We start from the raw sequence: 57671 nt of genomic DNA on the forward strand, positions 1-57671 counted from the left end.
CGAATACAACGCCACGCCAGGCGGCGATCAGCCCACGCCGGCGCTGCGCCGCTTCCGCTACAGCGAGCGCGTGCGCACTGCGCGGCAAACCCAGCGCGACTACACCTTCAAGCACCCGGCCTATAACCAGGAGCATCAACACGACGGCGCGCAGCTCGACCATCAGGGCAAGGACTACGAGGTCTACCATTTCCCCGGCCGCTACAAGGAAGACGCGGCGGGGCAGCCCTTCACCCGGACCCGCCTGCTCGGGCTGCGCGGCGACGCCCGTACCGCAGAAGTGGAAGGCGACGACGCGCGCCTGGTGCCCGGCCTGGCCTTCGACCTCACCGGTCATCCGCGCGCCGACCTCAACCGCGGCTGGCGGCCCCTGCGCATCAAGCATCGCGGCGTGCAGCACACCAGCCAGGCCGAGGAAAGCGCAGACGCGGAACTGGGCACTCACTACAGCTATACCGCCGAGCTGATTCCCGATGATGTGGAATGGCGTCCTCAGCCGATAGCCAAACCGCGCATCGACGGCCCGCAGGTCGCCATCGTCGTCGGCCCGCCTGGCGAGGAAATCCACTGCGACGAGTGGGGCCGGGTCAAGGTCCAGTTCACCTGGGACCGGCAGGGCAAGTCCGACGAGCACAGCTCGTGCTGGATCCGCGTTTCGCAGAACTGGGCCGGTGCCACCTGGGGACACATGGCCATCCCGCGTATCGGCCAGGAAGTGCTGGTGGGCAATATCGACGGCGATTGCGACCAGCCTCTGATTATCGGCAGGACCTACATGGCGCTGCAGTTGCCGCCGTACGAGCTGCCGCGGCACAACATCCTCAGCACGATCAAAAGCAAGGAGCACAAGGCCGGCCGCAACAATGAACTGCTGTTCGACGACACGAATGGCGAGATCAGCGCCACACTGCGCAGCGACCAGGGGGCCAGCGCCCTCAACCTGGGCTACCTGGTCCATCCGCGTCCGGGCGGCGGCAAAGCGCGCGGCAAGGGCTTCGAGCTGCGCACCGACGAGCACGGCGCCGTGCGCGCCGGCGCCGGCCTGCTGTTGACCACCGAGCCGCGCCCGCACGCCAGCGAGCACCACAAGGACCTCAAGGAGACCGCCGCCCGTCTGGACGTGGCTGGCGAGCAGCAGGAGGGCTTCGGCACCCAGGCACGCGAAGTACAGGCGCAGGAAACGGGCGACCAGGATGCGGTCGCCAAGGCCCTGCAAAAGCAGCACGAGGGCATCCTCGGCAGTGGTCCAGGCGACCCGGCCAGCAACAACTTTCCCGAGTTCGCGCAGCCGTACGTCGTCGTCGCCAGCCCGGTGGGTATTGTGACCAGCACGCCTGGCTCGACCCATATCGCCAGCGGCGAACACATTGCGATAAGCAGTACGGAACATATCAGCCTGACCAGCGGCAAGCGGCTGCTCGCCAGCGCCAGCCGTGGCATGCGCTTGTTTGTACAGAGCCTGGGCTATCGCCTGGTGGCCGCGGCGGGGGACATCGATATCCGCGCACTGAAAGACAGCATCAACCTGCTGGCCAAGCTCAACATCACCCACACCGCTGACCGCATCACGCTGAACGCCAAGACGGAGCTGGTCATCAACGGCGGTGGCAGCGCAACCGTCTACAACGCGGGTGGGATTACCCACCAGACCAGCGGCCGTTATACCGGCCACGCGGCCCAGTTCAGCTACACGGGCCCGAAAAATCGCGCGGCCAGCTTCCCGGCGCCGCCCAAGCCCAGCGAGGGCAATCTGGAACTGTTCAATCGATACATCAGCCGTTTTGCCAATGGTGTCGGCATCAGCGAGGGGACCTACGAAGTGGAGGACGCCACGGGCAAGGTTTTCAAGGGATCTCTCGACAAGGCCGGGCACAACGTGGTCGCAGGTGCAGTGCCTGGACCCGCTCGCGTGCGGTTTGGCGCGGATCCCGCCAACACCATGTCGGTGGCCAACTATTTCGGTACGGCAGCCTGGCCTGAGGCTGAGGTTGCGGGAAGCTCGCAACGGTCGATTGCCTTGGCAGGAGGGGTGATTGCAGCCAAGGGCGCCGCAGAGCCGATCTCTGCCACTGGCCTCATGGGCAGCGTGGGCACAGGCGTGGCTAGCCTTATGGTTGCTGGCGCGAAACTCGCAGGCACGCTGACGTCCGCGCCTGGCCTGGGTCAGATTACGCCTGTTCTGGGCCAGCTCGCAGGGGCCAGGAACATGTTGTTGAGCGCCGCAGGCAGCAAGATCCAGGACTGGGTGCTGCCGCTTGCGGAAGCGGATCGCTGGCTGACTGGTGCGGGTGCCACCCCAGCCTACGTCAAAACCACGACGAAGGCGAGCGACCCGATGGCGATGATGCGCACGCCGGGAATCCGCGCATGAAGCGGCCGAGTCTTTTCACGTTCTGGGCCGCGATGGATCTGCTCTACCTTGCGCGCTACCTCTGGCTGAACGTAGTGGAAGGGAAGATTCCGTTCGTTGCGGACATCCTTCGTCTCCAGAACCTGGAGCAGCCCACATGGTATGCCCCTCTGACAACTAGCTTGTCACTGGGGCTGACCTGCTTCATCGCGGTGACGGCTTATCTGTTTCTCACCAACAGCTGGGCAGCACGGCCGATGGCTTATGTCCAGATTCCGTTTCGTCTGCTGCTGGCCGTGCCGTCGCTGTCATTCATTCCCTGGCTGCTGAACCTGTTCGGTTCACACAGCCTGGTGCTGAACATCGCACTCCTGATCGCCTCAGAAAGCGTGAAGGTGTTGACCCTCTATCGCAGCGGCCGCCTCGGCGGCCGTGCGAATCAACTGCCATCTTGAGAGAGCCCCATGCCGCGCCACCTCACTGTCTTCCTATGCCACGTGGCACTGCTACCGCGGCGCTGCGTCACGTTCAACCCCGTGAGTACACGTTGATGGATACGACCAGCAACACCGCATCTCCCTCCCGCGAAAGGCAGATTGCCGTCGTTCCGGTGAATCAGATCCAGCCGGCAGACGTCGCGCTCAGTATCAAGGCCTTCGATGACTGGCTGGTCAGTATCAGCGGCGGCGCCGTCACGTTGGAGCGTCTGCGCAGTGCCGCCGGGAACGTGCCAGTGCTCGGCAATATCCTGTCCTTGGTCGATGGCCTCGGCGACCTCGTCACCTTGCTGCAAGCGCAGACACGCACCACCTTCGACTGGGCAACGCTGGGCATCAACCTCATTGGCCTGACTCCAGCGGCCGGCACCGCGCCGGCTCGCATGAGCCTGCGGCCAGCGTTGTTCCTTGTGCGCCAGGAACTGCGGCAGAGCGGTGGCCTCGGCGAGTCGGCTTTCAACACCCTGGCCACCCACCTCAATGCCAGCATCAAGGGCGAACTGGACGACTTCGTGCAACGGACCCAGGCCGCGTTGCCCGGGTTCATCGAGGAGGCCGCGACCCTGGGGCAGGGGCTGGTGCTGGACCTTGCCGCCGGCCTCGACGCGCTCGCCGTTGGCGTGCCGGTGGGAAGTAACGTGACAGGGCCCGCGTCGTTTACCACCGCAGGCGACGTTTGGCGCGATCCCACCCGTGTGTTCGCGAATGGCTACGATGCGGCGCTCCTCTTTCACAAGAGCGAGGCGAAGGACAGCCTTGGCAAGGCTGGCGGCCCGTTGTCGGCGCATGCGCGCGGCGTGCTGCAGTCCCACATCGCGGCGCTGCGCCGCTTTGCCCCGGAACTCGCCGCGCAGATCCGGCGGTTGGCCGATCCGGCCTTGGAGCAAAGCATCGGCTGGATCATTGCGCAATGGCAGCGCGCGCTCGCTGCAAGAGGTCCTCGCCTGGGGCAGAGCGCCAATGTCAAGCTCGATACCACCAGCATCAGCAACCAGGCGAGACCCGGGCAACCCCTCGAGGCACGAGGCGCCGAATGCAAGGCGGAGCGGGACCCGAGCGATTGCAAGAGCGGCACCTGCACTGGCACCGGCAGCAATATCAGCTTTGCCACGGGCAGCGAGTCGCTCACACATACCGACTTCATCCTGCCTGGCCCGTTCCCCATCGCCTGGACTCGCAGCTACCGCTCCAGCCAGGCCGCCTATGACAGTGGAGAACTCGGTGCGCGCTGGACGACTGTGTACACCAAGCGCTTCGACGTGGCAGGGGAGCGCCTGCGCTATCACGGCGCCGATGGTCGCAGCCACGACTACCCGTTGCCGACGGTAGGGCAACACCATGAGGACCGCATCGAAGACATTACCCTGGTGCGTGTTGATGATCGCACGCTCGTGTTGTGTCGCGGCTATGAGCGCCGCGAGACCTATCGCCGCGATGCCGACAGCTTCCAGCTGGTGCAGATCGAGTTGCGCGGAGGCGCTGGCATGCTGCTGGCTTACGAGCACCGTGTTGGTAGTCGCGCGGTGCTGTCGGACCTGATCACCTACCAGGACGACCCCAGTCAGCCGCACACCCACCTGGGCACTCTGGTGGACGAGGCTGGCCGCATCACCGGTCTGTGGCTGATGGGCGAGCACGAACCACAGCGTCGCCTGAGCCTGTACCGATACGACGAAGCGGGCGACCTCATCCTGGCCCAGGACGAGAACGCTGCCGCATGGACCTACCAGTACCAGCATCACCTGATCACCCGCTACACGGACCGCACCGGCCGCGGCATGAACCTGGTGTGGCAGGGAGAGGGCGCGGATGCTAAAGCGGTGCGCGAGTGGGCCGATGACGGCAGTTTCGACACCCGCCTGGAGTGGGACGAGAACATTCGCCTTACCTACGTGATCGATGCCCACGGCCAGGAGACCCGACACTACTACGACAGCCTCGGTTACACCTACCGCATTGTTCACCCGGACCAGCGCTCGGAATGGTTCTTCCGTGACAGTGCCAAGAACGTTGTCCAACACATCGACAGCGCAGGCCATGTCAATCGCTTTGCGCACGATGAGAACGGCAACCTGCTGGAGCACATCCGTGCGGACGGCACCACCGTGCATTACGCGTGGGATAGCAAAGACCAGCTCATCAAGATCAGCGACGCCGAGGGCGGCCTCTGGCTGCGCGACTACGACACCCGCGGCCGCCTGACGGAGGCCATCGACCCGCTGGGCAACAAGACGGAGTATGCCTACAACCTGATGGGCCTGCCGATCGGCATCACCGATGCCAACGGCAAGACCAAGCAGCTCGAATATAACGCAGACGGCCAGCTCACCCGCTACGTAGACTGCTCAGGTAAGGCCAGCGCCTGGACCTATGACGAGTGCGGCAGGCTCACCCAAATAGTCGATGCGGGCGGCAATGCCACCCACTACTTCTACGAAGCGGGTCAACTCGTCACCATTGTTCAGCCGGGCAACATCGAGCACCGGTTCGAGCGGGATGCAGAGGGGCGCCTATTGGCCTATATGGACCCCCAAGGTCGGCGTACTACCTGGGACTACAACGATGCTGGTTTGCTTGCGCATCGCGTTAGCGCCGCCGGGCAGAAGCTGCATTATCAATGGGACAAGCTCGGCCAGCTCACCGCGCTGCGCAACGAGAACGGGCGCGAAACCACCTTTGTCTATGACCCGGTAGGTCGTCTGTTGGCCCAAACTGGCTTTGACGGTGGCACCACGCGTTACGTGTATGACGATGCCAGTGGGATGCTGGCGTGCGCCATTGACGGCCAGCGTATCACCGCCTATACCTTCGACGAGATGGGCCGGTTGATCGAACGTCGCGCCGCGCTGCAGAGTGGCGACGCGGCACCGCTCGAGGCCGATTGGCAGGTTGAGCGCTTCGCCTATGACGGCAACGGCAACCTAGCGCTGGCGATCAATGCCGACAGCCGCCTGCAATGGTTCCGTGATCCGGCCGGCAACCTGGTGCGTGAGCACCAGCATTACTCCAGCCTAGGTAAGCCGCTGGTGGCGGTGTGGCTGCATGAGTACGATGCGCTCAACCAACGCACTGCCACCGTGCGTCCAGATGGTCACCGCGTGAGCTGGCTGACTTACGGAAGCGGCCACCTGCTGGCTCTCCAGTTGGATGAACGAGAACTGGTGAGCTATGAGCGCGACGACCTGCATCGCGAGGTGGCACGCCTGCAGGGCAACGGCCTGCTGCAGACCCAGCAGTGGGACGCCTTGAGTAGGCTAGGTGAGCAGGTGCTCGTGCGCGACACACGGAAAGGCACGTACGGGCAGACCAGTGGCGGTAACCGCCTGCTGGTGCGCCGCTATCAGTATGACGCCGCCAGCCAGCTGACCGGCATCAACGACACGCGGCGCGGCCAACTGGCTTATCGGTACGACCCCGCGGGCAGACTGCTGGAAGCCGCCAGTCGGCTGGGACAGGAATCCTTTGCATTCGACCCGGCAGGCAACCTGATTGATCCGGCCGAGCAGCGTGAAGCCGAGCGCCAGCACATGCCGCCCGTCAAGGTGCTAGACAACCAGCTTAAGCAGTACGCGGGCACTCACTACCAGTACGACGCGCGCGGCAACCTCGCACAGCGATGGCACAACGGCAAGGAAGGCCGCTTCACCTGGGATCTGTTCGACCGCCTCACGAACTACGAAGACGAGCGTCTGAAGGTCGCCTACACCTACGATGCGCTTGGCCGGCGCCTGTCCAAGCACAGTCAGGCGCACTACGAGGAGAGAAGAGATGCGGGACCACACTGGAACCGCGCCGAGCGGGTCAAGCGCAACCGCGAACTGCAATGCGGCTTCACTCTGTACGGCTGGGACGGCGACACGCTCGCGTGGGAGAGCACTATCGCCGACGAGGACGGCTTCGGCGCGCGTACCACGCACTACGTGTACGAGCCGGGCAGCTTTATTCCGGCGGCGCAATCTGTACGACACGAGCCAATCACCCTGCTGGACCAACCTAAGCACGGCGACTACTACCGGCGTGACAAGGATCCGCTGTGGTTGCCACCACCGCGCACTCCGTCTATCGACAGCGTGGCTTGGTACCAGTGCGACCACCAAGGTACGCCGCAGGAATTGACCGACGAGCAGGGCGCGATCGCATGGAGTGCGGAGTACTCAGCGTGGGGCAAAGCCCGTGAAGCGATTCGCGATGCGAATGGGACAGCTCATCGTGCCAACCCGATCCGCTTGCTTGGCCAGCACCATGATGCGGAGTCCGGGTTGCATTACAACCGCTATCGCTATTACGACCCGAACGTCGGGCGCTACGTGTCAAAAGACCCGATCGGACTGCTCGGTGGCTACAACCTGTATGCCTATGTTCGGAATGCGCCGACGATGCGCAGCGATCCGTTGGGTCTGCAGGACATGGGTTTTTTAAATGCGTCGGGTGTGCAGCAACGCGCTTCAGAGGGAATGTGGCGAATGCAGCAGGGACAGAGCCCCGAAAAGATAATGAGGGAAATGTATCACACGCCTCGTCCAATCATGACGGGCGAGTGCAGAGCTTCAGGCACTGTTGCAATGGGGGCCGGTGGATCCATTGGAATAGCTGCTAACGAAAAAACTGGACTAAGTGGGCAGGCAAGTATTCCGATGCTTGCCGCTGGTGCACGGGTGACAGCTTCTTGCGGATTTAAGTTTGGCGACCCAGATGCCCAAACATTACCAGCTGCGGCTGGCATTGGATTTTCCGTTGGCATAGTTTCGATCGATATCGGGCAAACGTCGACCTGGCCTGAGTTGTACATAGGGGTTGGTGCGGGGGTCGGTCCTGAATTAAAGACGCCAGTAACCCCTAGTGTGTCTGTACCATTATTCTGAGGGATATTTGTGTGTGAATTAATTGGAATTGTTCGGGTTGTAGTGTTTTTTATATGTGCGTCCCTAATTGTTGGTGGCGTCTTGTCGTCTTATATATTTTGCAGGAGACGCGGGATTGATATGAACAAATTTTCGGGTATGTTTGAGATGTATCGCCGTATTTTTTTATTTGAAAATAAGTCATTTTCAATCTTCATGTTTTTGTGCATGTATGGATCTGCTGCATTGATATTGGGTATCTTTTTTTTGACGCAATGGGGGGTGGGGCAAGGCTGTAATTTTCCTCTTGTTAAAAGCAAGACGTGGTGAGGCTTCCGGCCTCGAAGGATTAGGAGGGTATATCGATGACACGTAGCTTATCGCTTAGCTTGTGCGGCCTACTAGCGATCGTTCGCTGCAATGACTTGAGGAGATGGAGCCAGATCAAGCTGATTGCGATTCTTCTTGCAGGATTTGTCCCAGGTCTGTCGGTCGCGGCAGGATACGTTCCAAGTCAATCGGAAGTCATCGTGCTCAAGTCGATCATGGACGATGACATCGACAACTTCTTGCAAGGTCGACAGACCTATGCGGGAAATGTACTGAATGTGGCTGTGATTACGGCCACGGCGGACGAGATTGCTCGGGCCTACCGAAAAGGGCGATCTATTGGAAATCGCCAATTTTCAAGGAAATATGTGTTGCTTTCTGGTGTCGTTGCATCGCGTCGTGAAGACGAAAGTGGTTCGCTGATGGTGATGTTCGACGCGGCAAATGGGTTTCAAATTCATGCCCAATTGGAGCCGATCGCCGCCGCCCGTGCTCGCCTCTTAGAGGACGGGGGCAAGGTCACCTTGGGGTGCTTACTTTCGAAAGCAGTGAAGGGCGGTGTCCACTTCGTGAACTGCACGTTCGGGGGCGACCTGGGAAAGATGGTTTGGACAAAGTTGCGGACTTACCTGTCCGATTTCTATGCGGGCGAGCGCGCTGCGAACATCACCATTCCTACGCTGGCAATCAACATTGCGCTGTACGCGCAGGTTTTGCCGCTTGATAGTGGCTGCCCAGATGACAAAGAAAAATGCGACGCTGCTTTCGCAGCGGTTCGATCGTTTGATGAAGATCCACAACTTCTGGCGGGCGTGATCAGGCGGTTCCAGGATGCTGGTCTCGACCTCCGGGATTTCGAGAAACTACACAAGCGCGAACTGGCCAAGGTCAAGCCCCTCGAGGAGTCCGTGCGATGACGCGCTGGAGGATGCAAAGGACACGGTTCTCGCCTGTATGGAGGCGGGGAGCACTGGGAGTCGTGAACGTGGACGATTACCGGGGCGAGGTGATTAATGCTTCTCGAAGCGATCAAGTCCATCGTTCGGCGCGACGTGTCGGTGCGCGTTTGCGACTCTGCACCCTACTTGTCGCGGTGCTTGTTCCAGGGTCGGGTATCGCTGGCAGCTATGTTCCTGGTGAGGTTGAAACTGCTCTCCTAACGATCGGCCGACAGGATGACGTGGGCGCATTCGCGGCGGGACAACAGAGCTATGCCGCACAGGTCTTGAATATCGACGTTGCGACAGCACAGGACATCGCGCGCGTTTACCAAAGCAAAGATGATGAGAAGGCCGATCACCGGTTCCTGAGCAGACGCGTACTTGTGTCCGGCATTGTTGAGGCGGTATGGCCAGACGACCCTGATCGTACGGTGCTCGTGTATGCCGACACGGGTGCGACCCAAGTACGGGCGATAGCCCATGGTAACCAGGCGTCGCGGGTGGCTACCTGGTATGCAGGAAGCAAGGTTTCCCTCGTCTGCACCGGTGCGGGCGGAACTTCCCGTGCCGTTAGCTTTGACGATTGTGAGAATGCGGGCGACGTTGGCCGGCGCGAATGGGAGCGCCTGGATGCTTGGTTTGCCGATTTCTATCAAGGCAAATATGTCCCGAACATCATGATCGCCATATTGGCAATCAATATCGCGGCGCGGGCCAGCAGGATGCCTGCTGATCACCGTTGTGCTGAAAGCCTCGAGAAATGTCGGGAAGCTGCGATGGCGATCGGTTCCCTGACCAGCGATGACGGCCTTTTAAGAGAAGTCATGCAGCGATTCGAGGCGAGTGGACTCGATCTCAGCGTGCTGGCCCCCGTACAACTGACGCCTTAGCGAGCGTCAAGAGGCACCGGGCGCGACAGAGGGGCGCCCTTGCCCCCTGAACAAGGCTTGGTCCCGGACACAGCGCTCCCATCACAAGAAGCCGCATCGGATTGCGGCTCATCGATTCCAATTTCACATTCCGATTAACCCGCGATGGATAGCACGAACAGCAACGCCGCAGTACCTCGAGCAAAGCAAGTAGCCGTCGTCCCGGTGAATCTGATCCAACCCGCCGACGTGGGGCAGAGCATCAGTGCCTTCGACGACTGGCTGATCAGCATCAGCGACGGCACGATCTCGCTGGAACGTATCTCCACCATGGCCGGTGCGCTGCCGGTGTTGGGCAACATCCTCGCACTGGCGGACGTGTTCGGCGATATCGTCACCCTCGCGAAGAGTAAAGAGCGCCATACGCTCGATTGGGTGAGCCTGGGCATCAACCTGATGGGCGTGGTGCCCTTGCCCGGCACAGCGGCTGCCCGCATGAGTTTGCGCCCAGGCTTGTTCCTGGTGCGTCAGGAGTTGCGCAAGAGCGGCAAGCAACTGGTCGGCGAGGCAATGCTCACGGTGCTCGCTACCAGTTTGAACGCCAGCATCAAGGGCAGCCTGGAAGACTTCGTGACGAAGGCACGGGCCGAGTTGTCCGGTTTCATCGAAGCGGCCGCCCAGTATGGAGAGGCGCTGATCGTTGACCTGGCCAACGGCCTGGACGCGATCGTGCTGAGCGAGCTGGATGCCGAGGGCAATCTCAAGGCGGCGAAGGCGGAACTGTTCGAGGCCACGGGTAAACTCTGGCGTGACCCGCTCGGCGTATTCACCAATGTGTATGGCGCCGCCACGCAATTCCAGGCGAGCGTGGCCAAGGCCAGCCTCAACCTGGCGACAATGGCGATACCGAAGCGCGCCTGCGAAGCAGTGCTGCGGGAGACCGCAGCACTTCGTCGGCTGTCGCCCGAACTCGGTCGGCAGATTCGCCGTCTGGCCGACGAAAACATTGAGCAGAGCATCGGCTGGATCATCGCGGGCCTGGCCCGTGCCGTGCTCGCCCGCAGACCAGGCCGGGGACATGGCGCCAACGTCAAGTCGGGCACCACCAGCATCAGCAAGGCCAGCCACCCGGGGCAGCCGCTGGAGCCGCGCCCCGTCGAACGTAGGGCCCAGGGCGATGCCAAGCCCCAGAAAAACGGCACGTGTGTCGGCAGTTGCGGCAGCATCAGCTTCGCCATGGGCAGCGAGACCATCGCGCATACCGACTTCGCCTTGCCGGGTCCGTTCCCCATTGAATGGACCCGCACCTACCGCTCCAGCCTGGGCGCTTTCGATGATGGCGAGCTGGGCGCGCGCTGGATCACGCCATACACCACGCGCTTCGACGTGCGGGGCGAAGGCCTGCGCTACCATGGCGCCGACGGGCGCAGCCACGACTACCCGCTGCCCAAGGTCGGACAGTTCCATGAAGATCGCATCGAAGACCTCACGCTGGTTCGTGTACGCGATCACGAGTTGGTGCTGTGTCGTGGCTACGAACGCCGCGAGACCTACCAGCGCCACGGCGACCGCTACCTGCTGGTGCGGATCGAACTGCGCGGCGGTGCCGGGCTGCTGCTCGGCTACGACCACCGCGTTGGCAATCGCGCGGTGCTGTCGGACCTGATCACCTACCAGGACGATCCCAGTCAGCCGCATACCCACCTGGGCACGCTGGTGGACGAGGCTGGCCGCATCACCGGCCTGTGGCTGATGGGCGAGGACGAACCCCTGCGCCGCCTGAGCCTGTACCGTTATGACGAAGCGGGCGACCTCACGCTGGCCCAGGACGAGAATGCCGCCGCGTGGACCTACCAGTACCAGCACCACCTGATCACCCGTTACACGGACCGCACCGGCCGCGGCATGAACCTGCAATGGCACGGCGACGGGCCGGACGCCAAGGCCGTGCGCGAATGGGCCGACGACGGCAGCTTCGACACCCGCCTGGAGTGGGACGAGAACATCCGCCTCACCTACGTCACCGATGCCCATGGCCAGGAGACCTGGCACTACTACGATCACCTGGGCTACACGTACCGCATCATCCATCCCGATCAGCGTGAGGAATGGCTGTTCCGCGATGAGGCGAAGAACGTCGTCCAGCATATCCACCCGGACGGCAGCGAGGACTGCTACGCCTATGACGAGAACGGCAACCTGCTGGAGCACATCCGCGCGGACGGCACCACCGTGCATTACGCGTGGGATAGCAAAGACCAGCTCATCAAGATCAGCGACGCCGAAGGCGGCCTCTGGCTGCGCGACTACGATACCCGCGGCCGCCTGACGGAGGCCATCGACCCGCTGGGCAACAAGACCGAGTATGCGTACAACTTGATGGGGTTGCCGATCGGCATCACCGATGCCAGCGGCAAGACCAGGCAGCTCGAGTACAACAGCAGCGGCCAGCTCACTCGCTACGTGGACTGCTCGGCCAAGGCCAGCGAATGGGCCTACGACGAGCGCGGCCAGCTTGTGCAGTTCACCGACGCGGCCGGGCAGGTCACCCGCTACCGCCACGAGGCCGGCCAGCTCGCCGCGATCCGCTACCCGGACGATACCGAAGAGCACTTCGAGCGCGACGCCGAAGGCCGGCTGCTGACTCACATCGATGCGCTGGGCCGGCGCACCGAATGGGACTACACCGAAGCCGGGCTGCTGGCCAAGCGGGTGGACGCCGCCGGCCAGTCCCTGCGCTATCAGTGGGACAAGCTCGGCCAGCTCACCGCGCTGCGCAACGAGAACGGCCGCGATGCCGAGTTCCACTACGACCCGGTGGGCCGCCTGCTGGCGGAAACCGGCTTCGACGGTGCCATCACGCGCTACGAGTACGAGGAGGAGACCGGCAAACTGGCGCGCGCCATCGACGGGCAGCGCATCACCGCCTACGCCTTCGACCCGACGGGTCGCCTCACCGAGCGGCGCGCTGCGCTGCAAACCGGCGACGCAGCCCCGCGCAAGGCCGACTGGCAGATCGAGACCTTCGCCTACGACCTCAACGGCAACCTGGCGCTGGCCAGCAATGCCGACAGTCGCCTGCAATGGTTCCACGACCCGGCCGGTAACCTGGTGCGCGAGCACCAGCACTACACCCGCCTGGGCCAGCCGCTGGTGGGCGTGTGGCAGCACGAATACGATGCGCTGAACCAGCGCATCGCTACCGTGCGCCCGGATGGTCACCGCGTCAGCTGGCTCACCTACGGCAGCGGCCACCTGCTGGCGCTGCAGCTCGATGAGCGCGAGCTCGTCAGCTACGAGCGCGACGACCTGCACCGCGAGGTCGCGCGCCTGCAAGGCAACCGCCTGCTGCAAACGCAGCAGTGGGACGCCATGGGGCGCTTGAGCGAGCAGGTGCTGACGCGCGACACGCCTGCGCCCACACACACCGCAGGCGGTAACCGTCTGCTGGTACGTCGCTACCGCTACGACGCCAGCGGCCAGCTCACCGACATCAACGACACGCGGCGCGGGCAGCTCGCCTACCGCTACGATCCGGTGGGCCGTTTGCTCGAAGCGCAAAGCCGGCTCGGCCACGAGACGTTTGACTTCGACCCGGCGAGCAACCTGATTGACCCGGAAACCATGCGCGAAGCCGAGCGCCAGCGCTTGCCACGCATCAAGGCGCTGGACAACCTGCTCAAGCAATACGCCGGCACCCATTACCAGTACGACGCGCGCGGCAACCTCACCCAGCGTTGGCACAACGGCAAGGAAGGTCGCTTCACCTGGGATCTGTTCGACCGCCTGACCCACTACGAAGACGAGCGCCTGAAGGTCGACTACACCTACGATGCGCTCGGGCGGCGCCTGTCCAAGCACAGCCAGGCGCACTACGAGGAAAGAAGGGAAGCGGGGCCACACTGGAACCGCGCTGAGCGTGTGAAGCGCAACCGCGAGCTGCAGTGTGGCTTCACGCTGTACGGCTGGGACGGCGACTCGCTAGCGTGGGAGAGCAAGATCGCCGACGAGGACGGCTTCGGCGCGCGCACCACGCACTACGTGTACGAGCCCGGCAGCTTTGTGCCGGTGGCGCAGGCGGTGCGCGACGACGCCATCGAATTGCTCGACCAGCCCGAGTATGGCGATTACTACCGACAGGATGAAGACCCGCTGTGGTTGCCGCCGCCGCCCGCACCAGCCATCGACAGCCTGGCGTGGTACCAGTGCGATCACCTCGGTACGCCGCAGGAGCTGACCGACGAGCACAGCGAGATTGCGTGGAGCGCGGAGTACCGCGCGTGGGGCGTTGCGCAGGAGGCAATCAGAAAGGCCTCGGGGAAGGCGCTGATCGCCAATCCCATCCGCTTCCAGGGGCAGTACCATGACCATGAGACGGGGCTGCATTACAACCGGCATCGGTACTATGATCCCAATACGGGGCGCTTTGTATCAAAGGACCCGATCGGGCTGGCCGGGGGGCTGAATTCATGGCAGTACGCGCCCAATCCTGTTCAGTGGATCGATCCGCTTGGACTGATAAAGCTAAGACATAACAAAAGTACGGGTACTTGGAGTACTCCGAATGGATTGAGTTATGGCCAGGGCTCAGCACACGGCAATCGTGTAAAGCACGTTCTGGATCACGAGTCGCCGAATATGAACAAGCCTAAACATTCTGTCTTCTGCACATGTAAGCGCGGCAGTTCGCTGGATCTTGTTGATGAGGCGTGGAAACAGCGAGGTGCACCAACTCGAAGTGGTCCGAACGATGTATATGAAGTTGCTATGGGTCGAGCAATCGGAACGCAGGGTGAAAGTACAGTACGAATAGTCACGAAGGCTGGCACGAATCAAGTCGTTACTGCCTATCCAGTTCAATAGGGTTAGAGATGTTATGTCCTACATGTGGTGAATACGGGGATTTGGTATATATCCGCGTAAAAAGTACAGGTAAGGGAGTTATAGCTTGTGTTGAATGTGATTTGCTCTGGGAAAGTGATGACCCAAATAAGATCTCGGCTGACAGCGCAACAGATGTAACTTCGTATCTGACCGAGCATGGGTTTCCCCCAAGTTGGGATGAGCTTGAAATTCTCGGTAGGGTTGAAAGATGACCGAAGGGCCGCAGTTGCGGCCCTTGTGGTTAGCGTGTTTAGCTGCAATCGGGGGTGATTTGCGCGGCGGTAATGGTGAGCTTGCCGAGTTCGACGTGAACGATGAGCTTCTGTCCGGCGTGGAAGCCGGCATCGTGTATCAGCCATCGGCCGGCGGGTAATCCCCCCGAAAAACCGGTGTGATCAGAAGTAGAATTTTCTCGTTGAGGGAGTTCTACAGCATGAAGAAATCGAGATTCACGGACAGCCAGATCATGGACGCGCTCAAGCGCGTGGAATCGGGGCTGTCGGTGCCGGACCTGTGCCGGGAGTTGGCCATCAGCACGGCGACGTTCTACAAATGGCGCTCGAAGTACGGCGGGATGGACGTTTCGCTGATCGCGCGGATGAAGGAACTGGAGGCCGAGAACGCCCGGCTGCGCAAGATGTACGTCGAGGAGAAGATCAAGGCCGAGATCGTAGCGGAGGCGCTCGCAAAAAAAGATTGAGGCCATCTTGCCGGCGTGAGATGGCCATGCATGCGGTGTCCAGCCGGGGCGTATCGATCCGGCTGGCATGTGAGGCATTTGGGATCAGCCAGGCCTGTTATTGGTACGTCGGTCGGCGCACCGCCGAGAACGACGAGATTGCGAACTGGCTGCTGCGCCTGACGGACAACCACCGGAACTGGGGCTTCGGACTGTGCTTCCTGTACCTGCGCAACGTGAAAGGCTTCGGCTGGAATCACAAGCGCGTGTACCGGATCTATTGCGAACTGGAGTTGAACTTGCGGATCAAGCCGCGCAAGCGGCTGGTCAGGCAGGTCCCGGAGCCGCTGGCGGTGCCGTGCGCCGTCAACCAGGTTTGGTCGATGGACTTCATGCACGATCAACTGTCCGACGGACGCAGCATCCGGCTGTTCAACGTGATCGACGACTTCAACCGCGAGGCACTCGGCATCGAGATCGACTTCTCATTGCCGTCCGAACGCGTGATCCGTGCGCTGCGGCAGATCATCGGTTGGCGCGGCAGGCCAAAAGCGATTCGGTGCGATAACGGGCCCGAGTATCTGAGCGCGGCAATCATCGAATGGGCGCGACAGTACGGCATCAGGCTCGACTACATCCAACCGGGCAAGCCGCAGCAGAATGCGTATGTCGAACGATTCAACCGGACCGTGCGGTACGAATGGCTGTCGCAGTACCACTGGGAAGACTTAGACCACGTGCAGCGTTTCGCGACCGATTGGATGTGGACTTACAATCATGACCGCCCGAACATGGCCTTGGGCGGATTTACGCCAAAGCAGCGGTTGGCCATGGCCGCTTAGTTTCTACTTCTGAACCCCGTGGAAAACGGGGGGATTACCGTACTTATCCGAAATGCAGTAAGGACCAAGGGCCGCAGTTGCGGCCCTTGTCGTTATCGAGGTTGGCGGTGATCCGGGCCGATGGTGATCTGCTCGGCTTGCGTTACAGCGGGAGCGATCTGAGCGGCGGTAATGGTGAGCTTGCCGCGTTCGACGTGAATGCGGAGCTTCTGTCCGGCGTGGACGCCTGCATCGTGGATCAACCAACGCGATAAATTTTGCCTTCCGCAAGGCCCGGGCAGTGTCAGGTAGACCGGGCCGGAAAGCTTTTTTAGTACCCTGAACACCGAGCGCGTGAACCGACGCGTCTATCGCGCCCGTGACGAAGCGCGTGCCGATGTGTTTGACTATATCGAGCGCTTCTACAATCTGCACCGTCGGCATTCAACGCTGAACTTTCTTAGCCCGGTTCAGTTCGAGCAACGCAATACAGGCTAGTGAACCCTTCCGGGAGAACGGCGGAAGGCCGGGTCATTTACGCCTTGATTGCTAACAGTCCTCCGCGAAGCCGTGGCGCGGGTGACGTCGCCTTCCATTTTTAGGACAATTCTTATGTTGCGGCGTCACTTTGTAATACAGAATCCCCACTAAACAATGCGCGCAACAACGCGCACGACCGTTGACAAGTTCGCGCGCGATGTACCTTTCAAACCTTCTTCAAGCCTTCTATATGTGGGTGTTGCATTCTCAGGGTCTCCCATACGTAACACCTGAGCCGGCAGCGGCGTGGTGATCCGACGTTCATCCTGCGGGATTCTGACGGCGACACCTGAACGAGAAGCAAATTGTCGGGCTTTGTGCGATGCGTCGCCTGAGTCAAAGTCCCGCTCGCGACGCCGCGGCGGCTCGCGATTCATCCCATCAGCATCGTCACATATCTAAGCTGCATCGATCATGAAAAACATACGCGCTTCGCGCTGGACCCAATGGCGTTCGCTCTGTCGTGCATTGCTTCTGGTTGTCTGCGTGGTCTTGCTGCCTGGCGCGGTGGCTTCAACGTTTTGGCAGAAACCGATCTTCACCGATGAAGAGCTGCGATGGATCGACGCACACCCGATCGTTCATATAGCAGTCGAGTCGAACTGGAGTCCTATCGAATATGTACGCAACGGACAGCATGCTGGTGTTGTCGCCGGTTACCTGAACGCGATTTCGAAAATGACCGGACTCACGTTCGACACGGTGCCTGGGACGGAATGGGGCCGTGCGTACGACGCGCTCGCTACCGGCAAGGTGGATTTGCTGCCGGGTGTGTGGCGAGAGTTGGTATCTGACCGTGTCGGCAGCGACGCACTAGTCAGTACACCTTATCTGGTAGGACGGATGACCGCCGTGACACGTGACAATTCCGCGATGGTTTTCAGTCTGAAGCGGCTCGAAGGCCGGCGCGTCGCGATCAAGGGGCGAGGCGCGATCGAATACTTCACCCGTCATAGCGGTGTCGCGCTCGACGTGCTGACGTTCGACACCGAGGAACTCGCACTTGCTGCGGTGGCCAACGGCGAAGCCGACGCCGCGCTTGGCATCGACGTCACGATCCTGCCGATCGTTCGCCGGCAATTCCCGGGGCAGCTTTACATGTCCGGCATGCTGGCGGATCGCCCCGTGTCGTTGGCCATGCTCACGCGCGCCGATCTGCCGATTCTGGCGTCGATCATCGACAAGTCGCTTGCAGCGATTCCGGTGAGCAAAACCGCTGCGATCACGCAGGACTGGGTTGAACTCGGCGACAACGGCAAGCCGACACTACGCTCAATCCTGCATGATCGCGCGCCGCAGGTGGTCGCGATTGCTGCAACGTTGCTGATATTCGCGTTGTTCGCCTATCTCTACTGGAAATCCCGCGCGGCGGCGATTCGCAGCAAGCTGGACAAGGCGATGTTCCTCGCGTTCGTGAGCCACGAGATCCGCACGCCGATGCAGACTGTTCTGTCGTCGCTTGATTTTCTGCGTCGCTCGCATTTGCCGCCACGACAGGCCGATCGCGCGGATGCTGCCGTGTCCGCGTCAGAAACGCTCTTGGCGCTGCTGGACGACATCCTGGAATACACCCGCCTCGAGTCGAGCAAGGTGACGTTTGCCGCGGAGGCAGTGGAGCTCGAGTCCTGGGCCCGAGAAACCGTCGATATGGTGCGCTGGCGTGCCGAATCCAAGGGGATCTCGATGACGCTAGACATCGAGATCCCTCCGGCGCTGCATGTCGAGATCGATCCGGTTCGCGTGCGCCAGATCGTGCTGAACCTGTTAGTCAATGCAATCAACTTCACGGATGACGGCACCGTTACGTTGCGTGTTCGCATTTCCGCGACCCGCCGACGGCGAAACAGGACGCTGCTTCTGGAAGTCGGCCACACGGGAGTTGGCATTGCTGCGGATCAATTCAAGCATCTGTTCGATGCGTATTGGCAAGATGATCGTGCTTCACGTTCCGGCGGAGTCGGCAGCGGGCTCGGCCTCGCGATCTGCCGTAAGCTCGTCGAGTTAATGCGTGGAACGATTACGGTCAGCAGTACACCGCGTGTCGAGACCGTCTTCTCGGTCAAGCTGCCGGTTGCAGTCACGGATAACGCGTCGTCGGCACAGTCAACCGCGTGGGCGCCGGTGAGCCCACCAGCACCCGCGGCCCAATCATGCCGAAAAGTACCGTACATCCTGATCGTCGATGATAACGAAGCCGTACGGGATTCGCTGCAGGATCAATGCGAGGCGCTGGGCTGCGTCGGCATCATCGCTGACTCGGGGGAGGCCGCGTTGCAGCAGCTCGCACGCACGCATGTCGACATGGTGCTGCTGGATTGCAATCTCCCAGACGTAGATGGCTGCGCGCTCGTACGCGCGATCCGTCAACGCGAGTCTGCAAGAAAGGGGCGATACGTTCCGATCATCGTCATATCGGCAAATACCGGCGACGCGCACAAGGTGCGTTGCTTCGAGAGCGGCATGGATGGGGTGCTCGGCAAGCCGCTGCGACTCGAAGCGTTGCGACAGATGATCGCGATGTGGTGCCCCGCGTATGCGGGTGTTGCACCGGATCAGGCGGCAGCCACATAGGCTTATGTGCGCGTGCTGCAGGGCCTGGATTGGCCTGAATCCGGCGTAGCCGTCTCGATGCGATGCTGGCGTAACAAATCATCATGAAGCGGGCCGACATTGCCAGGAATCGCGTCGGACACGGCCTCCAGCATGCGCTCGAGCTCGGCTGCCAGGTTACTCGTCCCCGCATGCCCGGCAATCGCGGCTGCCCCTTTGATTCTATGCGCCATATAGCGCGCCTTGTCAGCATCGCCGGCCGAGAGCGCGGTGCTCAGAGCCGCCAGATCCGCGTCGATGCTTCGACGGTAGATCTCTGAGAATTCCCGACCTGCTATTGGGGTTGGTTCGACAGGCGGCTGGTGCCTGTCACGCTTGCTTGCCGGGCACCAAAGATCGATCATCTGCCGCAACGCTTCGAGCCGCAGCGGCTTGCCGAGCACCCCATCCATTCCGCTGTCGAAGCAGCGCTCACGATGTGCATCTTCCGTCGACGCCGAGATCGCGATAATCGGTGTGCGCGCCTGTCCGCGTTGCTGCTCGCTGGCGCGCATGCGCTGTGCAACCGTGTAGCCGTCGAAGTCCGGCAGATTGCAATCGAGCAGCACCATGTCGTACTGAGTGCGCTCGAACCGATCGAGCGCTTGCGCGCCGTTGCCGGCGATGGCCGAACGGCACGCGAGCGCATCAAGTTGATGCTGGATCGCATGTTGAACCGCTTCGTGATCGTCGACGATGAGGATCATCGGACCTTCGACGACTCGCTCGGAAGCCGGCGTATCGGTCGTGTCGGGTTCGCGTGAAGGCGCCTCCGGCACGACCGCATTCCGGCCGGCTACCCATCGGGTACGTTGCGCAGGCAGGATCACGGTGAAGATCGTGCCTTTGTCGGGGCTACTGCTGACGGTAATCACTCCGTTCATGAGCTCAACCAGTTCGCGGCAGATCGACAGGCCCAGGCCGCTGCCGTTCACGCGACGGCTGCCCGGCTCCTCGACGCGCTGATAGGGCTCGAAGATGTGGCTCTGACGCGCGGGCGGGATGCCGATCCCGGTATCGCGGACTTCGATCACAAGTGAACCGGCAGTGTTCGGCTTACCTTCCAGATAGTCGACACGCAGCGAGACTGATCCCTCCGACGTAAACTTGATTGCATTGACGAGCAGATTCAACACGATCTGCCGCGTGCGGACCGGATCGATCAGCAGGGTCAAATCGGCTGGGCAGGCGAGTTCGAGCGCAAGGTCCAGCCCTTTCTCGTCGACCCTCCAGCGCACCATGTCGGCGCTGCGGCGCAACCACGCCTCAATTTGCGTTGGTTCGGGCGCGAGTGTGACGTTGTGCGATTCGAGTCGCGAGTATTCGAGCACGTCATCGAGCAGCGTCAGCAGCGATTCCGAGGCGGCAACGGCTGCATCCGCTCGACCTGCCTGTTTCGGCGTGAGCTGCGACTGCTGCAGCAGCTCGAGCGACGAAAGGATCGTGTGCATCGGCGTGCGGATCTCGTGGCTCACGAACGCGAGGAACATTGCCTTTTCGCGCTCGCTGCGAACCGCAGCGGCGCGTGCGCGCCACGAAAGGAACGCGATTGCTGCTAGCGCGAACACGGTGGCGCCGGCTGCTGTAACCTGCCAGCGTCGGTAGTAAAGGATTGAGCGCAGAGTCGGCTCGCCGTAGTCAGTCGACTCCATCCATTGGCGTGAAATCTCCTCGCCCGTGCGAGCGGGAATCGCAGCCAACGATTTATCGAGAATGGATGCGAGCAGGGGCATGTCGCTGCGGGTTGCCAGGGCCAGCGCATATGGCCGGTCCGGCAGGCCGCCCGCCAGGAACAGCCGACCCAGGAACTGTCGGCGTAGCAGCGGCATGATTGATATGTCCGTGCCGAGGGCGACATCCGCATTTCCGTCGACGACGGCAGTGAGCGCATCCTGTTCGTCGTCATAGGTCAGCAGCGTCACGGGCAGGCCGCTCTGGCGAATCGCATATTCCAGCCCGCCGTTGCCCTTGATCGCGATTCGTTTGCCGGCCAGATTGCGGGAATCGACGAACAGGTTCAGGTGTTCCGGCGCAACCACGAACATCGTGCCGACGAAGTACGGTTGGCTGACAGTGACGCCGGCGCGATACATCGACACATCTGCGCTTTTCGATACGTCGGGCACCACATCGATCTTTCCGGACATCAGGGCGTCGTGCGAGTCCGCCCAGGACAGGCCGTCGACATACTCAAAGCGCAATCCGCTCACGCGCGAAATCGCATCGAGGTACGACGGCACGATGCCAACTACTTTCCCGTGGTCGCGAAATTCGAACGGGCGCCAGTGTGGATCGATTGTGGTGCGCACCACCGGATGCGCGGCAATCCACGCCTTCTCTTCAGCTGTGAATTGCGGCGAATTGCTTGCCCATCCGAACGTGGGCGTCAGCCAGACGATTGCGCTCATTAGCACGGCACATCGTTTCAAACTCAGCTTGCTCACGTTGTTCAACCAGATTGTTGGCCGGTCTGCCGTGGACGGTCCTCAGACGAGTATCGGACGCCGAGATGGCCGCAGGTAAAACCGAAAAACGAGACCGACATCATAGGTCGCGCGTTGCGGAAACGCAATGCGGCACTGCGATCGCAGGACCTGCACATTGAGTCACCAGGGTTAAAAATTGCCCCAAAAGCCGGTAAGCTAGTCGAAATAATCATGGGTGGCATCCCGCGACAATATCGGGGCTAGCCGTTTCGCGCCGTATACAACAACGATAGGGGTAACTATGAGGCCTGGGCACCAGCCGATCCGCGTCGTGATTCTGGACGACCATGCCATCGTCCAACTCGGGATTGCAAATTACTTGACCGAGAAAAGCTCCATCAAACTGGTAGCGAGCTTCGGCAAGTCGCGCGACCTGATTCGCTGGCTCGAAGCGAACCGCGCCGATGTGGTGCTACTCGACTACACGCTTGGTCCCGACGAGATCGACGGCCTCGATCTCGTCAAGCTCATCAATACGCGATTCCCCGATTGTCGGATGCTGATGATGTCGAGCAACGATACGTCGGCAACCGTCAACATGACGATGCGCGCAGGTGCGCTCGGTTTTTTCGGCAAGAGCGAGGATCTCGGTGAGCTCGCACGCGCGATCCGCGTCGTGGCAAGTGGTCACTCATTTCTAAGCGCCGAACTCTCGAACCGGATCAGGTGGGGCATGACGACAGATTCGCGTGGGGCCGAACCGAGGGACGCTAGCGGTGACGATAAGCCGTCGCCCGATTCTTGTTCGGCGGCGGACTTGCTGCTCAGCCCGCGCGAGCATGAAGTGTTGCGGTGCTTTCTTGCTGGTATGTCCGTGTCGGAGATCGCGTCGAAATTCTTCCGAAGTCCCAAGACGATCAGCGCGCAAAAGCAATCCGCATATCGCAAACTCGGTATCCGCAACGATGCCGAATTGTTCGCTTCCCGCAAGTTCATCGAGAAACACTGAATCAACTCCGGTCATCGCCGCGGTCGAATATCGTTGCGCACATGCGCGTGGTGGGGGAGTTGGACAGGTGACTGCGCTGCATACCTCAATGCCTCTTCTGGCGACACTATCCGATTGTTTCCATAAATTTTCTTCGGCATGACCTGAGCCGTTTCTTGTAGCCATTGGAAAGTGAGTTCTCTTTTGTCCTAGAGGCAAGGAGAACTCGATGAAGAAGCGATTTACTGACGAGCGGATTATCCGAATCTTGCGCGAGGCCGAGAGCCGGGACGAGCCGGTGAAGGATCTGTCCAAGCGCCACAACATCTGGGAACAGACGTTCTATCGTTGGCGCAACGAGTTCGGCGGCATGGATGTGGCCGACGCCCTTCGGCTCAAGGATCTGGAGTCGGAGAACGAGCGGCTCAAGCGCCTGATTGCCGAGCAATTGCCGGTCATCGACGGCCTGAAGGAATTCAGCCGAAAAAAATGAGCACCCCAACGGGCCGGCGCGAAGCGCTGGAAGTCCTGACTCGGCGGGGTGTCTCGCACCGCAAGGCATGTGGTTATCTGGGGCGGAGCCGCCGGGTGGCCACCTATACGCTCAAGCAACCGGAGAAGGATCGGAGCCTCGGCGAGCAATTGATGGCGGCCGCGCAGGAATTGCCGCGCTTCGGCTACCGGCGCATGTCGGCTTGGCTGGCGCTGGGCGAATCGCGCGTGCGACGAATGTGGAGCCTTGCAGCTCAACATTCCGCGGCGGCGGCCTCGCCGTCGTCGTTGTGGCAACGACATTTGCCTGCCCGGTGCGACACAACCGAATTCGGTCTGGAGCTACGACTTCGTGCACCGACCAACTGGTCGATGGGCGAGCGTTGAAGATGTTTTGCGTGATCGATGAATATACCCGCGAGTGCCTGGCGATCGAAGTCGGTGCCAGCCTGAGGTCGTAGGATGTCATCCTGACGCAGCCGTGCCGATGCAAAGGTGCTGGTCGAACGCTGGCGACAGTTCTACAACGAGCGCCGGCCGCATAGTGCGCATCGCTACCAACCGCCCGCCACGGTCCGTCGAGCCCGGCTGGATTCCGATCATATCGACGCGAGACTCACTGCCTGATTGGTCACAAAATTCCGCCTCAGGTCATGGCGCCGCCGCGTCGAATCCGTGGCGCGAGCTCGACTGGCCGGCGATGCCGGGCCAATTCGGGCACGCGCGGTTCGGGCCGATCGTCGGCGGCGTCGAACGGCGGTCGAACGGCGGCCCCGTCGGACCCGGAGCGGGCGCATTGCCGCGCTACCGGGTCGGCCCGGCCGTATCCGTCTCGGCGTCGAACGATGTCTCCGCGATACGCGCGCGTTTCAGCGAGCCGGCGAGCTTCTCGATCGCATGCAGATCGAGTGCGTCGAGGTGCTCGCGTGTCGCCTGCGCGAAGGCCGCATGGTCCGGCTCGTCCGCAAACCGGCCGAGCCATTCCTCGATATCGGTGAGCCGGCCCTCGCCGGCGAGCCGGATCAGTTCGTCGAGCGTATCGTCGGACGGGCCGCGCAGGACGGGGGCGGCGGTCTCGGGTCCGGCATCGCTCGCCGGCCGAAACCGCCGGACGAGCCACGACACCGGCACGAGCGCGTGCCCGACGGCCGGCGCGACGACCGGGAACGAGAACGACGTGCCGACGCCGGGCCGGCTGGTAACGGCCAGCTCGCCGCCCATCGCGCCGACGATACGCTGTGCGATGAACAGCCCGAGCCCCGTGCCGCCGTTCACGGCCTGGACCTGCTGGTACGCGCGGAAGATGTCGCGCGTCCCGGCGATGTCGATTCCGATCCCCGTATCGGCGACCTCGAACACGAGGCGCCATGCAGCGCCTTCCCGCGACGCGCGAACCGACAGCGTGACCGTGCCGTCGCGCGTGAACTTCGATGCGTTGGACAGCAGGTTGAGCAGCACCTGCTGTAGCCGGATGCCGTCGATCGACAGCTTGCGCGGCAGCGGCGTCAGCGGCCGATAGTCGAACCGGTTGCCCTGTTGCGAACACAGCGCGACCGCATAGTCGCCGATATCGTTCAGCAGGCCGGGCAGGTCGGTCACGTCGGGGGAAATGCCGAGCGGCTGCAGTTCGGCCTTCGTGAAGGTGAGCAATTCGTCGATCAGCGCGAGCTGGTAGCGGATGCTGCGGTCGATCGACCGGATCAGCCGCGCCTGGCTGCGCGTCGCGCTTTGCAGCAGCAGCTTCGCGTAGCCGTTGATCGTGGACAGTGGCGCGCGCAGGTCGTGACTGACATAGCCGAGCGTCTCGATCTTCTGCTGCATGTGCGTTCTCGCCTGCTGCAGCGCGTCGTTGAGCGCGACCGTGCGTTTCGCCACTTCATCGCGCAGGCGATCCTGTTCGGTGAGTTGCCAGTGCTCGAGCCGCTTGCGCGCGTCGGTGCGCTGGCGGCCCACGTGGTCGATCCATGCGGCCAGCACCAGCAGATGCGTGGCGAGCCCGATGATCGCGATGACGGGGTTCGGATAGAGGTCGGATTTCAGCCAGAACAGCCAGGCCGGCATCGCGTTCACACCGTCGAGCATCCGGAGCAGGATGTTGAAGGAGGCGAACGTGACTGCGATCAGCATCACGCGGCTCGTCGGCGTGCGGCGGATCACGAGCATCAGCGCGAGGCTGATGTTCACGATCCCCATCGCCGTGTTCAGCCGCAGGCAGAACCACGTGAACGTCAGCAGGTCGCCGAACGCCGCGCCGGCCATGCCGACGCATTCGAGCGCGAGGAACGCAACGTAGACCGCGCGCATCGGCATGCCGGCCTTCTCGCGGTGCGCGACCATCAGGATGAAGACGATGAAGCACGCGACCGACAGATACGCGAAGATCACCTCGCCGCGCGCCGACCACGCGTAGGCGCCGGGCCACAGATACATCGCGGTATAGCCGCGGTACGTCGCTTCGAACAGCGTCGTGCCCAGGGCCAGCACCGCCAGCACGACGAACATGCCGCTACGCGAAAAGAAACCGATCAGCAGTGCACACCATACGAGTGCGAGCAGCCCGCCGAAGAAGCCGAAGTTCCACATTGCGGCGTGAAGTTCCTGCGCGTCCCACGCGTCGCGGGTGAACGCGGCCGGCGCGAGCCGCATTTCCTTGCGCGACGTGACGCGGATCAGCACGGGCAGCCGTTCGCCCGCGCGCAGCGTCATGTCGAGCACCGGATATCGGGAAGCCGCACGATTCGCGTTGCCGTTATCCGCCGGGAATCGGGCGGCGAGCGTCCACGCGCCGCCGCGATCGACATAAAAGTCTGCTTGGTCGACGCGTGCGTCGCGAATCGCGAGCACCAGCGCGCGCTCGACGCTGTCGCGATTGGCCAGCGTTGCGCCTACCCACCACGCCGAGCGGGAAAACTCGATGTTGAAAGACGGTTGCGCTGCCGCGGGCGCGCCGCGTGCCGAACCTTCGAGCCGCGCGGCCACCTCGCCGACGGACATCGCCGCGCCCGGATCCTCGACGATCGACACCGCTTCCATGCGCGCGGTCTGGCCGGATGGTTCCGTCGCGTCGGCGCGGGGCGCCGTGCACGCGGCCACCAGCGCCACCAGGAGCGGCAGGACGGCGAGCCAGCCGGACGCGCGGTGCCTATGCATCGCGCTGGTGTTCATGCGACGGCGGCGGCGCGTCGACCGTCGGTCGCTGGCGCCGCCATTCGGACGGCGTGATGCCGAAGCGTTCGCGAAACGCCGTGGCGAAATTGCCTGGTGTCGAAAAGCCGATCTCCTCGGCGATGTCGCCGATCCCCATCGACGTCTCCGCGAGAAAGTGCTTCGCCGCGCGCAGTCGCGTATCGCGCAGATATTCGAACACGGTCTGGCCAAGGTGATCGCGGAACACGCGAGACAGGCGCTTTTCGTGCGTGCCGACCTGCCGAGCGAGTTCGTCGAGCGCCGGCGGATTGTGCAGTTCGCGCAGCAGGATCTCGCTCGCCGCGCGCACCAGTGCGGCGTCGGGGTGATCGGGCAGTTCGGGCAGGTGCGCAAACGGCTGGCTGCGCCGCGTGCGCTTCAGGTGATTGCGGATTCGGGCGATCACCTCGGCCGGTTCGAACGGTTTCACGATGTAGTCGAGCGCGCCGGTTTCGAGCCCGGCGATCCGATCCTCGAGATCGCCCGCGGCGGTCAGGATGATGACGGGAATGTTCTGCGTCGATGACGTGGACCCCAGCAGCCGGCATGCGGCGAAACCGTCCATGCGCGGCATCCGCACATCCATCAGGATCAGGTCGGGTGCGATGGCCTGCGCGCGGTGATAGGCCTGCAGGCCGTCGAATGCGACGCTGATCCGGCACCGCGCGGCGCGCAGGATTTCCGTCAGGAGCCGCAGGTCGTTCGGGCGGTCGTCTACGACGAGAATGTGTGCGCCAACGAGATCCGGCGTGGCGCGGGGCGACGCCGAACTGGACGAGCGGGATGACATGGTTGCTAAAGCTTAGGGGTAGGCCGGGGCGGACTCGCTGCATCTGTGTGCGCGATTGTTGCGAAAAATTATATGCCGACAAAGATGCCGGCGGTGGGGATTCCGTCCACCGCGTGTGGGCATGTTTGACAGCGCGACGGTCTGTCGTGATCGCCGCAGCCGGGGGCGGAAAATCGGGTGGAAAAAAATTCCGATTTAGATATTAAATACGGGATTTTATTACCGATTGAATGGCATGAGCATCGAATTGGCCCAGTAGATGAATTGGTGCTCTTTCTGTCGAGAAGATGGCCGGAGTGGTGGTGGATCGAGTTCATCAATTCATAGTCTCCGTGATTAAGGTTTTATTTGTGGTTGATTAAAAATACTTTCACATATATCCGTTTGGCTGCATCGGATCGTATGAATGTAAATAACGTCCGCTCCAGAAAACAATTTGTCCGCTGCGGAAAAGGTTTGATCCAAGGAAGCCCTGCACACTTGGCGGGACGCGGCTGGAATCGGTTCTTCGGCATGACCCGGTTTTGCGCGAAATTTTCTGCTACTGCCGTTTTTCCGGGAATGCTGCATTCAATGTGACATTGAATGCTGGCAAATCCCATTTTTCGGGACGACGGCGGTGCAACGAAGGTCGGCACGAGGGCAATGCGGGCTTCATCGCTCATCGAATGCACCGATATGAAAAATGATCGATGAATCATGAGGCAGATGCGAGTTTGGCACATCAGGCGACAAAAAATCGTCAAAGAAAGTCAGTAAGTTAATTCAGTGCAGGGGTCATCCGGCAGTCATCTTCAATTCCGGAAATCCGGAATCGAAGATGCGCGCCAGGATGGAAAGAGTGAGTGGGTTCGCGTCGATCGCCGGGCGGTTCGATCCTCCGGGAGGCGGTTGCGCGAAACCCACTCTCGAATCAGGCGGGCACGAAAAAACATGAACATCAAAAGCATGGCAGATCAAAGCACCGGTTCTCGCGAACTGTTGTCGGCTGTCAGCGGCCGCGGGCCGGCGGCGCATGTATCTGCTCAGGGGGCCACGTGGGGGCATCCTCCCCCCGAATGACACTGCGCGGGCCGCGCGCCGATTCGGTGCGGCATCCGTCCATCCGGCGTCTGAACGACGCCCTCTCATGAGATTCGAGGTCGCCTGAGGTTCGGCGCGACGGCGTGCGCACGCGTTCTTTCGCGGTGTGGCGCGCCGCGCGCCGCCCCGGTCCAGTGGCCCGGTTTCCGTGATTCGATAAACCGCGAGCGTTGTCGTGCCTCGTGTCGTCCGGACACGGGCCGCGTGCGGTCGCGTGCTCGCGACGTCTGTCGCGTGTGTCGTGCAGAGCCATCCGGCTTTGAAGTTAGAAGTCCGAAGTAGGTTGCGGCGCGTCGCGAGGCGGGTGAAAACGGAGGCGGAGACAGTCTTCGCCCGGCCGCGTTCGCTGTTGCGTCATCCAGCACATGTGAACCGAGGGAAAACAAGATGAACAAGTCGTTCAAGTCGATCTGGAACGAAGCACTGGGCGCCTGGGTCGCGGCGTCGGAGTTCGACCGCGCGCGCGGCAAGCGGGTTGCGTCGTCGCGAAGCGCGTGCACGCATGCGGCGGACGCTGGTTCCGACGCGGGCATCGCCACGCCGCCGGCGCTGTCGCCCAGACGACTCGTCGTGATGATGGCGGCCGCGTATCTCGGGCTGTTCCAGGCCGGCGCGCATGCGCAATATTCGGCGGGTGGCGGCTCCGCGACCGGCGGCGCAAGTTCGACCGCGATCGGCAACGGTTCCGTCGCGTCGCAGGTGAATGCCACCGCCTACGGTAACCTGTCGACGGCGGCGGGCCAGTCGTCCACGGCGATTGGCCCCGGCGCGCGTGCGATGGCCGATGGCGGGACGGCCATCGGCATCAATTCGCAGGCGACCGGCTTCAACAGCGCGGCGCTGGGCGTGCAGGCGATCAGCAGCGGCGCTTTCGCGATTGCCGTCGGTAATCTCTCGAGTGCGACCCAAAGCGGCGCGGTGGCGATGGGCAGCGGCGCGGCCGCGACCGGCGTTTCGGCCGTCGGGCTCGGCAACAATGCGCTGGCGTCCGGCCAGTATGCGGCCGCGCTCGGTCTCGGGGCGAGCGCGGTCGGGACGCAAAGCGTCTCGCTCGGCTATGCGTCGAACGCAACCAATACCGGCTCGGTGGCGCTCGGCAACCAGTCGACGAGTTCGGGCGCGGCCGGTGTTGCGGTGGGCAGTGGCGCGCTGGCTTCCGGAAATTCAGGTGTGGCGATGGGCGTCAACAGCGGCGCGAAGGGCACCACGTCGATCGCGATCGGCTGGGGCGGCACCGCTGGCGTGCCCGGTTCGGGCACGCAGTCGCTCGGCTCCAGTTCGATCGCGATGGGCTCGAATACGACGGCCAGCGCCAACAATGCGATTGCGTTCGGTGTGAACACCGTTGGATCGGGCGTCAGTTCGATCGCGATGGGTGTTCAATCGAGCGCGACGCAGCAGTTCGGCCTTGCGTTCGGCAATCTCGCGCTCGCCACCGGCGTAGGGGGAACCGCCCTGGGCGCCAGCGCGACGGCATCGCAGACCAACGCATTCGCAGCAGGAACCTCGAGCACTGCGACCGGCCTCAACGCGATCGCCCTGGGCGCGCAGGCAACGTCCGCCGCGACGAACACGGTCGCCTTGGGGGCTGCGTCGTCGGCGACCGACGACGGCAGTGTCGCCATCGGCGCTTCGTCGAACGCCGGCAACAACACTGGCACGCCGACCTATCGCGCTACGGCGGTCGGTACCGGCAGCCAGGCGACAGGGCAGTTCTCGTCTGCATTCGGCGCGACCGCGGCCGCGACCGGCATCGCCGCCGTGGCGATCGGCGATGCCGCCAATGCGTCGGCCGCCAACGCGATCGCCATGGGCAGCAGCGCCGTCGCCGATTCGGGCGACGCCGTGGCGATCGGCACGGGCGCCACCGCCACGGGCGGCACGGCGGTTTCCATCGGCGTGGGCAACACCGCCGTCGGCAACGGTGCAGTAGCGATCGGCGATCCGAGTTACGCCAGCGGTACGGGGGCTTTCACGGGCGGCGCGAACAACATTGCCAATAGCGACGGCACCGCATCTGCGACCGTCTCCAATCAAGCCAATGGCGCGGTGGCGATCGGCAACAACAATAAGGCGATCGGTCAGGGCAGCGTCGCGCTGGGCAACGGTTCGACAGCGGGCGCGGCGGGAATGGCCGGCAATATCGCGTTGGGTGACGGCGCGACGGCGGCAACCAGCGCCGGCGACGTCGCGCTCGGCTCCGGGTCGGTGACGGCTGCGCCGAATCCGACCTCGACCGGCACCATCGGCGGCGTCACGTATACGTTCAACGGCGTCAATCCGACCAGCGTCGTCAGCGTCGGCGCGGCGGGCCACGAGCGCCAGATCACCAACGTCGCTGCGGGGCGGATCAGTTCGTCGAGCACGGATGCGATCAACGGCTCGCAGCTCGATGCGACGAACCAGGCGGTGACGTCGCTGTCGACGTCGACGCTGTCCAGCATCACGTCGTTGTCCACGTCGACGTCGACGGGGATCGGCTCGTTGTCCACCGGCCTGAGCTCGACGAACAGCGCGGTGACATCGCTGTCGACGTCCACGTCCACCGGCCTGTCGTCGGCCAATAGCGCGATCATGTCGCTGTCCACGTCGACGTCGACGGGGATCGGCTCGTTGTCTACCGGGCTGAGCTCGACGAACAGCGCGGTGACATCGCTGTCGACGTCCACGTCCACCGGCCTGTCGTCGGCCAATAGCGCGATCACGTCGTTGTCCACGTCGACGTCGACGGGGATCGGCTCGTTGTCCACCGGCCTGAGCTCGACGAACAGCGCGGTGACATCGCTGTCGACGTCCACGTCCACCGGCCTGTCGTCGGCCAATAGCGCGATCACGTCGTTGTCCACGTCGACGTCGACGGGGATCAGCTCGCTGTCTACCGGCCTGAGTTCGACGAACAGCGCGGTGACATCGCTGTCGACGTCCACGTCCACCGGCCTGTCGTCGGCCAATAGCGCGATCATGTCGCTGTCCACGTCGACGTCGACGGGGATCGGCTCGTTGTCCACGGGCCTGAGCACGACGAACAGCAACGTCACGTCGCTGTCGACCGCCACGTCGACCAGCATCGGTTCGCTGTCCACCGGCCTCAGCTCGACGACCAGTGCGATTTCGTCACTGTCGACGTCGACCTCGACGACCGTCGGCTCGCTGTCCACCGGGCTGTCGAGCACGAACAGCAGCCTGACGTCGTTGTCCACCGCGACGTCGACGGGCATCGGCTCGCTGTCCACGGGCCTCAGCTCGATCGCGAACAACAATACCAACCTCGGCAACAGCACGGCTGGCGCGCTCGGCGGCGGCGCGACCTACAACCCGACGACCGGGGCGATCTCGGCGCCGTCCTACGTGACCTACAACAGCGACGGCTCGACGACGGTCAACAACAACGTCGGCTCGGCGATCGACAACATCAACGCGAACGGCATCAAGTATTTCCACGCGAACTCGACCGCACCGGACAGCCAGGCGCTCGGCGTCGACAGCGTGGCGATCGGGCCGAATGCGATCTCGCGGGTGGACGGCGGCATCGCGCTCGGCTCGGGTTCGGTGTCCGATCGTCCGATCGTGCAGTCGTCCGGGTTCCTGCGCAACGGCAGCGTGTCGATTCCGTTCGATACGACCGACGAGAAGCTGCTCGGCGCGGTGTCGCTCGGCGATGCGACGGGCAAGTCCTATCGCCAGATCACCAATGTCGCGGACGGCACGGGGCAACACGATGCAGTAACGGTGCGGCAGCTGACCGGCGCGTTGCAGTCGTTCGCGGTCACGCCCCAGAAGTACTTCCACGCGAATTCGACTGCGGCGGATTCGCTCGCGGTCGGCGCGGAATCGGTCGCGGTGGGGCCGACGACGGTCGTGAACGGCGACAACGGCGTGGGCATCGGCAACGGCGCGATCGTCGACCAGACGGCTCCCGGTGGCATCGCGATCGGGCAGGCCGCGAGTTCCGCGCAAGCCGACGCGATCGCGCTCGGCAGCGGCGCGACGGCGACCGGCGCACAGTCCGTCGCGCAGGGCGCCAATGCGGTCGCGGTCAGCGTGGGCAGCGTCGCGCTCGGTTCCGGCGCGCGCAGCACCGCGACCGATGCGCTCGCGCTCGGGGCCGGCGCGTCGTCGACGTTCGCGAACAGCGTCGCGCTCGGCGCGGGTTCGCTGACGACGGTCGGCGCACTGACGAACTACATCGCGTACGGCCTGACCAGCCCGCAATCGTCGGTAGGCGAAGTGAACGTCGGCAACCGGCAGATCACCGGCCTTGCGGCAGGCAAGAACGGCACGGACGCGGTGAACGTGTCGCAGCTCGACTCGGTCGCGAATCAGCTGACGACGCTGATCGACCAGCGCACGGCGAACGGCTCGTATTCGACGAATCCGACCGGCACGAAGATCGATCCGGTGACGGTCGGCTCGAATTCGTCGGCGGGCGGCTCGGGCTCGGTGGCATCGGGCTCGAACAGCACGGCGGTCGGCAACGCGTCGACGGCGTCCGGCAACGGCTCGACCGCGCTTGGTGTCGGCGCGACCTCGTCGGGCAACAACTCGGCTGCGATCGGCGCCGGCAGCAATGACGGCGGCCGGTCGAACGTGGTCGCGGTCGGCTCGGCGGATTCGCCGCGGCAGGTCGCCAACGTTGCGGCGGGCACGCAGGGCACCGACGCGGTGAACGTCAATCAGCTGAATGCCGTGTCGAACCAGTTCACGCAGTCGCTGAACACGGTCAACAACCAACTCACACAAATGCAGCAGCAGATCCAGCAGACCGACTCGATGGCGCGCGAGGGGATCGCCGCAACGGCCGCGATGGCGTCGATCCCGCACATGGACCGCGATTCGAACTTCGCGATGGGGGTCGGTACGGCGACGTTCCAGGGCCAGAAGGCCATGGCGGTCGGCATGCAGGCGCGCATCACGGAGAACCTGAAGGCGACGCTGAACGGCGGTTTCGCCGGCAGCCAGCGCGTCGTCGGCGCCGGCATGTTGTATCAGTGGAAGTGATCGAGCGCGCATCGGTTCGCTCCGGCACGCGCTGCCGGAGCGAATCACACGGAACGCATGCGAATGCGGCTGCGCCGAGCGCATCGCATTCGCTGCGCCCATGGCATTTTCGGAGTTATCAAGTGAAAAAACACCATCTTGCATTGCTGGCATCCGTCGTTTCCCTGGCCGCGTGTTCGAGCGCATCGGGGCCGACGTACAACGCATACGAACTGCAGCCGCGCGACGGCGTTAGGACCTTCCGCGTCGACTGCCACGGCATCCTGTCGAGCGAGAAGACCTGCATGAAAGTCGCGACGCGCATGTGCGGCAGCGGCGCCGTGCGCACGATCGATTCCACGGCGCCGTACCGCGAAGGCGCGGACCCGCGCTCGCTCGTGTTCCAGTGCGGCGCTCCCGCCGCGTCGGGCCCGGCAGCCGCACCGGCCGCGCCCGTGGCCGCCGAGAAAGTCAGCCTGACGGGCGATGCGTACTTCGCGACCGACTCCGCCACGCTGACGCCCACCGCGCAGGCCGCGCTCGACACGTTGCTGAATCGTCAGGGCGACAAGCAATTCTCGCGGGTGGACGTGGCCGGCTATACCGACTCGACCGGCTCGGATACACACAATCTGTCGCTGTCGCGGCGTCGCGCCGAGGCCGTCGCATCGTATTTGCGCGAACATGGGCTGAAGGCGGATTCGTTTGCGGCGACCGGGCGAGGCGAAGCCGATCCGGCGGCGTCAAACGATACCGCGGAAGGGCGGGCGCGCAACCGCCGCGTGGAAATCCTGCTGCAGAAGTAGCCGGGGGCGACATGGCGATCACACGCGCGGCCGTCGAAACCGGACGGCCCGCGTGTCGCTCCGCGCGTTGCCGGCCTGCCCGGTGGCGGGGTGGCGATCCCGTCATGGAAAACTGTATGAATATGCAGCAGAGTATCCGTCGAACCGGAGCCGCCCGGGCATGACCCGTGCGGCACGTGCGCCGCGCGTGCGGGCATCCGCCGCAGCGTTTCGGCACCGTGAATTCCGGCTAACTCATCCAGACGGGCAGGCAAATTGTCATCCAGCAATCTGATCCGCATTCGCGGAGCACGTCAATACAACCTCAAGAACCTCGATCTCGACCTGCGCACCGGCGAAATGACGGTCGTCACCGGCCCGTCGGGCTCCGGCAAGTCGAGCCTCGTGTTCGACACGCCGGAAGCGGAAAACGTACTCGCCGAGCCGCAGGTGTGGCGTTTCTCCACCGGGCTGCACGACCCTGACAGCGACCTGCGCTACGCGGAGCCGCAGGCGGCGCTGTTCTCGTTCAACTCGGCCTACGGCGCATGCGAGACCTGCCGCGGCTTCGGGCGCGTGATCGGCGTCGATCTCGGCCTCGTGATCCCCGACGCGCGCAAGACGCTGCGCGGCGGCGCGATCAAGCCGATGCAGACGCCCGCCTGGAAGGAGTGCCAGGACGACCTGATGCGCTACGCGGCGAAGGCGGACATCCGCCGCGACACGCCGCCGACAGCGTGATCGACGCGTCCGTCGCCGTGTAGACGGGCGTTGCCTTGAACCCGTCGACCGTCACCGTCGAGAACTGCGCGGATCCGGCCGCGCCGTCGATCAGTGCGATGGTGTCGCCGGCTTTGGGCGTGTAGCCGTTCACGAACTTCACGTGCAGCGTGCCGCCCGCGACGGTGAACGAGCCGCCCACGCGCAGGCGTCCGCCGCCGTTGCCGTCGATGTCGATGTCGATGTCGAGTTCGAGCGTCGTGTTGTCGAGCTGCGTATAGCGGGCGGCGATCGTCACGGGCGCGCTGGCCGCGATCCGGATGCCGCCGCCGGAGCCGACGTACACGTCGCCGTTGCCGAACGCCGTCGGGGACGCGGCGGCGAGCGTGCCGCCGCCGACCTGCGTGCCGCCCGTATAGGTGTTGTTGCCGGCCAGCGTCAGCGTGCCGCTGCCTTGCATCGTGAGCTTGCCGGTACCCGCGATGTCGTTGCGCCACAGGTCGGCGTTGCGGCCGCCCTTCGACGCATCCATCGCGACGGTCACGTTGCCGTTGAACGCGCCGTAGCCGTCGTCGGCGGCGAACACGGTTCTGCGTGCCGGTGTCCCCGCGCGTCACGACGGCCTGCGATCGCGGCGACCACGGCAATTGCGCGTGACCGTTCTCGATCAGCCTGTTCCAGCCGTCAAGCCAGGGCGACGCGGCGGCCTATATCTTGCGCGCGATCCGGTCGAAATCGGCTTGCGTATGCAGCAAGCCCGGATGCGCGAACGCTTCATGCGTCGCGACGGTGGCGGTATCGGTCGCAACGCGTGCGAGTGCCCGGTTACCCGCCGCGGCAGTTGCGATACCGCCGGCGTTCCCGGTCGATTCCGTGCTGCCGCACGCCGACAGCGCGAGCGCGCCGATGCTGTAAAGAAAGGTGCGCCGGGAAATGCCTGCACCGGATCCGGGCCGAAATTGCCTGTCGTTGATGGTTGAGTCGTTCGTTGGCGAGACCCGCTCGCGGGCACCCGCGGGCGAGCGGGGCGACGCCTCGCCGGGTGGAATCTTGAGCACCGTGGAAATCAGTCATCGCATGATGATGCGGAGCGTAACGGAAGCATCACTGCGACGAAATAAAAAGTTGTCACGAAACAACTTGTCGATCCGATAGCGATTGTCACGAATCGATTGATTAGCATGCTATTGAAATTGAAATAAATGGTGATTGACGTGCTTGCGAGATATTATCGTCGCCGGCCTGCGCGAAGGACACGCTTCATGTGTGTCGACCGATATTGGATCGTTTTTTCTCGCGTTGTCATACAACTGATAACATTATGTGGTTCTACACACCGTATGTCGGCTCGCGGGCCGGGACAACCCCATCCAGGCGCGGCTATGCCGGCGTCGTCCGACGGATGAACAACCACCGCGCGACGTTCGGCCGGTATGATCGCTGCGCTCGCGAACGACGCAATCGGCCAGTGCATGCCGACGCGTGCGTGACCGACGTCACTGGCACGGCACTCGCGGCAGCGCAGGACGGACGCCGGCGACTCACCGGGCCTCGATCGGGCCGAACGGGACAGGACAGCACGACGGAGTATTGAAACGATGTTGATGGAGACAGGTGCGGCGGGACGTGCGTGGGTGATCGCTGCCGGGGGAACATTGTGCATGGCGGCCGCAGGCGGCGCGCATGCGCAGGCGCCGAACGCCGGCGCGACGACGGCCGTGCTGCCGCCCATCGACGTGACCGGCAACGCCGGCGGATTGTCGGTCGGGCTCGTCGGGCTGCGCACCGCCGCCGGCACGAAGACCGACACGCCGGTGGCCGAGATTCCGCAGACGACCAACATCGTGACCGCGCAGCAGATCGAGATGACCGGCGCGGCCGACCTGAACCAGGCGCTGCGTTATGTGCCAGGCTTCGCGACGTTCGGCGCCGACAGCCGGACCGACTGGTATGCGGCGCTGCGCGGCTTCACGCCGACGCTGTACGTCGACGGCGTGCCGGCGCCGAATACGGCCGTCATCGCGAACTGGCGTGTCGACCCATACACGATCGACTCGATCGCGGTGCTGCGCGGGCCGACGTCGGTGCTGTACGGCGCGGGCGAGCCCGGCGCGATCGTCGACGCGCACACGAAACTCGCCGACGGCGAGCGCGTGCGCGAAGCCGGCGTGCAGATCGGCAACCATGCGCGCAAGCAATTCATGGTCGATGTCGGCGACCAGCTCGACCCGGACGGCCGGTATGCGTATCGCTTCGTCGGCATCACACGCGACGGCAACGCATGGACCGGCCCGAATGCCGACCGGCGCGTCGCGCTCGCGCCGTCGTTTCGCTGGCGGCCGACCGCCGACACGTCGCTGACATTCTCCGCGTCGTTCCTGCAGGACAGCGGCGACATCTCGTCGAACTTCCTGCCCGCGTCCGGGACGGTGCTGCCGAACCCGAACGGCCGCCTGTCGCAGGACATCTACATGGGCGACCCGTCGTTCAACGACTACCGGAAGAAGCAATGGTCGCTCGGCTACGCGCTGGAGCACCGCGTGAATGCGATATGGACGCTGCACCAGGACGTACGCTGGTCGCATCTGTCGCTCGACGACGCGACGGTGTTCGGCACGGGCCTGGTGCCCCGCAGCACGACGAACATGATGCGTTTCGCGGGGCTGTTCCAGCTCAACTACAGCCGGCTCGATATCGACAACCACGCGCAGGCGCGCTTCGGCACGGGGCCGCTCGAACACACGCTGCTGCTCGGCGTGCAGTTCGACCGGCAGACGACGACCAACAGCGTATGGCTCGCGCTGGCGCCGTCGCTGAACCTGTACCACCCCGTCTATCGGCCGGTCACGGCCGCGATCTTTACCGGCCCGACGTCGCTCGGCCAGGTCGACCAGTACACGGCGATGAACGCGGTCGGCGTGTACGCGCAGGACCAGATCCGCTGGCAGCGCTGGACGATGACGCTCGGCGGCCGCGAGGATCGTGTGAATGCACGGTTCGACGGCCGGGCGGTCGGTACGCATTTGCGGCAGGACGACAGCGCGTTTTCCGGGCGCGTCGGGCTCGCCTATCAGGGCGATGCGGGGCTGTCGCCGTATGTGAGTTATTCGACGTCCTTCGATCCGGTCATCGGTGTGCGGATTTATGGTGGCGGCCTGCCGAAGCCGACGCGCGGCACGCAGACGGAAGCCGGGCTGCGCTGGCAACCGCCGGGCAAGAATCTGATGCTGAGCGCGGCCGTTTATCGGATCGACCAGACCAACGTCGTGACGCCGGCGCCGGCGAATCTCGACCCCACCGGCACGACGTCCGTGCAGACCGGCAAGGTGCGCTCGCGCGGCATCGAGCTGAGCGCGCTCGGCAAGGTGACCCGCGAGCTGTCGATCGTCGCGTCGTATATGTATCAGGACGTCAAGAACGTGCAGGCGAACGACGCGTCGCTGAACAACTGGCCGGTGTCCGTGCCGCTGCCGCGGCAGATGGCGTCGATGTGGGCCGACTGGACCTGGCATGCGGGCGCGCTGTCGGGCCTCGGGATCGGCGCCGGCGTGCGCTATCAGAGCGCGTCGGCCGGCGCGCCCGACAATTCGCTGACGGTATCCAGCTTTACGCTGTACGACCTGGCGATGCACTACGAGATGCGCCACTGGCGGTTCGCGTTCAACGTCGCGAACCTGTTCGACCGGCGTTACGTCAGCGGCTGCCAGTCGTACGCGGTGTGCGTGTTCGGCAACGAGCGGACGGTGCTGGCCAGCGCGAGATACAACTGGTAGCGCAGCGTCGCGGGCACGCCGAACGCGGCTTACGCGCCGCGTTGCGGTTCACGGGTCGCGGTGCGCCGGCTCGCGCGGCGCTGGCGCCGCCACTCGGTCGGCGTGATGCCGAAACGTTCGCGGAAGGCGGTCGCGAAGTTCGCCGGCGTGGAAAAGCCGATTTCCTTCGCGATGCTGGCGATGCTGAGCGACGTCGAATCCAGGAGATCCTGCGCGATCCGAAGCCGCTCGTGCCGCAGATACTCGAACACGGTCTGGCCGAGATTGTCGCGAAACGCGCGCGACAACCGCTTTTCATGCGTGCCGACCGCGCGCGCCAGTTGCTCGACCGTCGGCGGATCGTTCAGCGTCCGCGACAGGTGGCGAATGGCCGCGCGCACGATGATGTCGTCGTCCATGCCGGCCGCGAACGGGCTTGCCGTGTCCGACGGCCGGTCGCGCTTCGCCCGCGCGAGCTGCACGCGAATCCGCGCGAGCACCTCGACCGGTTCGAACGGCTTCACCACATAGTCGACACCGCCGATTTCCAGCCCCTCGAGGCGTTCGTGCAATTCGCCGGCCACGGTCAGGAAGATGACCGGAATCGCGCTCGTCAGCGGATCGGCGGCAAGCCGCCGGCACGCGGTGAAACCGTCCATGCGCGGCATGCGGACATCCATCAGGATCACATCGGGCATGAGCGCCTGCGCACGCTGGCACGCCTGCACCCCGTCGGATGCGATGCTGATCCGGCAGCCCGTACCGCGCAGGATGTCGATCAGCAAACGCAGCTGGTCGGGCTGATCGTCGACGATCAGGACATGGGCGTCGCTCAATGCGGAGATCGATGGGGGCATCGTGCACCTGTTCTGGAAAGGCGGCTGGCCGAGATCCCGCGGGCGGCCTGCCCGGTGTGGGGAATCGTCGGACGCCGCTCTATGACGACGCGCAAATGCGTCGCACGCTCGTATCGATATTCGGATTGCGCCGGACCGCGCGGCCGGCAACCGGCCGGCGCAATACCGGGCGTTCGTTGTTTTGATCACTGAACCGGTAATGACACGGACGATTGCGGTGGTGGCGTCGTGAGTGATCGCGGCTGCCGGTATCGACGCGAGCGGAATTGTAGGAGCATATTTCGATTCCCGCCAGATGGTCTGTCGATAATCGAGTCATGGCGTTTTACATATTTTCAATTATGCGGCGGTTCGTGCCTGCGGTGCCGGGCGTCGATATTCGTCAAAAACCCGCGGATTCCATGTGTGTGCGGGATGCAATCGTGCAATTTTCCGGCTCTCCGGCGGATAGTTGTCCGATGCCGTTTTATTTGAATGCGCTCGAGCAAAGTATTTATCCGCTTCTAAAAACATTCCGATTAAATGCGGCATATCGCAATCGTTTGCGAGATGGTGGAATTATATATAACTCATTGAATATATTGAATTTTACAATCTATAAACAATGTCGCCTTTAATAATTATCGATCGTGTCTCATAATTCGTCCGAACTTTGAGCGGCGGATGGCGCCGGACACCGGGAGACGAGGCGAACAGCGGCGGATGTTGCGCAATTCGAATCCGAGGCGTCAGTTGACACATGCGTGGGCGAATGTCCTGCGCATGCGAACAGAAATCCGTTTGCCGGAGATGAAATAAAAGAAACGGGGTTGGTCGCGCTCGGCGCGTCATCAGATTCGGTGTGTTTATAAAGACGGGTTGAATCTCGCGATTCAACGGGGATGAGCTCGTCCATAAATAACGATACGCATTCCTGATGATGTGGCGATTTAAAGGAATGGGTCGTAAAGAGACGGCGTGCCCGTGCCATCGAATGCCCTGGCGATTTACTCGGTGTCGATGCATGTCGCGCTCGCCATGGCGAGGCTGGGCATCGTGGCCAGGTTCCGCACCGAAGTCGTATTCGTAATCGCAGTCGAAGTCGAATCTATCAACAAAATTAAGTAGTCCGTATTCAAACCAGACGCTACAAAACGGAGCAGAACAGCATGAAGGGGAATCAGATTTCGGCGCTTGCCGCCGCCATGTTCACGGGTGCAGGTGTGCTGATCGCGGGGGTCGCGCACGCGGACAATTTCGTCGACCGTGGCAACCCGGACAACGCGCTGAACGGCCAATGCATCGACGGGACCAACCCGCTTTGCGTGGCGACGAAAAGCGGGAGTTTCGTCGCGGTGAGCACCACGAACGTTACGCAGGGCACGAATGCGAAGGCTGGTTCCAGCGGTATCGCGATCGGCGACCAGTCGAATGCGAGCAGCAAGGGCGGCAGCAGCAGCGGCGGTGCGATTGCGATCGGGGTCGGCTCGCAGGCATTGGCGAACTCGGCAACGGCGATCGGTACGGTGGCGGTCGCGCAAGGCAATACGGCGCTCGCGATCGGTCGCCAGTCGGCTGCAATCGGCGATTTCTCGATGGCGCTCGGCAACGTCGCCGATGCGCACGGCACGAGCTCGATCGCGCTCGGCCACTCTGCGCTGGCCAGCGGCGATCGCTCGATCGCGATCGGCGGCGCGAACCCGACGTCGAGCGACGGCGTATCGAACGGCGCCGCGTACGACGCAGCGACGCAGACGCGCGCCGGCGGCACGCAATCGGTGGCGATCGGCGCGGGCGCGCAGACAAACGACAACAACCAGGTGGCGATCGGCTCGGGCAGCGTCGGCGCGAACAACGGCGGCACGCCGGTATTCGGCGGCACGGCCGCACCGGTCGGCGGCGCGGTGTCGTTCGGTGCGCTCGGCAGCGAACGCCAGCTCAAGAACGTCGCGGCCGGCGCGGCCGATACGGACGCCGTCAACGTCCAGCAGCTGAAGAACGTGAACAGCGCGCTCAGCACGAGCATCGGCAACGTCGACGCGCGCGTGACGTCGGTCGGCGATTCGCTGTCGACTTCGATCACGAACGTCGACCAGCGTGTGACCAGCGTCGGCAACAGCCTCAGCACGAGCATCGTGTCGGCAACGCAGAACGTGGTGAAATACACCGACGATTCGCATGCGGCGATCACGCTCGACGGCAGCAACGGCACCACGATCAGCGGCGTCGCGGCCGGCGTTGCAGACACCGATGCGGTGAACGTCGGCCAGTTGAGGGGCAGCGTCGCGCCGCTGCAAACGTCCATTTCGACGGCGGCTTCGAACATCACGAACCTGCAGAACAGCGTCTCCGGCATCAACACGTCGCTGAGCACGGCGGCGTCGAACATCGGCAACCTGCAGGCGGCCGATACGCGCAACGTGAAGTACGACGGCGCGAGCGGGTTCGATTCGGTGACGTTCGCCGGCACGAACGGCACGACCCTGCAAAACATCGCGGACGGCAAGGACGTGCACGACGCGGTCAACGTCGGCCAACTGAACGGCGGCCTCGCATCGCTCAGCACGAGCGTGACGAACAACCTCAGCACGACGCTCGGCAACCTGAGCACGTCGATCACCAGCCAGATCGGCAACGCGACGAGGAACGCGGTGCAGTACGACGACGACGCGCACGGCGGCGTCACGCTCGGCGGCAAGGGCGCGCAGGCACCCGTCGGCCTGCACAATGTCGCGGACGGCGTAGCCGCGGGCGATGCGGTGAACGTCGGCCAGCTCGGCAATGTGACCGACACGCTCAATCAGTCGATCACGACAGTCGGCAACCAGGTGACGACGAATACGGGCAACGTCGCCGCGCTGCAGCAGGATGCGCTCCAGTGGAACGCGAGCCTCGGCGCGTACGATGCAAGCCACGGCGGCAACGGCCCGCAACTGATCAGCAACGTCGCGGCCGGTAAGAATGGAACCGACGCAGTCAACGTCGACCAGTTGAACGCGGCGATTCAAAGCGGCACGAGCCAGCTCGATGCGCTGACCGTGAAGTACGACGATGCGAGCAAGCGGCAGGTTTCGCTCGGGGCGGGCAATGGCGGGAGCCCGGTGCGTGTGACCAATGTCGCGGAAGGCAACGTGGCGTCCGGCAGCACCGACGCGGTGAACGGCGCGCAGCTGCGCCGCGCGACCGACGGCACCGCGGCTGCGCTCGGCGGCGGCGCCACGGCGAACCCGGACGGCTCGATCACCACGCCGGCCTACAAGGTTGGCGGCGGCTCGTTCAACAACGTCGGCGACGCACTCACGAACCTCGACGGCCGCGTCGGCAGCAACACGACGACGCTCGAGAATCAAGAAACGCGCCTCGGCAACGCCGAAACGAACATCGCCGGCAATACCGCCGCGATCGCCGGGCTGCAGCAGGACGCGCTGCAGTTCGACCCGAAACTCGGAGCATATAGCGCGGCGCGCGGCGGTGCTCCGACCAAGCTGACGAACGTGGCCGACGGCAACGTCGCCGCGGGCAGTACCGACGCGGTGAACGGTGGACAGCTGTCGGGCGTGAAATCCGATCTCGAACAGCAGATCACGCAGGTGTCCAATCAGACCGGCGAGGCCGTGAAGAACGTCGTCAAATACGATGTCGATACGAACGGCAACCGGCTGAATTCGGTCTCGCTCGTCGGCGGCGACGCCAATTCGGCGGTCGTGCTGAAGAACGTCGCGGCGGGCACCAACGATACCGACGCGGTGAACGTGAAGCAACTGAAGGACGTGCAGTCGAATCTCAGCCAGCTCGGCGCACTCGCGGTGCAGTACGACGACAGCTCGAAGAGCACGATCACGCTCGGCGGCGCAGGCGGCACGCGCATCACGAATGTGCAGGCCGGCACGCTCGGCGCAACCAGCACGGACGCGGTAAACGGCTCGCAGCTCTACGCGACCAACCAGCAGGTGTCGAAGAACACGACCGACATCTCGAACCTGCAGGGCAGCGTGACCAACATCGCGAACGGCAAGGCCGGCCTCGTGCAGCAACAGGATCCGAACGGCGCGATCACGGTCGGGAAGGACACGGGCGGCACCAGCGTGAACTTCTCGGGCACGGCGGGCGACCGCGTGCTGACCGGCGTCGCGGCGGGCGTGAACGCGAACGATGCGGTCAACGTCGGCCAGTTCAACGCCGCGCTGCAGAACGTGGCGGCCAACGACAAGATCCACACGGCGGCAACCGATGCGAACACGACATGGATCGCGCGCGCCGATGCGGGATCGATCGGGTCGACGGCGACCGCAACCGGCAAGAACGCGGTGGCGGTGGGCCAGGGTTCCGTCGCCGATCGCGACAATTCGTTCTCGGTCGGCGCGCAGGGCAGCGAGCGCCAGATCACGAACGTCGCGGCCGGGACGGCGCCGACCGACGCAGTGAACGTGCAGCAACTGAACGACAACCTCTCGACCGCTTCGACGCAGGCGAAGAGCTACACCGACCAGCGCATCGGGCAGGTGTACAACTCGTTCAACGACCTGAAGAAGGACATGTACGGCGGCGTCGCGTCGGCGATGGCGGTGGCCGGCTTGCCGCAACCGACGGGCGCGGGCCGCTCGATGGTATCGGCAGCGACCGCGAACTATCACGGCCAGCAGGGGTTTGCCGCCGGTTACTCGTATGTGACGGAAAGCAACAGCTGGGTCGTCAAGGCGTCGGTGACGGGCAACGCCCGCTCGGACTTCGGCGCGGTGGTGGGCGCGGGTTATCAGTTCTGATGTCGATCGTAACGCGTTGAACGTTCGGACGTGCCGGCAATGCGCGTGATACCCGGTGCTTGCGACAAGTCCATGGCCCGAGGTCGATTTCTCGACCTCGGGCTGTGATTTGCCGTCGAAAAGGTGAAATCATCGAGTCCGCCAGGTGTCGCATGAACTTCCGAGTGCAATGCCGGGTGGGTGCATCCGCTCCTTCGGATAATGTCGCCGCGGTGTCACGTTCGACAGTGTCGTCACGCTACCCGACCGTGTGTCCCGGGTACTTTCCCAGCCACGGAACACCGCCGATCTCACTCTGCGAACGCACGATCCGGTGCAAATGCCAGTTGTAACAGCATCACTGCAAGATCAGTCTGGATCCAGCCGTTGTGCGTCCCCGTCGCGCGCAATGGCAGCGCATGCTTGATCAACTGCAATGCTGGGGGAGTTGGTGGGACGACGGGGCAGATCGAGACAGCCTACAAGTCGACGCAGTCGTCGGCCAACGATGTGCTCAACCCAGACGCGCCTCCGGGGCAGAGGACCAGCAAACGGCTCGAAGATCTGCAGCGCCAGCGAGCGGCTCTGAATGACAAGTTGATCAATGTCGACGATGCCGACAAGGTTGTCGATTTCGACAGCGCGAATAAAACGTTGGATGGTTGGATAGGTGAGATCAAAGGTACGCCAGGTTCCTATGCGGACCAGGCTGCGCAGGCCGGACGGGGGTTGTTAGGTTTCGGCAAAGACGCCGTGATGGGTATCGGGAATCTTGCCTATTCAGGTGCGAAGGGCGCCGTTGGGTTAGCGCAGACTGTCGGCACTTCCGCCGGCAGAGAGGCCGCTGTACTGGACGCACAAATTCTCGCCGAAAACATTCGGATTGGAAATATCACACCTGGAACCGTCGGGAATACGGCGCTCAACATCGGCAAAGCAATTGTCAAACCGGTGACGGACCCGTGGAGCAAAGGGCAGTACACCGAGTCCGTGACCCGTGGTCTTGCGGAGGTGATAACAGCACCTCTCGCGTCGACGAAACTTGCAAAGCTGGCGAAGCTGGGCGAGGTAGGAGATGCGGAGAAGGCGATCAAGGCTGAACAGGCGATCAAGGCTGAGAAGGCTGCCGAAGCCGAGCGGGCAGGACAGGTGACGAAAGCCCCAGAGGTGGAGACTCCGCGGGTGCCAGAGAATGAGCCTGGTGTACACGTCAAACCGAAAGAGCGATTGCCGGAGAAGAAGGTTCCTTGCTTCCATCCGTACAACAAAGAGGGCTTCAAAAAGCTGTCGCCGGCCGAACAACGGCAATATCTGCGAGAATATGCCAAGCAGTTGCGCGGCCAGCAGGATGAACCGCGCCGGGAATCGTGGAGGCCGGTTGGTTTAAGTTAATGCAGGCAAGTCAGCGGCATTTCTGAGTTGCCTGTAGTAGTTTGCCTCAGCCTCAGCGGGCGGGATATAGCCGAGCGGTTCCATCAACCGATGATGGTTGTACCAGGCCACCCATTGCAGCGTTGCCAGTTCGACGGATTCCCTCGTTTTCCAAGGGGCGCGCCGATGAATCAGTTCCGTCTTGTACAGGCCATTGATCGTTTCGGCCAGCGCATTGTCGTAGCTGTCGCCCCGGCTGCCGACCGACGGCTCGATGCCGGCCTCAGCCAGCCGTTCGCTGTACCGAATGCTGACATATTGCGCCCCTCTATCGGAGTGATGTATCAATGTCCCGTCGTCACCCGGTTGGCGAGCGTACAGCGCCTGTTCAAGTGCATCCAGAACAAAGTCCGTGGTCATCGACGAACTGACGCGCCAGCCAACGATGCGACGGGCGAACACGTCGATGACGAACGCCACGTAAAGCCAGCCCCGCCATGTCGAGACGTAGGTGAAATCCGACACCCAAAGCTGATTCGGTCGCTCAGCCTTGAACTGCCGGTTCACCCGATCCAGCGGGCACGGCGCGCTCGAATCGGGAGTCGTCGTGCGAACTCGCTTGCCGCGAACTGCGCCTCGCAAGCCCTGCAGCTTCATCAACCGCCCGACCGTGCAGCGTGCGACCAAGATGCCCTCACGGTTCATCTGCTTCCAGACCTTCGGCACGCCATAGACCTGCATGTTGGCCTGCCAGACACGCTTGATCTCCGGCTGCAGAAGCTCATCGCGTTTGGCGCGGGCGCAGCGTTTGGACGGATCGCGAAGCTGCGCAGCATGGCGTCGGTAGCCCGACGGGGCAATCCGCAAGACCTTGCAGATCGGCTCGACCCCGAAGGTGTCGCGATGCTGATCAATGAAGGCCTTCAGGACTTGAAACGGCGGTCGAGCTCCGCCTGGGCGAAAAACGCGCTCGCCAGCTTGAGAATCTCGTTGGTCCGGCGCAGTTCCTTGACCTCGCGTTCCAGGGCCTTGATGCGTTCACGCTCGGCCGTGCTCACGCCATCGCGCTCCCCGCGGTCGACCTCGTCGCGTTTGACCCAATCCAGCAGCGTCTGCGGCGTACAGCCGATCATCGGCGCAATCGATTCGACCGCTGCCCACATCGACGGGTGTTCGCTACGCTGTTCGCGTACCAGACGCACTGCGCGCTCCCGCACTTCCGGGGAAAATTTGCTTGCCTTCTTGTTCATGACTCGATTCTCTCAAGAATACGAGCCTCCACAAAATCCGGTGCGGTTCACATGCTGCCGCTGGCCGAAACGAAGAACATCGACATTGGCGTGGAGGGAAACCACGACTGCCACGTATGGGCGACCGAGCTGGACATGACCGCCCTGGTCCAGAATCTTGTCGACAACGCCGTCCGCTACACGCCCGAAGGAGGGCGGATCGATCTATCGGTAGGGGAGCACAACAAGCGTGCGGTGATTCGGATCCGGGACACCGGTCCTGGTATTCCGCTCGCCGAACGCGATCGCGTCTTCGATCCGTTTTATCGCGCATTGGGGAGTGGCCAGACCGGATCCGGGCTTGGGTTGTCCATTGTAAGAACCATCGCCTGCAAGATTGGGGCCGAGCTGGACCTGGAATTTGCCGACCCGTCTCGCCAATGCGGGCTGATCGTCACGATCCTGGTGCCGATATCGGATCGTGCGCCAGACAACCATGCCAGATCGCCATAAGACCTATCCATGCGATTGGGTGCTGGCGATCTCGGCTAGCGAAGACGCATGTCGGCCGGGTTGTCCGACTCGCCGTCTCCGTGTGACCGGATTGCCTTGGCGGAACGCGGGGCGCGTTTCTGCTCCTTTCTCAGGAACCGATACTCATGCTTGTAGACTCATATTCTGCCGTTGTTTCGTTGACGCTGACGAGCAGGCGCCGATGACGATTCGCCACGCATGCTGACGGTGGCGAACAGTTTCGTCCGATCGGCGATGGATCGCCGGCCGGACGATAAACGACGCCGTGAACAGGTCGTCAGTGATGCAGATAAATCGAGCGAGACGCGGCATGTGCCGTGAGGGCATGTCCCGAGTTGCTACCTGCGGATTGTGCGGAACCGTAACCGGTTGTGTCAGCCTGGGCCGTCGACTCGGACGAGTGCAGGCGCGCTTCTGCCTGCTGAATGGATTGCGGATAGTGAATGTCTTTGCGGGCCGGGTTGTATCCGGCATGCTCGATCTGAACAAGTTGTGCACGAACTTCCGCCCGAGTAAGACCTTGTCCCGCGAACGCAAGTGCAGGAACAACCGCAAGTGCCAGCATGACGGTTCGAATAGCGAGTTTCATGGCCGTGATCTCCAGTGAGGTGGGAAGGGCAGTCACACGATGTGCGATGCCGTAGAAACAGCATGCGCCTCCCGAACTGAAGATAATGTTAACGATGCCGTTGATGAGCCGTCTCGAAGGTGCAATGCGAATGTGCGATATGCGGGCCCCTGCGGGCGTTTCGCGCCGGCCCAGCGCTGCAGGAAAGGTGTCGGAACAAAAAAAGACCCGGACTCGCACCGGGTCGAACGAGGGCGGCGAACGACAAGCAACGAATTTCAAGAATCGATCGTTACTTGCTGCGTTTACCGTCACTCTGCGTGGACGAACGAAACAAGAGCCGCACGGTATCGAACCGGCACGGCATATGCACGTTGCCATGCCTTACTTAAGTTATCCTTAAGCTGAGAGGAATCGGGTAAAGCGGAAACTGTTGTCTTGGTGTGAGGCTCAGCGAACGATACAGTGCCCGAAACCAGGCACTCGACTGGCAAGAATCTTGACTTGATCGAGGACAAGCGCGAAGCCTGCGGCAGCGATGCCAACGCCGAGCACCCACGGAAGGGGAAGGGCGGTCACGAGCACGCCTGAAAGCACGAGACCGCAGACAATAGTGGTATCGACAACCGACGAGAAGACCAGCCAGCGACTCGGCTTCGAATCCCATAGATGGTTCTGCGCTCGGAGCACATAGATCATCGATTGATTGCCGAACGCGATGGCAAGAAAGCCCAATGTCTGTACTGCGTGCGACGGCAATTGGCCACCGAATGCGCCGACTGCGACGATCCCTGCCGAAAACACAAGCTTGCATCCGCCGAAGAATGCCGCCGTAAAGACGATCTGCTTCATGTTCCAGTTCTGAGGCTCGCGTCGCGGCTCAACGTGATCGGTGGTCAGCGACATCGTCAGAAAATCGTTGGTGACGAGCAGGATGATCATGATCATCGACGTGATCACCGGTTGATGTAGCGCGATGAGACCATACGCGATCAGCAGCACGACCTCGATTTTCTTCACGAGCATGTTCAAGGTGTAGGTGAGCAACCGGCGGAATGCCATTCGCCCCTCGGTGATGGCTGCAACGACCCCGGATAGCCCGGGCTCGGTAAGCACGATCGCAGCGGCTGCCTTTGCTGCATCACTGGCGCTCGCCACTGCTATGCCGACTTGTGCCTGACGCAGCGCAGGCGCATCGTTGACGCCGTCGCCGCACATGCCGACGACGTGACCGCTCGCCTGAAAAGCCTGTACGAGGCGATATTTGTCTTCAGGCAACACGCGCGCGAACACATCGAAACGCGATAGCGCGGCCCGGTTGAATCCATCATCGTGCGGACACGGCTCCGGGCGCAGGCCGACGTCTCGCGCAATAGCAGTCGCCGTCGCGGCCGAGTCGCCCGTTACCATGACCGTGCGCACCCCCAGATCGCGAAGCGACGCTATCAGGCTTGAGGCGTCCTCACGAGGCGGATCGCTGAGGGCGATCAGACCTGCCAGGACGGCTCGCGTGGCTGGGGATTCCACCGCGACTGCGATGATTCGGTCCCCCCGGCTCGCCAGGTCATCTGCTTTCCGGCGCACGTCCGGCTCGACAGTTGCGATTCTCTCGATGGCCTGCAATGCTCCCTTCGCGACACGCATCTGTCCACCGTCGGAAGCTCGGAAACAGGCCTGGGACATCTTCGTGTCCGGATCGAATGGCACGCGACGAGTCAGGTGATCCTCGAAGGCGATATCGTCTCTCAAAGCTGCCGCTCGAAGGATCGCGGCATCGAGCGGCTCATCGCCTGTCGACTCGCAGGTCAGCGCTGCGAGGTGCAGCATCTGCTCAGTCGTGAAGCCCGGCATCGGCACGATTTCAGCGATTTCCGCCGTGTTTCGAGTAAGCGTACCCGTCTTGTCGGAGCAAAGAACGTCCATGGCCGCCGCTTCGTGGACAGCTGACAGGCTGGTCAGCAGCGCGCCCCGTCGACTGAGCGTAAGCGCACTGAGCGCGGCGGAAAGCGTGAACGTTGCCGGTAGTGCCACGGGCACCGATGCGAGCAGCATCGTCAGCGCGAGGCGAAGCAATTCCGCTGCGGCGAAGCCGAGATGGATGGCGTAGCCGAGCGCGGCCAGTGCGACGGCTCCGTTAATTGCACCCAGGTTCCGGACTGTTTCCAGCACTGCGTGCTGTTCAGCGCTCGGTGCACGCGCGATGCGCACCAGTTCGACGGTCCTGCCGAAATAAGTGCGTGTGCCGGTGGCCACGACAACGCCGAATGCGTGACCGCGTTTCACGATTGCGCCGGCATAAATCGTTGCGCCGGGCGAAATGTCCACAAGCGCGGATTCTCCTGTCAGCATCGACTGATCGGCGGCAACGGATCCGCTCGTCACGCGCACGTCCGCAGGGGAGACCGAACCGATCGGGAGTTCGATCGCATCGTCGGGCACGAGTTCGGCGGCCGGAATCCGGTGCCATTTCCCGTCGCGGCACACTCGGGCCGTCGGTTCGAGCCGCTTTCGCAGAATCGATAGTGCGGCGGAGGATCGTTGCTCATGCGCAAGAGACAACGCGATATTGAACGAAAGCAGCAAGCCGATGATTGCTGCTTCGATATAAGCACCGAGCAGGATTTGCAGGGCAATTGCGCCTTCCAGCAGCCATGGCACTGGCGCCCACAACTTGGTCAGCAGGAGTCGTCTGAAGGAGGGCAGCGTTTCACCAACCGCATTGGGTCCGAATCTGACCGTACGCTGCTGCACTTCGGCGGTCGATAGGCCCGTCGGGATGCCGGTCGTCGTGGATTCGGCTGCGGGTGCCGCGTCCGGAGTACCAGCGACCGAGGATGATGTGCTTGCGGACAATGGCATGTCGCTGTAATCAAACGGCTCGATACGCGGACCAGGGCGGAAACCGCCTTCCACGCTACCGAAGCACTGGATAGTCGGCTTGTGCGAGCGTTCGCTTGGAGATTATCCAGCGTCTATCCCGTGGCCATTGATATGCGTCAATACAACTCAGGAATTCCTGCCCTCGAGCTTGTCGAACGTTTTCAGCAGGTCGCTCAACGCTGCCGTGCAGTTGCCCTGAGTCGGGTGATCAGCACGCAGCGCTTCGAGGGCATGGTCGATTGCCTTGTCTAGTTCATGCCAATCCGCCGCCGCGCGCGGTTTCAAACCGGCTTCCGCGCCGTCCCAGGCAACCTCCAGGTCCTTGATGCGTGTCCTGCCGCCCGTGAGATCACCTTTTGCCACGAGAGTGGATACGTCGGTTGCGATTGTACGGAACTGGGAGAGGTCACCGAGTCTCGATACGTTCGATGACGCGCCGTGCTGCGCATCGGTCGCGCTGGACGCCGTTGCCGCCACAACAGGGCTGTCGGTTTGCTTTGAGCAGCCGGTGGCGAGGGCGAGCATGGCGCACGCGGAAAGCGCGACGAGCAGACATGAAGTTGCGATTCGATAATTCATGAAGGAGCCTCGCATCGAGGTTTGTTTAGGAAGTCACTCCGCCGCATCTGCACGCGCGCGACTGCTGGCGCCGAACTGCGCGACAGCGACGAGCGCGATGATCACGGACAGGAACAGCAGGCTCGTCGATGCGGCACCCAGACCGAATCCGCCGTAATTGCGCGATTGAGTGAGCAGGTCGCCGAGCGATGCACCGAACGGTCGCGTGAGGATGTACGCAATCCAGAAGGTGAGCACCGCGTTGACGCCGCTGCTCCATGCGACGTAGACGAGTGCGAGCAGCACGCCGAATATGACGGTACCCAGCGAAAAGCCGAGCCCAAAGGCTTCGGTCGCGAGATCGCCCGCCGCGGTGCCCAGCGCGAACGTACACAGGATCGCGGCCCAGTAGAACAACTCACGCTGCGGCGTGTCGATCGAGTCGATTGACAGCGTGCCCTCGATTCGGTACCAGATCGCGAAGATCGCGGCGAGAGCAACGGCGAACACGCTTGTGCTGACATACAGACTGACGCCGAGGCCGTCAGTCAGCAGATCGGTGATCTGGGTCCCGACGATGCTTACCAGGACGACCGTGAGCCAGTAGATCCATGGGGTGCAGCGTCGCGTGCGCATCTGCAGGACAAGCGCTATTGCAAGCAAGGACATCATCAAGCCGCGAGTTAAACCTTGGCCCCAGCCCGCGTTGACTGCCAGGTAGTCGGAGGCAGTTTCACCGACCGTGGTGGACATGATTTTGATAATCCAGAACGCAAGCGTGATCTCAGGAACCTTGTTGAGCCAGCGTGAGATGGGCGTGTCGGTAGCGGGCGACATGGTGGCGATTCCTCAGGAGTTGAGTGCCACGCAGTCTAGCTGGGCAGACTTAGGGGAACCTTAGTGTGGAGCAGGGAGAAATCGGACAACCGGGGTCGTCGTGTGCGCTATTTCTAGAGCCATTAATTTTACATAAGCTAAACTAGCGATTTTTTAGGGTCGCAAGAAAATACCGTCTGCGAGCCCGGTCTTGGCAAACGCATACTGTGCCGGCGCAACGACTGCAACTCACACGCTTTGTTGCCCCGAGTCGTTGCTTAAAAGTCACTTGCGCACGGATGGTCGCGCAGCGCGTTGACCATGCAGAACGAGACCACTGCCTATGCGCGCGCCTGCAACGCCGTGACGAATTTCGACAACCGCTCCCGCCTCCGTAGTCGACTCTCGCTTGCGCAAGCGTCACGGCCCCATTTCAGACAGACCATTAATTCATTTATCAACGACTGGACCGCCGGCGAGTTGATGCTAAAATTGATGTGAAATGGCATCAAAGGAGTCATCATGCGTACCACCGTCACCGTCGACGACACTCTTTATGCGCGCGCACTCGAACTTGCCGAGCCGGGTATGTCGCCGGCCGACCTGTTTCGGGCTGCACTAGAAACGTTCGTGCGTGTCCAGGCCGGCCAACGCCTTGCCGCGCTTGGCGGTAGCGCACCCGACATGCCGGATGTGCCGCGTCGCAACCCAGATGCGGCTGACCGATGAGCGTTCTGGTCGACACCTCCGTCTGGGTCGAGCATTTCCGGCGACCGCTACCGGCGCTTATCCAACTGCTGCGCGTCGATGATGTCTTGACGCATCCACTAGTGATGCTCGAGCTCACGTGCGGGACGCCGCCCGAACCGCGGGCCCGAACCTTGGGAGATCTCGCGCTATTGCGCCAAACGCGCCTCGCGACGCCGGGCGAGGTAGCGGACTGGATCGAGCGGGAACGGCTGTATGGGCGCGGATGCGGTGCGGTGGATTGCACGCTGCTGGCGTCGGTGCTGTTGACCCCGAGCACTAAGCTCTGGACGCGCGATCGTCGGCTCGCGCAACTGGCGGAGCAATTCGGGGTTCACTACCTACCGCCCGACCTCCATTGAGCGAAGCAGTTGCCGGCTTCTGCAGTGATGCCACCACATTCCTTTGCTCGCACTAGCAAGCGCTAGACGGCCACAATGCAGGCAGCGGATCGTAATCGCCCCTATAGCCCGCCCCGCAGCGACCACGGCCATCACACAACATGGCCGATTTTCGGCAGACTCTCGCGCAGCGTTAGAATATCGCCCCTTCTCATGTGAGATCAAAATGTCCTGGTTCGTTTACGAAGTGCCCGAATACCACGAAGACGCCGCGCGCATCGAACCCTTCAGCGACCTGCGTAGCCGTGTGCTGAAAGTCGGTGGCCTGGCCATGGCGGACGAACTGGAAAGCGTTCGCGAGAATGCCGCGGCGACAGCAGACACGCCCGAGCGCCCCCTGCGGACTCCGGAGAATCCGCAGGTCTTTCCGATTCCTTACGCCGACTCCATGATCCTGGTCGGGTTCATCTTCGATCTGAAACGCGAATTCCGGCAACTGGTCGTGTCACCCGTGGAAATGCCCTGGCTGAAAGACGCGTAAAAGGTGGTCGGAACGGAAGCCAACGGAAGAGTTGCTCCTGTTCTTGAGGCCGGGGTGCGAATATCCAGCGCACGCTTTCGAATACACATGCGTCGAGTTGGAACCACACGTCGGACTGAATCGAGCTGCGCAGCTACTAAAACAGGGGGAGCTGCCGTGGGCCGCGACAGGGTACCGAGACGTGTTCGCCATCTTTCCCTGCACGTTGCGTCCAGGCCACCACGGGGACGTGCGCCCCATCGACGATTAAGCCGAAGGCAAACGCTTCAAACCCCTCCCGCACAAGATGCGTCAGAGGCCGCCAGGTCGGCGTCCAACCTCGCGCGCGCAAGCAATTGACGTTTGGTCAGGCCCGGCACGCACTCACGGGCGAAACAGGTGCAGGCGTCGGGCACCGACTCGGGAGGGAACGTCGGCGGTAACGCGAAGCCCGACAGTCGCAAGGTGTCTGTTATCCACGGTTCTCTACAACAACGACAACTGAGCCGGTATGCTTGCGCGAACTGCTTGATCGCTTTGCTTTACCGCCAGGCTCTGCCGGTCCGTGGACTGAGTATTCCCGTCGTCCTGTCGATACTTCCGCGCCCAATCGTCGCCAATCACATCGGATGAGAACACAACGCCTGGCGCAATCTGAACAAGCTGGCTCATTGGCAGATGTGTAGTGGTCAACTAATCCCGGACCCGATCCAAGGAGGGGCCACGATGAGCATCCACGTGAAACCCGGCATGCTGCGCGACGTGGCCGAGACGCTCGGCCGCCATTTCGAGGCGCGGGCGATGCCGTTCGATGTCGACGAGCAGCCGCCCGGCGCGCTGCGCTTCGGCTTTCGCATCGACGGCCATCCGGCGTCGCTGACCGTCACCTTCGACGCCGACGCGTTCGCGGCGCTCGAGCAGGCCGGTATCGAGCGACAACGTGGTGCGCTGGCACGCGTCGCCGCCGAGTTCGACACGATGATGGCGCACCGCGCGCCGACCGCGTATGCGGGCGATTTCCATTTCAACCGGCTCTGAGCCGTGTCGCCACGGCCGGCCCGGCGCCACCGATTCAACGGAGGATTCCGATGAAGCCGATCCAGTCGATGCGTGTGGGCGCCTGTGCGTTCGCCGCCGCGTGCGCGCTCGGCGCATGCACGCAACCGCAGGCCACTTACGGCACGCGCGGCGCTCCGCCAGCGCCGCCGGACGGTCATGGCGCGTCGCCGACCACGACGATGCCGGACGCGAACACGCGCTACGACACGCGTCCGTCGCCGTACAACACGATGCCGGCGGGTGCGGCCGGCGGTGAGGCGGCCGACGTGCCGCCGCCGGGCCCGAACGGCGCGCAGGGCGACCGGACGATGCCGGGCACGCCGCCGCCGATGCAGTACTGACGTGCGGCACGTCGTGCGGGCGGCTGCGGTCGGATACGCCGGCGCGCCGGCGCGCAGCCGGTGCGTCCGCCCGGCGCGAATTCCGTGCCTCCAACTTGCCGGCACTTGTAAAAAAGGCAGCAGCCGGGGCCGCCGCAAGCGGGGTGCGAACCCGCGAGAGCCGCGACGGACGGCGCTTCGGCCCCTTGGCATGGAAGCTGCATGAATGCGTCTGCACGCAATTCCGCACACCGTCAGGAGGGCATCGATGTCCGTCACGCTTGCGCTCCAGATGCGACAGCATCTGGCACTCACGCCGAGGCTTCAGCAGTCCCTTCGCCTGTTGCAGTTGTCTTCGCTCGAATTCCAGCAGGAACTGAGGCAGGCGCTCGACTTGAATCCGTTTCTCGAAGATGGCCAGGGCGACGACGAAGCCGCCGCCGACGTACCCGAATCCACCGCCGAAGCCGCGGCGCCCGAGCCGCCGCCAGAGCGCGAGGACGTGCGTCCGCCTGACGGCGAGGTGTCGTATACGGCGGCGCCGGCGCCGCGCGGCACGAGCCGCCACGCTGACGACGCGAGCGACCTGTCGCCCGGCGAGTGGATGGCGGCCGAGCCGTCGCTGCACCAGCAACTGCACGATGCGCTGCGCCTTTATCCGCTGAATAAGCGCGACCGCGAGGCTGCGCGCATCGTGATCGATGCGCTCGACGAGGACGGCTACCTGCGTCAGGAGCTGGCCGAGCTGCTGGTCGCGGCCGATCCGGCGCTGCTGCTGTCGGAACAGGATCTCGCGGTGGCGCTGCGGCTCGTGCAGATGCTGGACCGTCCGGGCATCGCCGCACGCTCGGTGTCCGAATGCCTGGTGCTGCAGCTCGACGCGATTCCAGCCGGCACGCCGGCGCTCGCGGAGGCGAAGGCGATCGCGCGCGACCATCTCGAACGGCTCGCGCGGCGCGAGACGGCGGAAATCCAGCGACGCCTGGGTTGCAGCCAGGCGACGATGCAGGCCGCGTGCGCGCTGGTGCGCACACTCGATCCGCGTCCCGGCAACCACTACGGCAGCACGCGCGGCGACTACGTGATACCCGACGTGATCGTGCGCCAGGTGCGCGACGAATGGGTCGTGACGATCAACCCGGCCGTGCTGCCGCGCGCGCGGCTGCACGAGCGCTACGCAACCTTGTTCGCGCAGTCGAGCGGCGAGCACGATTCGCCGCTCGGCCAGCAGTTGCAGGAAGCGCGCTGGCTGATCCGCAACGTGCAGAAGCGCTTCGACACGATCCAGCGCGTCGGCGAATGCATCGTCGCGCGGCAGCGCGATTTCTTCCGCTATGGCGAGATCGCGATGAAGCCGCTCGTGCTGCGCGACATCGCCGAGGCGCTCGACCTGCACGAATCGACCGTGTCGCGCGCGACGGGCAACAAGTACATGGCCACGCCGCACGGCACGTTCGAGTTCAAGTATTTCTTCCCGCGCAAGCTGGAGGCAGCCGGCAAGGGCGTGTGCTCGGCGTTGGCCGCGAAGGTGCTGATCCGCGACATGATCGCGGCCGAGCGGCACTCCGACCCGCTGTCGGACGTCGCGCTCACCCAGAACCTGGCGGGGCGCGGCATCCTTCTTGCGCGTCGGACGGTGACCAAGTACCGCCAGGCGATGAAGATTCCGCCGGCTGAACTGCGGCGGCGCGACGCCGCATGACGATGCCGTTCGAACCGCGCGCGGCCTGCGCACCGCGCTGCCCGCGCGCACCACCGAGAGGAGGAAAGCCATGCCAGCCAAGTCCCAGGCACAGCAGCGTGCCGCGGGGGCCGCCCTGTCGGCCAAGCGCGGTGACACCAAGATGAAGGACCTGAAGCCGCCTGCGAAGTCGATGGCCAAGTCGATGAGCGAGAAGGAACTCGAAAAAATGGCTTCGACGCCGGCCCACGGCAAACCCAGGCACAAGCACGATTCTTGATCGGCGGCGACACGCGTCGACGATCGCCATTCGTCAGGACTCCAGGAGGAATTCATGCTTCGATACGCCATCATCTTCTTCATCATCGCGATCGTCGCCGCCGTGTTCGGCTTCGGCGGCATCGCGGCCGGCGCGGCCGAGATCGCGAAGATCCTGTTCTACATCTTCGTCGTGATCTTCCTGGTCACGCTGCTGCTGGGCGTCGTGCGCCGATGACGGTCACGCCCGACCGTTCGCAGCGCATCGCTGAACTCGAAGCTGCGCTCGCGAACGGATTTCCGTCGGAGTCGACCCTCGTCGTGCATGCGGACGACGCGTCCGGGCGACTGACGATCCAGGTGTCGTGGGTGCGGGTACCGGTCGACGCGAGCGCGCGTCAGTGGCGCTGCGTGGTGGACCTGCGCTTCGAGCCGGACGTCCTCGCGCGGTACGTGTCCCTCGACTCGGCCGAGCGGTTGCGCGTTCGGACGCATGTGTGCGACATGGCGCGGCGCGCGGTGGATGAACAGAAACCGCGCGTCGAGGACGCCGAGATCGAATGCAGCGTCGCGCTCGACGTGACGCGCGAGGAGCTGGATCGCGCGCTTCGCGCGCCCTGACGTCACGGCAGCAGCCCGCCGTGACACCGGAGCGAGCCGTCGCGGCACGC

General features: G+C 63.2%; 37 protein-coding genes, 4 pseudogenes and 1 other annotated feature (1 of these 42 cut by a window edge). Of the genes and pseudogenes, 29 read left to right on the forward strand and 12 right to left on the reverse strand.

Features of this window, described 5'->3' with window-relative positions:
- The 11 genes and pseudogenes from WS66_RS33845 to WS66_RS29605 all read left to right on the forward strand — a co-directional run.
- A protein-coding gene (locus tag WS66_RS33845; RefSeq protein WP_082728983.1) for a type VI secretion system Vgr family protein crosses the window boundary here: on the forward strand, window positions 1-2371 show its 3' portion. It extends 581 nt beyond the left edge of the window; 2371 of the gene's 2952 nt are visible here — the last part of the coding sequence; its start codon lies off the left edge, out of view; its stop codon occupies window positions 2369-2371.
- Window positions 2368-2805, forward strand: a complete 438-nt coding sequence (locus tag WS66_RS29570) for a hypothetical protein (protein ID WP_059604025.1) — start codon at window positions 2368-2370, stop codon at window positions 2803-2805. The genes WS66_RS33845 and WS66_RS29570 overlap by 4 nt, the downstream gene beginning before the upstream one ends.
- A gap of 95 nt (window positions 2806-2900) precedes the next feature.
- Complete coding sequence (locus tag WS66_RS29575; protein WP_059604022.1) at window positions 2901-7709, forward strand: RHS repeat-associated core domain-containing protein; 4809 nt, start codon at window positions 2901-2903, stop codon at window positions 7707-7709.
- Between the two features lie 344 nt (window positions 7710-8053).
- Window positions 8054-8935, forward strand: coding sequence for an OB-fold protein (locus WS66_RS33850; protein ID WP_159086596.1), 882 nt, complete (start codon window positions 8054-8056; stop codon window positions 8933-8935).
- Between the two features lie 68 nt (window positions 8936-9003).
- Window positions 9004-9849 carry an OB-fold protein gene (locus WS66_RS29585; RefSeq protein WP_159086597.1) on the forward strand — a complete coding sequence of 282 codons (846 nt, stop codon included), beginning with the start codon at window positions 9004-9006 and terminating at the stop codon, window positions 9847-9849.
- 144 nt (window positions 9850-9993) lie between these two features.
- Window positions 9994-14691 carry an RHS repeat-associated core domain-containing protein gene (locus WS66_RS29590; protein WP_108064772.1) on the forward strand — a complete coding sequence of 1566 codons (4698 nt, stop codon included), beginning with the start codon at window positions 9994-9996 and terminating at the stop codon, window positions 14689-14691.
- 229 nt (window positions 14692-14920) lie between these two features.
- The gene (locus WS66_RS33855; protein ID WP_159086598.1) at window positions 14921-15085 is read left to right on the forward strand and encodes a hypothetical protein; all 165 of its coding nucleotides are present in this window, start codon (window positions 14921-14923) and stop codon (window positions 15083-15085) included.
- Window positions 15086-15145: 60 nt separating this feature from the next.
- Window positions 15146-16233 (forward strand): IS3 family transposase gene (locus tag WS66_RS29595; protein ID WP_108064773.1). Its coding sequence is split into 2 segments (ribosomal slippage): window positions 15146-15407 and window positions 15407-16233, totalling 1089 coding nucleotides; the frame shifts between segments, so codons are not numbered across the junction.
- A 107-nt stretch (window positions 16234-16340) separates the two neighbouring features.
- Window positions 16341-16487: a hypothetical protein gene (locus WS66_RS33860; RefSeq protein WP_159086599.1), complete on the forward strand. Its 147-nt coding sequence runs from the start codon at window positions 16341-16343 to the stop codon at window positions 16485-16487.
- A 46-nt stretch (window positions 16488-16533) separates the two neighbouring features.
- Window positions 16534-16710 (forward strand): annotated as a pseudogene (locus WS66_RS29600) (IS3 family transposase); the annotation flags it as partial.
- A 456-nt stretch (window positions 16711-17166) separates the two neighbouring features.
- Window positions 17167-19323 carry an ATP-binding protein gene (locus WS66_RS29605; RefSeq protein ID WP_059599154.1) on the forward strand — a complete coding sequence of 719 codons (2157 nt, stop codon included), beginning with the start codon at window positions 17167-17169 and terminating at the stop codon, window positions 19321-19323.
- A 2-nt stretch (window positions 19324-19325) separates the two neighbouring features.
- Here the strand turns inward: WS66_RS29605 and WS66_RS29610 are convergent, their stop codons facing one another.
- Window positions 19326-21749, reverse strand: coding sequence for an ATP-binding protein (locus tag WS66_RS29610; RefSeq protein ID WP_059599155.1), 2424 nt, complete (start codon window positions 21747-21749; stop codon window positions 19326-19328).
- 349 nt (window positions 21750-22098) lie between these two features.
- On the opposite strand from WS66_RS29610, the gene WS66_RS29615 reads away from it, so the two are divergent.
- Together WS66_RS29615 and WS66_RS29620 are read left to right on the forward strand one after the other, a co-directional pair.
- The gene (locus WS66_RS29615; protein WP_269467504.1) at window positions 22099-22776 is read left to right on the forward strand and encodes a response regulator transcription factor; all 678 of its coding nucleotides are present in this window, start codon (window positions 22099-22101) and stop codon (window positions 22774-22776) included.
- Window positions 22777-22984: 208 nt separating this feature from the next.
- Window positions 22985-23874, forward strand: a pseudogene (locus tag WS66_RS29620) (transposase).
- 177 nt (window positions 23875-24051) lie between these two features.
- Here the strand turns inward: WS66_RS29620 and WS66_RS29625 are convergent.
- The 3 genes from WS66_RS29625 to WS66_RS33865 form a co-directional block, all read right to left on the reverse strand.
- Entirely contained in the window at window positions 24052-26397 is a 2346-nt protein-coding gene (locus WS66_RS29625) for a sensor histidine kinase (RefSeq protein WP_059599159.1), read from the reverse strand.
- The gene (locus WS66_RS29630) at window positions 26390-27223 is read right to left on the reverse strand and encodes a response regulator transcription factor (protein WP_059599158.1); all 834 of its coding nucleotides are present in this window, start codon (window positions 27221-27223) and stop codon (window positions 26390-26392) included. The genes WS66_RS29625 and WS66_RS29630 overlap by 8 nt, the downstream gene beginning before the upstream one ends.
- A gap of 344 nt (window positions 27224-27567) precedes the next feature.
- The gene (locus WS66_RS33865; protein ID WP_159086600.1) at window positions 27568-27888 is read right to left on the reverse strand and encodes a hypothetical protein; all 321 of its coding nucleotides are present in this window, start codon (window positions 27886-27888) and stop codon (window positions 27568-27570) included.
- 805 nt (window positions 27889-28693) lie between these two features.
- On the opposite strand from WS66_RS33865, the gene WS66_RS29635 reads away from it, so the two are divergent.
- From WS66_RS29635 to WS66_RS29645, 3 genes and pseudogenes are all read left to right on the forward strand, one after another.
- Window positions 28694-33304 (forward strand): YadA-like family protein, encoded by a 4611-nt coding sequence (locus WS66_RS29635; RefSeq protein WP_108064774.1) that lies wholly within the window; start codon window positions 28694-28696, stop codon window positions 33302-33304.
- Between the two features lie 122 nt (window positions 33305-33426).
- Window positions 33427-34089: an OmpA family protein gene (locus WS66_RS29640; RefSeq protein ID WP_059605282.1), complete on the forward strand. Its 663-nt coding sequence runs from the start codon at window positions 33427-33429 to the stop codon at window positions 34087-34089.
- Window positions 34090-34344: 255 nt separating this feature from the next.
- Window positions 34345-34797, forward strand: a pseudogene (locus WS66_RS29645) (ATP-binding cassette domain-containing protein); the annotation flags it as partial.
- On the opposite strand, the pseudogene WS66_RS29650 reads toward WS66_RS29645, so the two are convergent.
- Together WS66_RS29650 and WS66_RS29655 are read right to left on the reverse strand one after the other, a co-directional pair.
- Window positions 34793-35383 (reverse strand): annotated as a pseudogene (locus WS66_RS29650) (autotransporter-associated beta strand repeat-containing protein); the annotation flags it as partial. The pseudogenes WS66_RS29645 and WS66_RS29650 overlap by 5 nt on opposite strands.
- A gap of 112 nt (window positions 35384-35495) precedes the next feature.
- On the reverse strand, window positions 35496-35846 hold the full coding sequence (locus tag WS66_RS29655; RefSeq protein WP_059605267.1) for a hypothetical protein: 351 nt from the start codon (window positions 35844-35846) through the stop codon (window positions 35496-35498).
- A gap of 540 nt (window positions 35847-36386) precedes the next feature.
- Between WS66_RS29655 and WS66_RS29660 the strand changes: the two genes are divergently transcribed.
- Window positions 36387-38561 carry a TonB-dependent siderophore receptor gene (locus WS66_RS29660; protein WP_059605270.1) on the forward strand — a complete coding sequence of 725 codons (2175 nt, stop codon included), beginning with the start codon at window positions 36387-36389 and terminating at the stop codon, window positions 38559-38561.
- Window positions 38562-38590: 29 nt separating this feature from the next.
- Here the strand turns inward: WS66_RS29660 and WS66_RS29665 are convergent, their stop codons facing one another.
- The gene (locus tag WS66_RS29665) at window positions 38591-39397 is read right to left on the reverse strand and encodes a response regulator transcription factor (RefSeq protein WP_059605273.1); all 807 of its coding nucleotides are present in this window, start codon (window positions 39395-39397) and stop codon (window positions 38591-38593) included.
- Window positions 39398-40545: 1148 nt separating this feature from the next.
- Between WS66_RS29665 and WS66_RS29670 the strand changes: the two genes are divergently transcribed.
- Together WS66_RS29670 and WS66_RS29675 are read left to right on the forward strand one after the other, a co-directional pair.
- A complete protein-coding gene (locus tag WS66_RS29670) occupies window positions 40546-44139 on the forward strand; it encodes a YadA family autotransporter adhesin (protein WP_059605277.1) in 3594 nt (1197 codons plus the stop codon).
- A gap of 402 nt (window positions 44140-44541) precedes the next feature.
- Window positions 44542-45510 carry a hypothetical protein gene (locus WS66_RS29675; RefSeq protein WP_159086601.1) on the forward strand — a complete coding sequence of 323 codons (969 nt, stop codon included), beginning with the start codon at window positions 44542-44544 and terminating at the stop codon, window positions 45508-45510.
- On the opposite strand, the gene WS66_RS29680 is transcribed toward WS66_RS29675, so the two are convergent.
- Window positions 45502-46739, reverse strand: a protein-coding gene (locus tag WS66_RS29680) for an IS3 family transposase (RefSeq protein ID WP_108064622.1) whose coding sequence is annotated in 2 segments (ribosomal slippage) — window positions 45502-46448 and window positions 46448-46739 — 1239 coding nt in all. Because the reading frame shifts where the segments join, the coding sequence is not laid out codon by codon here. The genes WS66_RS29675 and WS66_RS29680 overlap by 9 nt on opposite strands.
- Window positions 46342-46458, reverse strand: a sequence feature (AL1L pseudoknot). Its footprint overlaps the gene before it by 117 nt.
- A gap of 51 nt (window positions 46740-46790) precedes the next feature.
- Between WS66_RS29680 and WS66_RS29685 the strand changes: the two genes are divergently transcribed.
- Window positions 46791-47231, forward strand: a complete 441-nt coding sequence (locus tag WS66_RS29685; RefSeq protein ID WP_059602362.1) for a sensor histidine kinase — start codon at window positions 46791-46793, stop codon at window positions 47229-47231.
- A 298-nt stretch (window positions 47232-47529) separates the two neighbouring features.
- Here WS66_RS29685 and WS66_RS29690 read toward each other — a convergent pair whose 3' ends face one another.
- From WS66_RS29690 to WS66_RS29705, 4 genes are all read right to left on the reverse strand, one after another.
- Entirely contained in the window at window positions 47530-47841 is a 312-nt protein-coding gene (locus WS66_RS29690) for a DUF4148 domain-containing protein (protein ID WP_082728951.1), read from the reverse strand.
- Window positions 47842-48270: 429 nt separating this feature from the next.
- On the reverse strand, window positions 48271-50679 hold the full coding sequence (locus WS66_RS29695) for an HAD-IC family P-type ATPase (RefSeq protein ID WP_082728940.1): 2409 nt from the start codon (window positions 50677-50679) through the stop codon (window positions 48271-48273).
- A gap of 147 nt (window positions 50680-50826) precedes the next feature.
- Window positions 50827-51279, reverse strand: coding sequence for a hypothetical protein (locus tag WS66_RS29700; RefSeq protein WP_059602870.1), 453 nt, complete (start codon window positions 51277-51279; stop codon window positions 50827-50829).
- Window positions 51280-51312: 33 nt separating this feature from the next.
- Window positions 51313-52095: a COG4705 family protein gene (locus WS66_RS29705; protein WP_059602369.1), complete on the reverse strand. Its 783-nt coding sequence runs from the start codon at window positions 52093-52095 to the stop codon at window positions 51313-51315.
- Window positions 52096-52596: 501 nt separating this feature from the next.
- On the opposite strand from WS66_RS29705, the gene WS66_RS29710 reads away from it, so the two are divergent.
- From WS66_RS29710 to WS66_RS29760, 9 genes are all read left to right on the forward strand, one after another.
- Window positions 52597-52803 carry a DUF2191 domain-containing protein gene (locus WS66_RS29710; RefSeq protein WP_082728941.1) on the forward strand — a complete coding sequence of 69 codons (207 nt, stop codon included), beginning with the start codon at window positions 52597-52599 and terminating at the stop codon, window positions 52801-52803.
- Window positions 52800-53183 (forward strand): type II toxin-antitoxin system VapC family toxin, encoded by a 384-nt coding sequence (locus WS66_RS29715; RefSeq protein ID WP_059602373.1) that lies wholly within the window; start codon window positions 52800-52802, stop codon window positions 53181-53183. Before WS66_RS29710 ends, WS66_RS29715 begins: the two co-directional genes overlap by 4 nt.
- Before the next feature lie 205 nt (window positions 53184-53388).
- On the forward strand, window positions 53389-53703 hold the full coding sequence (locus WS66_RS29720; protein ID WP_059602377.1) for a hypothetical protein: 315 nt from the start codon (window positions 53389-53391) through the stop codon (window positions 53701-53703).
- Between the two features lie 705 nt (window positions 53704-54408).
- Window positions 54409-54720 (forward strand): hypothetical protein, encoded by a 312-nt coding sequence (locus tag WS66_RS29735; protein ID WP_059602380.1) that lies wholly within the window; start codon window positions 54409-54411, stop codon window positions 54718-54720.
- A gap of 50 nt (window positions 54721-54770) precedes the next feature.
- Window positions 54771-55082 (forward strand): hypothetical protein, encoded by a 312-nt coding sequence (locus tag WS66_RS29740; protein WP_059602383.1) that lies wholly within the window; start codon window positions 54771-54773, stop codon window positions 55080-55082.
- A gap of 247 nt (window positions 55083-55329) precedes the next feature.
- A complete protein-coding gene (locus WS66_RS29745; RefSeq protein WP_059602386.1) occupies window positions 55330-56763 on the forward strand; it encodes an RNA polymerase factor sigma-54 in 1434 nt (477 codons plus the stop codon).
- A gap of 70 nt (window positions 56764-56833) precedes the next feature.
- A complete protein-coding gene (locus WS66_RS29750) occupies window positions 56834-57022 on the forward strand; it encodes a DUF3008 family protein (RefSeq protein WP_059536983.1) in 189 nt (62 codons plus the stop codon).
- Window positions 57023-57076: 54 nt separating this feature from the next.
- Window positions 57077-57238: a DUF1328 family protein gene (locus WS66_RS29755; protein WP_027792525.1), complete on the forward strand. Its 162-nt coding sequence runs from the start codon at window positions 57077-57079 to the stop codon at window positions 57236-57238.
- Window positions 57235-57621: a DUF3022 domain-containing protein gene (locus WS66_RS29760; protein WP_059602389.1), complete on the forward strand. Its 387-nt coding sequence runs from the start codon at window positions 57235-57237 to the stop codon at window positions 57619-57621. Before WS66_RS29755 ends, WS66_RS29760 begins: the two co-directional genes overlap by 4 nt.
- The last annotated feature ends 50 nt before the right edge of the window (window positions 57622-57671 follow it).

This window comes from Burkholderia sp. LA-2-3-30-S1-D2 (assembly GCF_001523915.2).
Classification (GTDB): Bacteria; Pseudomonadota; Gammaproteobacteria; order Burkholderiales; family Burkholderiaceae; genus Burkholderia; species Burkholderia diffusa.

What these genes read in the sequence shown, in the direction of transcription:
- WS66_RS29570 (WP_059604025.1), top strand. Translation starts at nt 2,368, where the DNA reads ATGAAGCGGCCGAGTCTTTTCACGTTCTGGGCCGCGATGGATCTGCTC.
- WS66_RS33850 (WP_159086596.1), top strand. Translation starts at nt 8,054, where the DNA reads ATGACACGTAGCTTATCGCTTAGCTTGTGCGGCCTACTAGCGATCGTT.
- WS66_RS29750 (WP_059536983.1), top strand. Translation starts at nt 56,834, where the DNA reads ATGCCAGCCAAGTCCCAGGCACAGCAGCGTGCCGCGGGGGCCGCCCTG.
- WS66_RS33865 (WP_159086600.1), bottom strand. Translation starts at nt 27,888, where the DNA reads ATGAGCGATGAAGCCCGCATTGCCCTCGTGCCGACCTTCGTTGCACCG.
- WS66_RS29575 (WP_059604022.1), top strand. Translation starts at nt 2,901, where the DNA reads ATGGATACGACCAGCAACACCGCATCTCCCTCCCGCGAAAGGCAGATT.
- WS66_RS29715 (WP_059602373.1), top strand. Translation starts at nt 52,800, where the DNA reads ATGAGCGTTCTGGTCGACACCTCCGTCTGGGTCGAGCATTTCCGGCGA.
- WS66_RS29690 (WP_082728951.1), bottom strand. Translation starts at nt 47,841, where the DNA reads ATGAAACTCGCTATTCGAACCGTCATGCTGGCACTTGCGGTTGTTCCT.
- WS66_RS29755 (WP_027792525.1), top strand. Translation starts at nt 57,077, where the DNA reads ATGCTTCGATACGCCATCATCTTCTTCATCATCGCGATCGTCGCCGCC.
- WS66_RS29760 (WP_059602389.1), top strand. Translation starts at nt 57,235, where the DNA reads ATGACGGTCACGCCCGACCGTTCGCAGCGCATCGCTGAACTCGAAGCT.
- WS66_RS29720 (WP_059602377.1), top strand. Translation starts at nt 53,389, where the DNA reads ATGTCCTGGTTCGTTTACGAAGTGCCCGAATACCACGAAGACGCCGCG.
- WS66_RS29635 (WP_108064774.1), top strand. Translation starts at nt 28,694, where the DNA reads ATGAACAAGTCGTTCAAGTCGATCTGGAACGAAGCACTGGGCGCCTGG.
- WS66_RS29745 (WP_059602386.1), top strand. Translation starts at nt 55,330, where the DNA reads ATGTCCGTCACGCTTGCGCTCCAGATGCGACAGCATCTGGCACTCACG.
- WS66_RS29660 (WP_059605270.1), top strand. Translation starts at nt 36,387, where the DNA reads ATGTTGATGGAGACAGGTGCGGCGGGACGTGCGTGGGTGATCGCTGCC.
- WS66_RS29625 (WP_059599159.1), bottom strand. Translation starts at nt 26,397, where the DNA reads ATGCATAGGCACCGCGCGTCCGGCTGGCTCGCCGTCCTGCCGCTCCTG.
- WS66_RS29670 (WP_059605277.1), top strand. Translation starts at nt 40,546, where the DNA reads ATGAAGGGGAATCAGATTTCGGCGCTTGCCGCCGCCATGTTCACGGGT.
- WS66_RS29700 (WP_059602870.1), bottom strand. Translation starts at nt 51,279, where the DNA reads ATGAATTATCGAATCGCAACTTCATGTCTGCTCGTCGCGCTTTCCGCG.
- WS66_RS29665 (WP_059605273.1), bottom strand. Translation starts at nt 39,397, where the DNA reads ATGCCCCCATCGATCTCCGCATTGAGCGACGCCCATGTCCTGATCGTC.
- WS66_RS29695 (WP_082728940.1), bottom strand. Translation starts at nt 50,679, where the DNA reads ATGCCATTGTCCGCAAGCACATCATCCTCGGTCGCTGGTACTCCGGAC.
- WS66_RS29735 (WP_059602380.1), top strand. Translation starts at nt 54,409, where the DNA reads ATGAGCATCCACGTGAAACCCGGCATGCTGCGCGACGTGGCCGAGACG.
- WS66_RS29630 (WP_059599158.1), bottom strand. Translation starts at nt 27,223, where the DNA reads ATGTCATCCCGCTCGTCCAGTTCGGCGTCGCCCCGCGCCACGCCGGAT.
- WS66_RS29610 (WP_059599155.1), bottom strand. Translation starts at nt 21,749, where the DNA reads ATGAGCGCAATCGTCTGGCTGACGCCCACGTTCGGATGGGCAAGCAAT.
- WS66_RS29685 (WP_059602362.1), top strand. Translation starts at nt 46,791, where the DNA reads ATGCTGCCGCTGGCCGAAACGAAGAACATCGACATTGGCGTGGAGGGA.
- WS66_RS29710 (WP_082728941.1), top strand. Translation starts at nt 52,597, where the DNA reads ATGCGTACCACCGTCACCGTCGACGACACTCTTTATGCGCGCGCACTC.
- WS66_RS29590 (WP_108064772.1), top strand. Translation starts at nt 9,994, where the DNA reads ATGGATAGCACGAACAGCAACGCCGCAGTACCTCGAGCAAAGCAAGTA.
- WS66_RS33855 (WP_159086598.1), top strand. Translation starts at nt 14,921, where the DNA reads ATGACCGAAGGGCCGCAGTTGCGGCCCTTGTGGTTAGCGTGTTTAGCT.
- WS66_RS29705 (WP_059602369.1), bottom strand. Translation starts at nt 52,095, where the DNA reads ATGTCGCCCGCTACCGACACGCCCATCTCACGCTGGCTCAACAAGGTT.
- WS66_RS29740 (WP_059602383.1), top strand. Translation starts at nt 54,771, where the DNA reads ATGAAGCCGATCCAGTCGATGCGTGTGGGCGCCTGTGCGTTCGCCGCC.
- WS66_RS29605 (WP_059599154.1), top strand. Translation starts at nt 17,167, where the DNA reads ATGAAAAACATACGCGCTTCGCGCTGGACCCAATGGCGTTCGCTCTGT.